The organism is Tardiphaga sp. 768_D3_N2_1 (genome assembly GCF_052076105.1).
Classification (GTDB): Bacteria; Pseudomonadota; Alphaproteobacteria; order Rhizobiales; family Xanthobacteraceae; genus Tardiphaga.
This window is the reverse complement of record NZ_CP197245.1, coordinates 3398038-3455708: the sequence shown is the minus strand read 5'-3', so window position 1 is coordinate 3455708 and position 57671 is coordinate 3398038. Positions and strand designations below refer to the sequence as shown.

Genomic DNA, 57671 nt, shown 5'->3' with positions numbered 1-57671 from the left:
GGGTTCGTCTGCGCGAAGGCGCGCAGCCGCCCCGGAATGACGAGCGTGGGGTCGTGACCTCTCCGCGTCGTCCCCGCCTAGCACGCCGGAGGCGTGCGCGGGGCGGGGACCCATAACCACGGTCAGCGTGATTGAAGTGGCAGAGTTACAACGGACGGCGCTTTTACCAGTTCTCCAGCGTGTATGGGTCCCCGCCCCGCGCACGCCTTCGGCGTGCTAGGCGGGGACGACAGCGGAGAGGTTCTAGTCAAACATTTTTTCCTATTTGCGATTGACAATATCCCTGATTACGATTATATTCCCCTCCGTCCTGCCCCACCGAGAGGGGCGATCGCGATCGTCACGTTCGCGGGGTGGGATGCGGTGGACGCCGGAGATGCGGCGTTACGCGGTTCATGGGGGACGTCTGTCTTCGGGCAGGACGGATCTGCGCCAGCACTGCCACTGGCAAGGACACGGCCAACCTTGAGATGGAAAGATCCCTGGACAGTGTGACGGACGACCAAATCGAAATGCGTCCGGCCCAAGTGCTTGAGGCTACCCTGTCCCTCCGCCCTGGGACACTAATTTTGGTGATGGGGCCGTTCGCCAAGGCAGATGTGCAAGCAAGTCGAAAAAACACCGCAGGCGGAACGTCGGGCATTGGCTCGGCGCCTCCGAAAGTCCTGATGCATTCACCATTGCGGAAGACCGCATTCGCATCAGGCCCAAGGGTGCAACGGGCACCTGGCGTTCCGCACGCCCTCTTTCAGGAGGGTGGGAATGCGACAGACGACGGCGCCCCCGCGCCGCTAACAACAGGGGTGATGACGCATGTCTGAAGCTCCAACGCACATCATTTCCCTCGCGGCTTCTTATTGCTAGACTCATTCCAAAGAAGAGAACAACCGCGAGGAAATCCCCATGACGCCTTCAACGGCTCCAGCTCCCGTCATTCGTCTGCATGACAACGATGCGATATTGATCGCGCGCACCACGCTGCTGCCCGGTACCCCGGTGACGAAAGACGTCGTGACGTCGGAGCGCATTCCGGCGGGCCATAAGGTCGCGATCCGCCCGATCGCCAAGGGCGAGGAAATCCGCCGTTATGGCCAGATCATCGGTTTCGCCACGCAGCCGATCGCGCCCGGCCAGCACGTGCACACGCAGAATTGCGGCATGGAGGATTTCGATCGTGACTATGCTTACGGCGTCGACGTCAAACCGACACCGAATTTCGATCTGCCGGCGAGCTTCATGGGCATCCGCCGTAGCGACGGCCGCGTCGCCACCCGCAATTATATCGGCATCCTCACGTCGGTGAATTGCAGCGCCCATGTCGCCAGCATGGTTGCCGACGTGTTCAAGAAGAACCCGTTCACCGGCCACAATCCACTGGCCGACTATCCCAATGTCGACGGCGTTGTCGCGCTCACCCACAAGACCGGCTGCGGCATGACGCAGGACGAACCGCTGACACTGCTCCGGCGCACGCTCGGCGGCTATGCGCGCCACGTGAATTTCTCCCATGTGGTCGTGCTCGGCCTCGGCTGTGAGGTCAACCAGATCGGCGGCCTGATGCAAGAGCAGAAACTCGCCGGGCGTTTGCGCGAAATGCAGATCCAGGAAATCGGCGGCACGCGCAAGACCACCGAGGCCGGTGTTGCCTTCGTCAATGAAGTGCTGGCCGATGCAAATAAAGTGACGCGCGAGGAAGTCTCGGCGAGCGAATTGACAGTGGCCCTGCAATGCGGCGGCTCCGACGGCTATTCGGGCATATCAGCCAATCCGGCGCTCGGCGCGGCGAGCGATCTGCTCGTGCGTCACGGCGGCACGGTGGTGCTGTCGGAAACGCCGGAGACCTATGGCGCCGAACATCTGCTGACGCGCCGCGCGGTGTCGCGCGAGGTCGGCGAGAAACTGGTCGGGCTGATGCGCTGGTGGGACGCCTATTGCGAACGCGAGGGCGCCGAGATGAACGCCAATCCGAGCCCCGGCAACAAGGCCGGCGGCCTCACCACGATTCTGGAAAAGTCGCTCGGCGCGATGGCCAAGGCCGGCTCGACCAATCTCGTCGATGTGCTGAACTATGCCGAGACGATCACCAAGAAGGGTTTTGTGTTCATGGACACGCCCGGCTACGACCCCGTAGCTGCGACAGGGCAGGTCGCCGGCGGCGCCAATCTCGTCTGCTTCACCACCGGCCGCGGTTCTGTATTCGGCTGCAAGCCGGCACCGTCCATCAAGCTCGCCACCAACACGCCGATGTTCAAGCGCATGGAAGACGACATGGACATCAATTGCGGCACCATCCTCGATGGCGACGAGACCGTGCAGGAATGCGGCCAGCGCATTTTCGAACTGATGCTCAAGACCGCATCCGGCGCGCCGACCAAGAGCGAAAGCTTCGATTTCGGCGGCGCGGAGTTCGCGCCATGGGTCCTCGGCGCGACGATGTAAGCGATGTCCGCCCTTACATCGGGCACATCGTGCCCGTTGTTAGAGCTTGATCCGCGCCACCTCCGGTGTTCTGCTTAAAAAAGCTGCTGGAGTTGCGCCACTGTGTCGATCTTCGTCGCACTGAACCACGTCACCCACTACAAATATGACCGGCCGATCATATTGGGGCCGCAGACCATCCGGCTGCGACCTGCGCCGCATGCGCGCACGCCGATCCTGAGCTACTCGCTCAAGGTCACGCCGGCGAACCACTTCGTGAACTGGCAGCAGGATCCGCAGGGCAACTGGCTGGCGCGCTTCGTCTTCCCGGAACCGGCGAACGAACTGAAGATCGAGGTCGATTTCACCGCCGAAATGACGGTGATCAATCCGTTCGACTTCTTCGTCGAGCCCTATGCCGAAACATTTCCCTTCGCCTATCCCGACGACCTGAAAAGCGAACTCGCGCCCTATCTGGCGACGACCGAGCCGGGGCCGCGCTTCACGGCGTATATGGCGGAGATCGCCAAGGAAGCGCCGAACACGGTCAACTTCCTGGTCGAGCTCAATGCCAGCCTGCGCGAGAAGGTCAACTACATCATCCGCATGGAGCCCGGCGTGCAGACGCCGGAAGAGACGTTGCTGTCCGGCGCCGGGTCGTGCCGCGACAGCGCGTGGCTCTTGATCGAGACGCTGCGCCATCTCGGTCTCGCTGCGCGTTTCGTCTCCGGCTATCTCATCCAGTTGCGGCCCGACATCGATCCGATCGAAGGACCGCCCGAGGTCGAAGCGGACTTCACCGATCTACACGCCTGGGCCGAAGTCTATATTCCCGGCGCCGGCTGGGTCGGCTTCGATGCGACATCGGGCATGCTGACGGGCGAGGGGCATGTCCCGGTCGCGGCGACGCCGCATTTCCGGTCGGCCGCGCCGATCTCGGGCATGGCCGGCTTTGCCGAAGTCGAGTTCGCGTTCGCCATGGGCGTCAAACGCATTCGCGAAGCGCCGCGGATCACCAAACCGTTCTCGGATGAATCCTGGGCCAGGCTCGATGCACTCGGCGAGAAGGTCGATGCTGATCTCAGAGCCCATGACGTGCGTCTCACCATGGGCGGTGAGCCGACATTCGTCTCTGTCGACGATATGGAATCCCCGGAGTGGAATACGGCCGCCGTCGGGCCGACCAAGCGCGGTCTTGGCGACGATCTGATCCGCCGGTTGCGGACGCGCTTCGCGCCGGGCGGCTTGCTGCATTACGGCCAGGGCAAATGGTATCCCGGCGAAAGCCTGCCGCGCTGGGCATTCGGTCTGTACTGGCGCAAGGACGGCGTGCCGATCTGGAAGAACGACGCACTGATCGCGCGGATCGAAGGCGCGCGCACCGCCGATATCAAGCAGGCGGAACGTTTTGCGACGAGCACGGCGAGCAAGCTCGGCGTCGCTCCCGAATATATCCTGCCAGCTTTCGAAGACCCGACCTATTGGGAGCAGAAAGAATCGAGCCTGCCGAATAATGTCGTGCCCGGCGATTCCAAACTGCCGGATCCCGAAGAGCGCGCGCGGATGGCGCGGGTGTTCGAACACGGGCTGGATGTACCGAAGGGCTTCGTGCTGCCGATCCAGCGCTGGAATGCCGAGGCTAGCAAATCGGCTGCGCGCTGGCGCTCCGAGCGCTGGCAACTGCGTCGTGGCAACCTGTTCCTGACCCCCGGCGATTCACCGCTCGGCCTGCGGCTGCCGATCGCATCGCTGCCCTACATTCCCGAAGAGGACTATCCCTTCATCGTGGAGCAGGACCCGATGGAGCCGCGAGATGCTTTACCGGTGTTCGATGCGACGGTTGCGGCCGAAAGCGCGCCGGCCGCGCAATATGTCCAGCAGCAGCAGATCCGTTCCGGCGGCGTCCGCACAGCGATGTCGATCGAAATTCGCGACGGCATTCTTTGCGCGTTCATGCCACCGGTCGAGAAGCTCGAAGACTATCTCGAACTGGTAACGGCACTCGAGGCTACTGCCGAAGAGATGCAGATGCAGGTTCATGTCGAAGGCTATCCGCCGCCCTTCGATCCGCGCGTCGAGGTGATCAAGGTGACGCCCGATCCCGGCGTGCTGGAGATCAATATCCACCCTGCCTCGAGCTGGCGCGAGGCGGTCGATACTACGATGCATCTCTATGAGGAGGCCGCGAAGACGCGGCTTGGCGCCAACAAGTTTCTGCTCGACGGTCGCCATACCGGCACCGGCGGCGGCAACCATGTCGTTGTCGGCGGTTCGTCGCCGCAGGATTCGCCGTTCCTGCGCCGGCCGGATTTGCTCAAGAGCCTCGTGCTCTACTGGCAGCGGCATCCGTCGCTGTCCTATCTGTTCTCCGGCATGTTCATCGGCCCGACCAGTCAGGCGCCGCGGATCGACGAAGCGCGGCATGACAGTCTGTACGAGCTCGAGATCGCACTGGCGCAGGTGCCCAAACCGGGTGGCGAGATTCCGCTCTGGCTGGTGGACCGGCTATTCCGGCACATCCTCGTCGACATCACCGGCAATACCCATCGCGCTGAGATCTGCATCGACAAGCTCTACTCACCTGACGGTCCGACGGGGCGTCTCGGTCTCGTTGAATTCCGCGCGCTCGAAATGCCGCCGGACCCCCGCATGTCGCTGGCGCAGCAGTTATTGATCCGCGCGCTGATCGCAAAAATGTGGCGCGCGCCGCAGGACGGCACATTCGTGCGCTGGGGCACCACGTTGCATGATCGTTTCATGCTGCCGCACTTCCTCTGGGAGGATTTCCAGGAGGTGCTCAATGAGCTCGGCCAGTCCGGCTACGAATTCTCCAGGGAGTGGTTCGAAGCTCAGCTCGAATTCCGCTTTCCTGTCTTCGGCCATGTCACCTATGGCGATGTGACGCTGGAAGTGCGACAGGCGCTGGAGCCCTGGCATGTGCTGGGTGAGGAAAGCTCGGGCGGCGGTACAGTCCGCTACGTCGATTCGTCGGTGGAGCGGCTGCAACTGAAGGCCAACGGCTTCACGCCGGGTCGGCACATCATTACCTGCAACGGCCGCGCGCTGCCGATGACCGACACCGGCCGGGCCAGCGAGGTGGTCGCGGGCGTCCGCTTCAAGGCCTGGCAGCCGGCTTCGGGCCTGCATCCGACGATTCCGGTCCATGCCCCGCTGGTCTTCGACATTTATGACAGCTGGAATCGGCGGTCGCTCGGCGGTTGCGTCTATCATGTGGCGCATCCCGGAGGGCGCAATTATGACACCAAACCGGTCAATTCCTACGAGGCGGAGGCGAGGCGGCTGGCCCGTTTCGAGGAGATCGGCCATACGCCCGGCGAAATCGCTCCGCCAAGGGCAGAACGCACACTTGAATTTCCATTGACCCTCGACTTGCGAACGCCTCTCCTGCATTGAGAATGCAGGCAGTTTGGGCTGGAGAGTCGGAATGACGGGACAGGCCGGTCAGGGGAAAAAGCCCCGTCCGGGACATCGTAAAGTCGCGCAATGGACCCGCGACTACGAGCGGCTGCCCGGAATTTCCGACGAATTTATCGCCCAGGACGGCACTCCCCGTGAGGTCTGGACCCGATTCTTCGAGGCCTTCGGCTGCCTGGCGCCGGCCGAAATAGAACGCCGCTTCGGCTCCGCTGACCGTCATCTCCGAGAAGCCGGCGTCACCTACCGCGCGCCCGGCGAAATCGCCGACCGGATCTGGCCGCTCAGCCATGTGCCGCTGCTGATCGACGAATCCGAATGGCAGCAGATTTCCACGGCAGTCACGCAGCGTGCGGAGTTGCTGGAGAAGATCCTTGGCGATCTCTATGGCGACGCCAGTCTCATCGCATCCGGCGCACTCCCGGCGGCGGCGATTGCCGGCAGTTCGGAATATCTGCGGGCGATGCGCGGCGTGAAGCCGCCCGGCGGCCGCTACCTCAATGTCTATGCGGCTGATCTTGGCCGCGGCCCCGATGGTCGCTGGTGGGTGCTCGGCGATCGCACGCAGGCGCCGTCCGGCATGGGCTATGCGCTTGAAAATCGCCTGGTGCTGTCGCGCGCCTTCACCGATCTCTACAAGTCGATGAATGTCGAGCGCGTGGCGCCGTTCTTCGAAGCCTTTCGCGACAGCCTGCGTGCGTCGGCAGATCGCGACGAGCCGCGCGTCGGTCTGTTGTCGCCAGGGCCGTTCAGTGAAACCTATTTTGAACACGCGACGCTGGCGCGCTATCTCGGCTTCCTGCTGGTGGAAGGCGATGACCTCGCCGTGTCCGGCGACCGCGTGCATATCCGCACCGTCGCTGGCCTGAAGCGTCTCGACGTGCTGCTCCGCCGCGTGGATGCCAATTCGCTCGATCCGCTGGAGCTAGATGCCTCGTCGCAGCTCGGTGTGCCCGGGCTGATCGACGTTGTCAGAAAGAATGGCGTCGTCGTTGCCAACATGCCGGGCTCGGGCGTGATGGAAGCACGTGCGCTGCTCGGCTTTCTGCCGAGCCTGAGCCAGAAGCTGCTCGGCGAGCCGCTCAAGATGCCGCATATCGCGACCTGGTGGTGCGGTCAGAAATCGGCGCGCGAGGAAGTGCTGGCGCGGCTCGACGACTTCGTCATCGAAGGCGCTTATGGCGGATCGGTGCCGGGCTTCCCGGGATATTCGCCGGTGCTGCCGTCGCAGCTCTCGCCTGATGAACGCGAGCGTCTGAAGGCGGTGATCTCCAATCGCGGCGTCGACTATGTCGGGCAGGAGCTGGTGCAACTCTCGACCACGCCGGTCTGGGACAATGGCCGTCTCGCGCCGCGTCCGTTCGTGCTGCGCGTGTTCGCGGCGGCGACGCCGGATGGCTGGACCATCATGCCCGGCGGTTTCTGCCGGATCGCCGATCAGCCCGATGCGCGGGCGGTGTCGATGGGCGCCGGCGCCCGTGCCGCCGACGTCTGGGTGGTGGCGGACAAGGCGGTCCCGGCCTCGACGCTGCTGCCGGCCGTCGACAATGTCCGTATCCGCCGTATCGCTGGCTGGGTGCCCAGCCGGGCCGCCGACAATCTATTCTGGCTCGGACGCTATCTCGAACGCGCCGAATCGACGCTGCGTCTGATCCGCGCGCTCAGTGTGCCGCAGCGCGATCCCGGCAAGGGCGGTGCGACCGCGCTGCAATCGATCGAGCGCATCCACCGCATGCTGATGACCTGGGGTGCAACGTCGCTGACGTCGCGGTCGCAGCCGGCGAAGGTTGCCGCGCAGGCCTTGCAGAGCGAGCAGCAGTTTGGCTCAGCGCTATCGCTAGTGCGCTCCGCATTGCGGACCGCAACTTCGCTGCGCGAACGACTGTCGCCGGACGCTTGGCAGGTCATCACCGAGATGGCTGAGCGGCTTGCGCATGAAGTCGAAGACGACGATGACGTCGTCAGTGCGGCCGAGCTGACCTTGCAGGAATTGGCGAGTTTCGCCGGCCTCGCGCAGGAAAACATGAACCGCGCTGCCGGCTGGCGTTTCCTCGAAATGGGACGCCGTGCCGAACGAGCGATCAACACCACGCGCTTTGCGCGGCAATTCGCGTCCGACGAGGCGACAAGCGACGATCTCGATATCCTGCTGACGCTGGTGGATTGCCAGATCACCTATCGCTCGCGCTATCTGGTCGGCCCGCTACTCGCGCCGGTGCGCGATCTCGTGGTGCTCGATCCCTATAATCCGCGCTCGGTGGCGTTCCAGGTTTCGGCACTGAACGATCACATCGCCAGCCTGCCGGCGCTGAAGGAAAACGGCCTGATGGAACGGCCGCAAAGGTTGGCTGTGGCGCTGCGCTCGTCGCTCGTCACCGGCGAGGCATCCGAGATCGACACCAAGTCGCTGTTCGCGCTGGAGCAGGATCTGCTCACGCTCGCGGATTCGATCGGACTGCATTACTTCCCCCACGGCAGCAGCGCATCGCGCCCCGAAAAGCTGACGGGGCTGGCGTGATCTACGAAATCCGTCACGTCACGACCTATAGTTATGAAAGCCCGGTGAGCTTTGCACGCTGCTCGCTGCGGCTGCAGCCCAATAGCAGCGCCGGACAGCAACTGGTCTCGCACAGTGTCGATATCAAACCGCTGCCGGCGGCGCGCGCGACGCGAATGGATTTTTTCGGCACTCCGACGGAGAGTGTTCTGATCGAAACCCCGCACAAGGTGCTGCGGATCGATAGCCGGTCGCGGGTCTATGTCGAACGGTTCGCGCCCGGTCGCGGTGACGACAGTCCCGCCTGGGAAGGCGTCCGCGAGGCGTCATTTGATTCCAACGACCTCAGCGGCGCGTCGCCGATCGGCTACGTCTTCGCCAGCCCGCTGGTGCCGATCATCGATGCCGTCACGGACTATGCGGCAGCGAGCTTCACCGAGGGGCGCGGCATTCTCGCCGGCGCCGTCGATCTGATGCATCGCATCCGTACCGAGTTCAAATATGATCCGAAGGCGACGGTGATCTCGACGCCGCTACAGGAGGTGCTGGATAAGCGCCATGGCGTTTGTCAGGACTTCGCGCATATCATGATTGCGGGCATGCGCGGCCTCGGCCTGCCGGCCGCCTATGTCAGCGGCTATCTGCGTACCATTCCCCCGCCGGGTAAGGAGCGCCTGCAGGGCGCCGACGCAACCCATGCCTGGGTATCGGTCTGGTGTGGCGAAGAGCTCGGTTGGATCGGTTTCGATCCGACCAATGATATCCTGGTCGAGAACGATCATATCGTGCTGGCGATTGGCCGCGATTTCTCCGACGTGTCGCCGGTCGATGGCGTGATCGTCGGCGCGCGCAAGCAGAAGCTCGCCGTTGCCGTCGATGTGCTGCTGCTGGAATGACCATCGTTCGTCGTGCACACAACTCCAGTGACGTCATCATTCTCGGTGCCGGTGCGGCCGGCCTGATGTGCGCGGGCGTTGCGGGGCAGCGCGGCCGTTCAGTGATGGTGCTGGAGCAGGCGCGGTCCCCCGGCGAGAAGATCCGCATCTCCGGTGGCGGCCGCTGCAATTTCACCAACCTGCATATGACGCCGGCGAATTTCCTGTCGCAGAACCCGCAATTCTGCAAATCGGCGCTGAAGGGCTTTACCCAGCAGGATTTCATCGCGCTGGTCGAGAAGTATCGCATCGCCTATCACGAGAAGACGCGCGGGCAGCTGTTCTGCGATGGCTCCTCGCAACAGATCATCGACATGCTGCTGGAGGAAAATCGTTCAGGCACTGTGCAGATGCGCCTCGGCGTCGGCATTCTCGGCGTGACGAAGGACGAGCGCGGTTTCGTGGTTTCGACTGATCAGGGCGAGTATCGCAGTCAATCACTGGTCGTTGCCACCGGCGGGCCTTCGATCCCGAAAATGGGTGCCAGTGCTTTCGGCTACAAACTGGCACAGCAGTTCGGGCTGAAAATGGTCGCGCCGCGGGCCGCATTGGTGCCGCTGACCTTCGATGTTACGGCGCTTGCCCAGTTCAAGGACCTCGCGGGCGTTGCCGTCGATGCTGTCGTCAGCATCGGCAAGACCAAATTCGACGAGGCGCTGCTGTTCACCCACCGTGGCCTCAGCGGTCCGGCGATCCTGCAGATCTCGTCCTATTGGCGCGACGGGCTCGATGTCGTCATCGACATGGCGCCGATGCGCGATGTGCTCGCTGCCTTGAAGGAGGCGCGCCGGGAACGCCCGCGACAGGAACTCGCGACCGTGCTCGGCGATCTCCTGCCCAAGCGACTGGCGCAGATGGTTGCGGACAGGATTGGTGGCCCGCCGCGGCTGGCGGATTTCCCGGACAAGCTTCTGGCCTCGGTGGCGGCAGCAGTGAAGGAGTGGCGTGTGCGGCCGAACGGCACCGAGGGCTATCGCACGGCTGAAGTGACGCTCGGAGGCGTCGACACCACTGAACTGTCGTCCAAAACATTCGAGGCGTCGTCGGTGCCGGGACTCTATTTCATCGGCGAAGTTATCGACGTCACCGGTCATCTGGGCGGCTTCAATTTCCAATGGGCCTGGTCATCAGGCGTTGCCGCAGGCAGGCATGTCTAAGATTTGCGGCATCCATTAACCCGCTGTTGACGATGGCTAGCCACCGACGGTCTTCAATGAATTCCAGCGGTCGGAAATTGATTTAGATCATGTCGATGACGTCGTGCTCTCCATAGGTTCGCCCTGTTTCGCCAGGGGATTTCATGAGTACTGCCTATTCGATTTTAGAACGTCTGAGGTTCAATCGTATCGATCAAGACGCCATCACCGCGCTTCGGGAGGCCAAGCCGTTCGTGATGGAGCAATTACCGGGAATCCTCGATCGGTTTTACGATCATGTGGGCGCATTCCCGGAGACCGCCGCGCTGTTCAAGACGCGTGAGCATATGGTTCACGCCCGGAAGATGCAGATCGCCCATTGGTCGGTCATTCTGGATGGCCGCTTCGACGATACCTATCAGGCGTCGGTGACGCGGATCGGTCAGGTTCACAACAAGCTCGGGCTGGAGCCCCGCTGGTATATCGGCGGCTACAATGCGCTGGTATCCGGCCTTGTCGAAGCCGTTGCGCACATGCCGATGAGTAAATTCAGCTTTGGTGCAACGAAGAGGCGGGCTGCGATGCAGGCTGCGATCATCAAGGCGGCCATGCTGGATATGGATCTCGCCATTTCGGTCTATACGGAAGAAGGGCGTCGTGATCGCCGTTCCGTGCTCGATCGTCTCGCCGACGACTTCGAGAAAATGGTCGGCAGTGTCGTAGGGGTCGTCGGCTCCGCGTCCACTGAACTGCAATGCGCTGCGCAGAATATGACGGCGTCGGCGGAGACATCGATGTCACAGTCCAGCGTGGTCGAGGCAGCGTCACGAGACGCAACGTCGGGCATTCAGGCCGTGGCTGTCGCGACCGAACAGCTCACGAGTTCCATTGGGGAGATATCGCGACAGGTCAATGACTCGGCGCGTATTGCCGGTGAGGCCGTGCGGGATGCCGATGAAACCAGCGGCAAAATGCATCGTCTCTCGGCGGCCGCGCAGAAAATCGGAGCGGTGGTCGAGCTGATCAACAATATCGCGGCTCAGACCAATCTGCTGGCCCTCAATGCGACCATAGAGGCTGCGCGGGCCGGCGAGGCCGGCCGGGGATTTGCTGTCGTGGCACAGGAGGTCAAATCGCTCGCCGAGCAGACTGCCAAGGCGACTGCCGAGATTGCCGATCAGGTCGGTGACATCCAGAGCTCGACATCAGAATCGGTCGCGGCCATCGGCACGATCACCACGGTGATCAAGTCTCTCAGCGAAATCTCGGCCGCAATTTCGGCCGCGGTCGAGCAGCAGGGCGCAGCAACCAACGAAATCTCGCGCAGCGTACAGGACGCAGCGAAGGGCACGAGCGAGGTATCGTCCAATATTTCGGCGATCACGCGCCTTGCGGGGGAGACCGGGGCTGCGTCCGCCGAGGTCCTGGCATCCGCATCGGAGCTGTCACAGCAGTCGGAGAAACTGCGCGTCGAGGTCGATAAATTCCTGGCGACCGTCAAGGCTGCGTAGCGCAGCTTTAGATGTTAGTCTGCTTCGTGAGGGTGGTCCGGACTGTTTCCGGTGTCACGCTCTGGAGCTGCAATGATCTTCCGCCAGGCTATCGGTACTCAGTCCTATGTCTTTGGGACCTTGCGCGAGTTGCTCGCCAAGGCAACACCGCCGCGCTCCGGTGACCGATTGGCGGGTATCGCAGCCGAGACCGCCGAAGAGATGATCGCCGCACGGATGGCGCTGGCGGATGTGCCGCTCATGCAATTCCTGCAGGAAGCGGTCGTGCCCTACGAGGACGATGAGGTCACTCGGCTGATTATCGACGGCCATGACCTATCGGCGTTCACGCCCATTTCGGCTCTCACCGTCGGCGGCTTCCGGGACTGGTTGCTGTCGGATGTCGCCACGCCAGAAGTTCTGCGCAACGTCGCCCGCGGCATCACCCCGGAAATGGCGGCCGCGGTCTCGAAGCTGATGCGCAATCAGGACCTGATCCTGGTGGCCAGGAAGTGCGAGGTGATCACGCGCTTTCGCAATACGATCGGGTTGCGCGGGCGCATGAGCGTGCGGTTGCAGCCGAACCACCCGTTCGACGATATCAGGGGTATCACGGCATCCATCCTCGATGGGCTGATGCTGGGCTCCGGCGATGCCTGTATTGGAATCAATCCGGCGAGCGACGATCCTGCCGTGCTCGGCGGCCTGGTGCGGCTGCTCGACGAGGTCATCACCAAGCTGGATATTCCGACCCAGAGTTGCGTGCTCACCCATGTGACGACCAGTCTTGATCTCGTCAACCAGGGCGCCCCGGTCGATCTGGTGTTTCAGTCCATCGCCGGGACCGAGGCCGCCAATAAAAGCTTCGGCATCGATCTGGCGATATTGAAGGAGGCCCATAATGCCGGCCTGTCCCTGAAGCGTGGCACGCTCGGCCAGAACGTCATGTATTTCGAGACCGGGCAGGGCTCGGCTCTGTCGGCCAACGCCCATCACGGCGTCGATCAGCAGACTTTGGAGGCCCGGGCCTATGCCGTGGCCCGCGCGTTCGACCCGTTACTGGTGAACAGTGTCGTCGGCTTCATCGGGCCGGAATATTTGTATGACGGCAAGGAGATCATCCGCGCCGGCCTGGAGGATCATTTCTGCGGCAAGCTGCTTGGCCTGCCGCTCGGGGTGGACGTCTGTTACACCAACCATGCCGAAGCCGATCAGGACGACATGGACAATCTGCTGACGCTGCTGGCGGCGGCCGGCGTGACTTTCGTGATGGGCGTGCCCGGCGCTGACGACGTGATGCTGAACTACCAGTCGACCTCGTTTCACGATGCGCTCTATATCCGCGACCTGTTTGGGCTCAAACGCGCACCGGAATTCGACGACTGGCTGCAACGGGTCGGACTGTCCGGAGCCGACCTGCGCATTCGGGACCGGGGCGGTCTGCTGCCCGATCTGGCGGCGCGTCTGATCGCCTGACGTCAATAAACCGTCATGCAGGGTAGTGCTTTGTGCGCACTTGCGCGGAGCTGGTCACGACCCTGTCAACGCCGCCACAATCTTGAAGAAATTCTGGCCCAGATTCGGACACCGTGATTAGATCGACCAAAGTATTCGGCAGGAGCGGAACGGTTTTATCTCGACGACGTTATTGAAGGTTCAGCGCTTAAGGGGACCGCTGATGCATTCACAGAGGAATTTTGATGAGAGCTGAGGGCAGGCAGACGGTCCGGCGTATCCTGTGCGTTTTTCCGCGATACACGTCTTCATTTGGCACGTTTGAATATTCCTATCCTCTCACCGACGGCGTTCAGGCCTTCATGCCTCCCCAGGGCTTGCTGCTGATCGCCGCCTACATGCCCGAGAACTGGGACGTCCGCTTCATCGACGAGAATATCCGGCAGGCCACGCCGAACGATTTTCTGTGGGCCGAGGCCGTGCTGGTCAGTGGCATGCATATCCAGCGTAAGCAGATGAACGACATCTGCTTCCGCGCGCACAGCTATGACCTGCCTGTGGCGATCGGTGGACCTTCGGTATCGTCCTGCCCCGACTATTACCCGGCCTTCGATTATCTCCATATCGGCGAACTCGGAGATGCCACCGATCGACTGATCGACATCCTGGAAAAGGATACATCGCGCCCGGACCAGCAGGTCGTGCTGAAGACCGCCGATCGTCTGGACATGACCAAGTTTCCGATTCCGGCCTATGAGCTGGCCGAAATTCCGCGCTACTTCCTGGGCAGCATCCAGTATTCCAGCGGCTGCCCTTATCAGTGCGAGTTTTGCGACATCCCCGGGCTCTATGGCCGCAATCCGCGCCTGAAGACGCCGGAGCAGATCACGGCGGAGCTCGACAAGCTGCTCGCATGCGGCATCATGGGATCGGTCTATTTCGTCGATGACAATTTCATCGGCAACCGCAAGGCCGCGCTCGATCTGCTGCCACATCTGGTCGCGTGGCAGAAGAAGACCGGATACGTGCTGCGCCTGTCCTGCGAGGCGACGCTGAACATCGCCAAGCGGCCCGAAATTCTCGAACTGATGCGCGAGGCCTGGTTCGGCACCATCTTCTGCGGCATCGAGACGCCTGATCCCGTCGCGCTCAAGGCGATGAAGAAGGATCACAACATGATGGTGCCCATCATGGAGGCGATCGAGACGCTGAACAGCTTCGGCATGGAAGTCGTGTCCGGCATCATTCTCGGCCTCGATACCGACAAGCCGGAAACCGGACAGCATCTCCTCGAATTTGTGGAGACGTCGCAGATTCCACTTTTGACAATCAATCTGCTTCAGGCGCTGCCGCAGACGCCGCTATGGGACCGGTTGAAGAAAGAAGGGCGCCTGAACGAGGATGAGGGCCGCGATTCCAACGTCGACTTCCTGCTGCCTTACGATGACGTGGTGAAGAGCTGGCGCCGCGCCATGGGCAGTGCCTATGTGCCGGAGAAGCTGCTCGAACGTTTCGAATATCAGATCCGCCGCACCTATCCGAACCGGATCAAACCGCCGATCGGCGCCATGTTGACCTGGAAGAGCATCCGGCTCGGCCTGGTCATGCTGCGTAACATCTTCTGGAAAGTCGGTGTGCTTGGCGACTACAAGCGCGCCTTCTGGAAATTCGCGTTGCGGCGGCTGGCGCGGGGCGAGATCGAGTATCTGATCAGCGGCATCATGGTGGCGCATCACCTGATCAATTTTGCGCGGGATGCGTCCGGCGGCCAGACCAATGCGTCCTATTATTCACTGAAGCTGCAGGATGCAGCCGTTCCGGCCGAGTAAGCGCTAGGCTGGCGTCATGACAGATCGGAATGACATGACGCCGCCTCCACCGCAGCGCTCCCTCGCGGAGCTGCGTGCACTGACGCCGGCGCGTGTCGGGCTCGGCCGGGCCGGAGCCAGCCTGACCACGCAGGCCCTGCTTGATTTCACGCTCGACCATGCCCGCGCACGCGACGCGGTTCATGCGTCCTTCGAGGCCGAGGCCATCGCGGCTGCGCTGACCGGGCAGGGCATGCGTGCACTGGTCGTGACGAGCCAAGTTGCGGATCGTGCCGATTACCTTAAGCGCCCCGATCTCGGCCGCCGACTGTCCCGTGAGTCGCGGGAGCTGCTTGAAGAACGCGGCAGCGCTGCGTGCGATCTGCTGATCGTGATCGCGGATGGCCTGTCTCCGGCTGCGGTGAATGCGCATGCGCTCGGTCTGCTGGACGCGTTGATGCCGAAATTGGCTGGGTTCGGGATCGGCGCCGTTGTGGTTGCAGGCGGCGCCAGGGTCGCGCTTGGCGACGAGATCGGTGCATTGCTGAAGGCCCGGATGACGATCGTGCTGATCGGCGAGCGCCCGGGTCTGTCGGCGCCGCAGAGTCTCGGCGCCTACCTGACCTTCGCACCGCAGCCCGGCCTCACTGACGTCGCGCGCAATTGCGTGTCGAACATCCAGTCGGCTGGCCTGTCCTTCGAGGAGGCAGCGAGCAAGATTGCGTGGCTGGCGCGTGAAGGGCTGAGCCGCGGCACGACCGGTGTGGCCCTGAAGGACGAAAGTGGTCTGCAACTGGCAACGTCTCTCGCTGCGCCCGCCTGAGACAACAGCCTCTGCGCTCTATTTTGTGACCTGAAACGCAACCTCCGCGCGCGCGCCGCCTTGCGATATGTCATGCAGACCTGCTACATCTGCGCGCGCCAAATTTACCGCATGTTTTCAAGGGCTAGCGCTGTTCGGTACCGCCGATTCCAGCCTTACTGCTGCCCGCGACGCTTGCTAGGCAGACGCCGTCGACGACAGGACTGGATAAGGCATGCACGATAAGGTTCCCCACGACGCGGATATGAATAAATTGCGAAAGGGGCCGGTCAGCATCGCCTTCGGGCTCGAGCGCATCGGCCTGATCGCGGTGAAGGCGCCGGTACTGTCCTGCGTGATCCTGCTCGCGCTGGTGATCGGTGCAATTTTCGGCATCCAGCGCATCAAAATCGACGATTCGCTGAGCCAGCTGTTCCGCTCTGACAGCAAGGAATATCGGCAGTACGAGGAAGTGACCAAGCGCTTCCCATCCACCGAATTCGACGTGCTCGTCGTGATCGAGGGCAAGACGCTGCTCGCGCGCGAGAACCTCGAAAAGATGCGTGACCTCGTCACCGATCTGCAACTGGTCGATGGCGTCCGCGGTTTGATCTCGATTTTCTCGGCACGTCAGACACCGGCTCCCGGCAAGCTGCCGGCCGCATTGTTCCCGAACGAGCTTCCTCAAGGCGCCGACTACGACAAGTTCATCGAGACGGTGAAGCAGAACGAGCTCATTCGCGGCAAGTTGTTGTCCGACGACGGAACTCTGGCGCTGGTGGTTCTGTCGCTCGATCCGGCCGTGGTCAGCAACAACAAGCTGACTGGCGTCGTTGCCGATATTCGCAAGACCATGAACGACGATCTGGCCAATAGCGGCCTGACCAAGGAACTGTCGGGCGTGCCGGTGATGCAGCTCGAAATCCGCAATGCGGTCGAGCGCGACGGTCTGATCTACAACATCGCCGGTATCCTGGCCGGCTGTATCATCGCCATCATCTTCTTCCGCAAGGTCTCGTTCATGATCGTGGCGGCGTTCCCGCCGCTGCTCGCGATCCTCTTGTCGCTCGGCGCGCTCGGCTGGGCCGGCTTCAGCCTCAACATGTTCCTGAACGTGATGACGCCGCTGATCATGGTGATCAGTTTTGCGGACTCGATGCAGCTTACGTTTGCGGCGCGTGATCGGTTGATTGCAGGCGAGGACAAGTATTCGGCCTTTACGAATGCGGTGCGTGTTGTGGGTCCAGCCTGCGTCTTGACGCATGGCACCGCCGGCATTTCCTTTCTTGCCTTGCAGTTCTCGGATTCCGATCTGATCCGCGCCTTCGGCGAAGCCGGGCTCGCGGCGACCATCATTGCACTGCTCGCCGTGTTGTCGCTGGTGCCGGTGTTCGGCGTGCTGCTGGTGCGCAACGAGAAGATTTTCGCGCAGAAGTTCCAGACCGCCGATGCCGGTGTGCAGGCGCTGCGTGCATTCTGTTACTGGATCGCGGTCCGCATGGTCGGTCGTCCCGGCCTGTTCAGCCTGATCTCGCTGATCGTCGTCGTCGGATTGGGCGTGGTCTATGCCAATCTCGAACCGCGCTATCGGCTAGCCGATCAGGTGCCGGACAAGGAGCAGGCGGTTGCGGCCAGCGGGCGGCTTGACGCCAAGCTGACCGGCGCCAATCCGATCGATGTGCTGATCGAATTTCCCAAGGGAGCGGATCTCTATTCACCGGATACGTTGGCGACCATCGCCGAAGTCCACGCCATGGTCGAGAAGCAGGCCGGCGTGGGTAACGTCTGGTCGCTGGAGACGCTGCGGCGCTGGCTGGCGGAGAAGGCCGGCTCGACCGATGTCGCGACGCTGAAGGAATATGTCAGCGTGATCCCCGAACATCTGGTGCGCCGCTTTATCTCGGCAGATCAGACAGCGGTGGTGGTGTCTGGCCGTGTGCCCGACAGCGATTCGAGCCAGATCTTGCCGGTGGTCGACAAGCTCGACACCGCGCTGAACGCCGTCCGCACCAAGCACCCCGGCTATGAGATCGCGGTGACCGGTCTCTCGGCGATTGCTGCGCGCAACAGCGCCGGGATGATCGAGAAGCTCAATCACGGCCTGACCATCGAATTCGGTCTGGTCGCCGTCTTCATCGGCCTCGCATTCCGCTCGTGGGTGGTGATGCTGGCCTGTATCCTGCCGGGCATTTTCCCGGTGGTGCTGGCCGGCTTTGTCTTGTGGCTGCTCGGGGAGGGGCTGCAATTCGCCAGTGTGGTGGCGCTCACGGTGTCCTTCGGCCTCGGCCTCAGCGCCACGATCCACTTCCTCAATCGCTTGCGTCTGGAAGACACGCCGGGCACCGATCCCGCGATCGCCGTCGAGCGTGCGACTGTGCTCGTTGGTCCCGCGCTGATCCTGACCACGGTGGTGCTGGCCTGCGGCCTCGTGGTGACGGTGTTCTCGGATCTGCCATCGCTGCGGCTGTTCGGCTGGCTCAGCGCCTTCTCGATGGTCGCGGCATTGGTCGCCGATCTGTTCATCCTGCGCCCGACCGCGATGTGGCTGATCAATCTGCAGCAGCGCCTTACGGGCAGTTCGGTTCTGGCGAAGCAAGAGAAGTAATCAGCCGCGCACGGCAAGGACGATCAAACAAAAAAGCCCCCGGATCGCTCCGGGGGCTTTTTTTGTGAATGGTGTGGAAGCTGGCGTCAGCCCTTGACCATGTTGATCGAGACGCCGCGAATTTCGCCCTTGGAGCTGATCGACACCGATTGCTTGTTGCCCCGGGTCGTCAGAGTGATGTTGGCGGCAAAGCCCGCGGCCTCGACGAAGACGTCGATCTGGCCGCCACCGGCCTTGCCGACCAGATTGCCGTAGACGTTGCGGCTGGCTTCGCTCCAGCTGCCGGAGACATTGTTGCCCTGGCTGGTGACATTGCTGGAGAGGTCGAACTTGTAGCTGTCACTGGCGCAACGTAGCGTCTGCGCCAGTGCACTGCCGCCGCCTTCAACTTTGTAGGTTGCCCGGCAGCGAATACGCTCCGATGATCCGTCCGACATCGACACGGTTCCGGTGCCGCTCCAGGCGCCGTCGAAACCGGCGAACGGTCCGGACTGGGCATGGCCTGCGGACACCGACAGCATCAGGATCGCGCCAGCGCCGGCGGCCTTGAGGGCGCGCCCGAACCGCTTTGCAGAATGGAATGTCATGTGAAGTTTCCCAAAATAGCGCTGTGTAACCGAGCTATGCCGCGCCTCATCGAAGCTTAAGTGTCGCTGCATACCTTTAGGTTCAATGGAGCAATCATAATTAGACGATTGTAAAAGTAACATGTCACCGCTCACAAGCTGAAGGTTCCCCGGCACGGAACACGGTGGTGGATACTATCGTGGCGTCGTTGCTGGGATTCCGGGCTGCTACCGTGCGGGTCGGACTAATTGTCCTAAAATGCTGTTTTTATGCTGCGGGTTGGGCTGGATCCGGCCGGGCGCCAATGCGTGAACAGGTGCAAGTTTTGGCCGCATTTGTTCAGCGCTTGTCGTGGCAGCGGAGCTCTGTGTCTTGATTGCATCCATCGCCTCGAATTCGCCGATGTACCTGAAGATAAGGCCTTTCCCGACGATGCGAATGTTTCAGTTTATGCTATGCACCACGCGGGCTGTGAATCTCGCCACCATACTGAAGGAAGACAATGCGTAAATTTCTCCTGGTACTGTCCGTGCTTTCCGCATCTGCCTCGACCGGTGCATTGGCTCAGCAAAACCAGCCCCGCAGCGGCACCGACGCGGAGCAGAAGGCTTGCACCCGCGACGTGCAGAAGCTCTGCCGCGCCGTTATGGACCAGGGCGACCTCGTGGTTCTGTCCTGCCTGAAGGAAAACCGCCCCAAGATCAGCAAGGCCTGCAACGACGTGCTGGTCAGCCACGGCCAATAAACCCGCCCCAATGCGAGATTTCGGGCTCGTGGCGCCGTTTTGGTCTCGCCGCGAGCCCGCTAAGACGTGATCCGGCCCGGCGCTGGCTGCGGCTGAAAGTGGCATATTGGCATTGGTTTCACCGGCCAATTTGCCCTATATGGGGGCTCGCGGCCGACCCCGCCTGCCGGTATTACCGGACCTTGGCGGCCCCCGAGCCACCCCGTTTAAATCCAACGTAGCCAGTTCTGGATGACCCCTGCGAGCGAACTGCGATCCGGCAAGACCGATCGTGACGAGAATTTTCCTGTCGCGTCGTGGATTATCCATCCGCGCCACCGGGCGCTGATTCTTGCCTTCTATAATTTCGTCCGGACCGCCGACGACATTGCCGATCACGCGCTGCTCGATGCCTCGAGTAAGCTTGCCATGCTTGACGAACTGGAGACGGGGCTGCTTGGCAAGCATGACGAGCAACCCGAGGCCGTCACGCTTCGAGAGGCGTTTGCGGAACGCGGCATGCCGCCGCGCCATGCGCTCGATCTGCTCACCGCGTTCCGTATGGACGTCACCAAGCTGCGCTACGCCGATTGGGACGAGCTGATCCACTATTGCTCGTTTTCGGCCATGCCGGTCGGACGTTTCATGCTCGAAGTGCACGGCGAGGATAAAGCGACCTGGCGGGCGTCTGACGCGATCTGCGCTGCGCTGCAAATTAACAATCACTTGCAGGATTGCGGCAAAGACTATCGCGATCTCGACCGTGTCTATCTCCCGCAGGATATCATGCAACGCCATGGCGTCAGCGTCGAAGCGCTCGAACAGCCGAAATCGTCGCCGACACTGCTCGAGTGTCTCCGCGAGATCGTGGCCCGCAACGAGGCCCTGCTGCGCGAGGGCGACAGCCTTACGGCGCATATCGCGGATGCGCGGTTTGCCTGCAACATTGCGGTGATCGAGAAGTTCGCCTGGGAAATCTCAAAGCTGCTGCGGGTGCGCGATCCGCTGGTCGAGAAAGTGCATCTCTCCAAGGCGAGCATGGCCGGTTATGCGCTCGCGGCGATCGCGGGCTGCCTGTGGCATCGCACGACCACAAGCGCGCCGGTACCTCGTTCGACGACGCCAGGCGCATGAACCAGATGACCAGCCAGGTGAATAATAGCGAACCTCAGAGCGAGGTTCAGGGCGTTGCTGCAGGCAGTTCGTTCTATGCCGCGATGCGCATTCTGCCACGTGCCCAGCGCGATGCGATGTTCCAGATCTACAGCTTCTGCCGTCAGGTCGACGATATCGCGGATTCCGATGGTCCGCGCGACGTCAGGCTCGCTGATATGCAGCAGTGGCGCGCAGATATCGATGCGCTCTATGCAGGCAATCCGCCGGCGCGTGTGCGCGACTATGTCGGGCCGATCAAGCAGTTCGGTATGCGCAAGGAGGATTTCATCGCCGTCATCGACGGCATGGAGATGGATATCCCCGCGGATATTCGCGCGCCGGATGACGCAACGCTCGATCTGTATTGCGATCGTGTTGCCAGTGCCGTCGGCCGCCTGTCGGTGAAGGTGTTCGGCATGCCGGACGAGGACGGTATCCTGCTTGCGCATCATCTCGGCCGTGCGCTGCAGATCACCAATATTCTGCGCGATATCGATGAAGATGCCGGCATCGGCCGTCTCTATCTGCCGCGTGAACTGCTCTATCACGCCGGCATCACGTCGAGTGATCCGGACGTGGTGCGAGCCAGCCCGGCATTGCCGAAGGTTTGTGCGCCGCTGGTGAAGCGGGCGCAGGCGCATTTCAAAAAGTCCGACGAGATCATGGCGCGCAACAAGCGCCGCGTGGTGCGCGCGCCACGGATCATGTCGAAATATTATCACGCCATCCTGGAATTGCTGGTGGCGCGCGGCTTTGGTTTGCCACGCGACCCCGTTCGTCTCGGCAAGGCCTCCAAGATAGCGATTCTGCTGCGATACGCGATTATCTGATGCAAAAGACCGCTCATATTATTGGTGCCGGCGTTTCCGGCCTGTCGGCCGCCGTGCGTCTCGTCAATGCCGGCTTCAAGGTCCACCTCCATGAGGCGACGCAGCAGGCCGGTGGCCGCTGCCGGTCGTATTTCGACGCACAGACCCAGCTCCAGATCGACAACGGCAACCATCTGGTTCTGTCGGGCAACAGCCACGTCGTCGCCTATGCAAAGTCGATCGGCACGGAGACTGGGCTGGTCGGTCCGCAGCGCGCGCAATTCGCATTTGCCGATGCCAAGACTGGCAAGCGCTGGCAGCTCGATCTCGGCGATGGCAAGATCCCGACATGGTTGTTTGACAAGACGCGCCGCGTCCCGGACACGGGCGTCGCCGACTATCTCGCGCTGTCGCCGCTGATCTGGTCGTCGAATAGTCGCCTGGTCGGCGATGCCATTCGCTGTGAAGGCGTTCTCTACGATCGTCTGGTGCAGCCACTGTTGCTGGCCGCGCTCAATGTCGATCCGCCGGAAGGTTCGGCCGGCCTCGCCGGCGCCATCGTGCGCGAGACGCTGCTGGCAGGCGGGCAGGCTTGCCGCCCGCTGATCGCGCGCGCGGGTCTTAGTGATGTTCTGGTCGAGCCTGCGATCGAATTGCTGCGCGCCAAGGGCGCCGGCGTTCATTTCGCCCATGAACTGCGCGGTTACACCATGAGTGGTGATCGCGTCACCGAGCTGAAGTTTGGCGCTGATGACGTCGTCGCCATCGGTCCTGACGATGTGGTCGTGATGGCTGTGCCGCCATGGGCTGCGAAGTCGCTATTGCCTGGCGTGAAGACGCCGACCGAATTCCGCGCGATCGTGAATGCGCATTTCAACTACGTTCCGCCAGCAGGCCACGCACCGCTGGTTGGTGTTGTCGGCGGTGTGGTGGAGTGGCTGTTTGCTTTCCACAATCGCTTCTCGATCACGATCAGCAATGGCGACCGTTTTGTGAACACGCCGCGCGAACAGTTTGCGCAACAGATCTGGGACGAGATCTGCAAGATTTCGAATATCCAGGCGCCGCTACCCGCTTGGCAGATCGTGCGCGAGCGTCGTGCCACTTTTGCCGCCACACCAGCGCAAGATGCCCTGCGTCCGGGCGCGGTCACGGATTTCAAGAATCTTTTTCTCGCGGGCGATTGGACCGATACCGGTCTGCCGGCGACTATTGAAGGATCGGTGCGATCGGGTGACCGCGCGGCCGATCTCGTCCTGGCGATGCGCTAACCGTCGCGCAGCCGGACGATCATTCACGACGAGCACGGAGATATGGCGAGCGAGATGCATTCGGTCAGTCCAGAGATCACAATTCAAAACGCGGCGCTCGAGACGAGCATCGCTTCGGCGAAGCAGAGCCTGCTGAAGTTCCGGCAGCCTGACGGCCATTGGGTATTTGAGCTCGAAGCCGACGGCACGATCCCGTCAGAATACGTCCTGCTGCGGCATTATCTCGGCGAGCCCGTCGATGCCGAGCTCGAAGGCAAGATTGCCAACTATCTTCGCCGCACCCAGGGCAAGCATGACGGCTGGGCGCTGGTGCAGGACGGCGACTTCGACATGAGCGCCAGCGTGAAAGTATATTTCGCGCTGAAGATGATCGGCGATTCGGCCGACGCACCGCATATGATCCGCGCTCGCGAGGCGATCCGCTCGCGCGGCGGCGCCGTCAACGTCAACGTCTTCACGCGCTTCCTGCTCGCGATGTTCGGCATCATCCCCTGGCGCGCCACGCCTGTGCTGCCAGTCGAGATCATGCTGCTGCCGATGTGGTTTCCGTTCCACCTCAACAAGATGTCCTATTGGGCACGCACCACGATCGTGCCGCTCATGGTGCTCGCAGCGCTGAAGCCGCGCGCGCAAAACAAGAAGGGCGTCGGCATCGACGAGCTATTCCTGGAAGATCCGTCCAGGGTCGGTGGCATCAAATGTGCGCCGCATCAGAGTCGCGCGATGTTCGCCTTCTTCACCGGCATCGACATTCTGCTCCGCGTCGCCGAGCCGTATTTTCCGAAGAAGTTGCGCGCCCATTCGATCGCGAAAGCCGTCGAATTTTGTGAAGAGCGCCTGAACGGCGAAGATGGCCTCGGCGCGATCTATCCGCCGATGGCCAATATGGTCATGATGTATGAAGTGCTCGGCTTCCCCGCCGATTATCCGCCGCGCGCCGTCCAGCGCCGTGGTATCGACAAGCTTCTGATTGTCGGAGAGGCCGAAGCCTATTGCCAGCCTTGCGTATCGCCGGTGTGGGACACCGCGCTGACCGCGCATGCGATGCTGGAAACCGGCGGCGATGAAGCGTTCGGTCCGGCGAAAAAAGGTCTCGACTGGCTGGCGACAAAGCAGGTGCTCGACGTGAAGGGCGACTGGGCGGTGAAGCGGCCGGATCTGCGTCCGGGCGGTTGGGCCTTCCAGTACAACAACGCGTATTACCCGGATCTCGACGACACGGCTGTGGTGATGATGGCGATGGACCGCGCGCGCCGTCAGACCGGCGGCAAGGAATACGACGTTGCGCTCGATCGCGGCCGGGAGTGGATCCTGGGCATGCAGAGCAGCGACGGCGGCTTCGCGGCGTTCGAGGTCGATAACCTCGAATATTATCTCAACAACATCCCGTTCTCGGACCACGGCGCGCTGCTCGATCCGCCGACCGAGGACGTCACCGCGCGTTGTGTCTCGATGCTGGCGCAGCTTGGCGACACCGTCGAGACCTCAAAGCCGCTGGCGGATGGTGTGGAATATCTGCGCCGTACCCAGCTCGCCGAGGGCTCGTGGTATGGCCGCTGGGGCCTGAACTACATCTACGGCACCTGGTCGGTGCTGTGCGCTCTCAACGCTGTTGGCATCGACCACCAGGATCCGGCGTTCCGCAAGGCGGTGGCCTGGCTGCTGTCGATCCAGAACGAGGACGGCGGCTGGGGCGAGGATGCGGTCAGCTACCGACTCGATTACAAGGGATTCGAGGCGGCTCCCAGCACGTCGTCGCAAACGGCATGGGCCTTGCTTGCGCTTATGGCGGCAGGCGAGGTCGATCATCCGGCTGTTGCCCGTGGAACGCGGTACCTGATGGACACACAGACGGAAAAAGGACTCTGGGACGAGGCCCGTTACACCGCCACCGGCTTCCCCCGTGTGTTTTATCTGCGTTATCATGGCTACTCGAAATTCTTCCCGCTCTGGGCGTTGGCGCGGTTCCGGAATTTGAAGAGCACCAACAGCAAGACCGTAGGGGTTGGGATGTGATTTTGGGCGATGGGGGCATTTCGACCGCGGGCGATACAATCGACCCGCGGCCGGTATTGATCGTCACGGGGCTGGTCCAGGAGGCGAAGATCGCTGCCGGGCCGGGAATGACCGTCATTTGCAGCTCAAGCGACCCCGTCCAGCTCCGCAGCCTGCTGGCTGACTTCGACCCCATGACCATCCGCGGCGTCATCAGCTTCGGCGTTGCCGGTGGCCTCGATCCCGATCTCAAATCAGGCGCTGTCGTCGTGGCCACGGAAGTGGTGGCCGGCAACAGCCGTTGGTCGGCTTCTGAAGTCCTTAGCGACGAACTGATCGCCGGTGCCGGCGTCGGCCGCCAGAAAGTGTTTCGCGGCGGTCTGGTCGGTGTCGAGAAAGTCGTGACGGGGCAGGCCGGCAAGGCCGCGCTGCGTTCGGAATTTGGTGCCGCCGCCGTCGATATGGAAAGCCACATCGCCGCCGAGTTCGCCGCTATGGCCGGACTGCCGTTTGCCGCACTGCGCGTGGTCAGCGATCCCGCCCATCGCGCACTGCCGGAAATCGCGACCACGGCCATCAAGCCAAATGGCGATGTCGATCTGCGCAAGGTGCTGCGCGGCATCGCACGCAATCCGCTGGTGATTCGTGCTCTTGTCTCGACCGGGCGCGACTTCAATCGCGCTCTGCGCAGCCTGCGCGACTGCCGCAGCTATCTGCTCGGGCACACCAACCTGGTTTCGGCGGACGTCTGAGCAAGGCTCTGAGGGGCCTTACAGGCCGTTCTGCACCATCATCGTTGCAAAGAAAAAGGGCGCGATTTGCATCGCGCCCTTTTTGATGTCCGATCTGAAATCGCTCAGGCGGCGGTCGAAGCCTTCTGGGCCTTTTCCTCGGCCTTGGCGGCAGCGGCGAGAGCTTCTTCCTTGCGGATGTCCGACAGGCGCTTCTGCACTTCCGACGAGAACACATACTGCGCCGGGCGCTGCTTGCTGAGGTCGAGTTCCGGGGCCATCGGGCCCGACGTCTTCACGCCGCGCATTGCCACCCACATCGCCTTGAACGGATTGCTGAGCGCCTCATCGGCAGCGGTCGGCTCATAGCCGCAATGGGCCATACAGTCGGCGCACTTCTCGTACTTGCCGGTGCCGTAGGTGTCCCAATCGGTGGTGTCCATCAGCTCCTTGAAGGTCTTGGTGTAGCCTTCGCCGAGCAGATAGCAGGGCTTCTGCCAGCCGAAGATGTTGCGCGCGGGCATGCCCCACGGCTTGCACTCGTATTCCTGGTTGCCGGCGAGGAAGTCCAGGAACAGGCCGGAATGCATGAAGTTCCACTTCTTGCCCTTGCCGAGCGCAAAGACGTCGCGGAACAGCTTCTTGGTCTTGGTGCGATTCAGGAAGTGCTCCTGATCCGGTGCGCGCTCATAGGCGTAACCCGGCGACATCGAGACGCCGACGCCGAGCTCGACGGTGAAATCCATGAACTTGGCAATGTCCTCGGCGGCGTGGCCGTCGAAGATCGTCGCATTGACGTTGACGGTGAAGCCGCGGGCCTTCGCAGCCTTGATCGCGGAGACGGCCTTGTCGAACACGCCTTCCTGCGACACGGCCTTGTCGTGGTGGTCCTTGAGGCCGTCGAGATGCACCGAGAAGAACAGGTAGGGGGACGGGGTGAACAGGTCGAGCTTCTTCTCCAGCAGCAGCGCGTTGGTGCAGAGCGAGACGAACTTCTTGCGCTCGACCAGGCCGCGTACGATCTCGCCGATCTCCTTGTGGATCAGCGGCTCGCCGCCCGGAATCGCAACCATCGGCGCGCCGCACTCGTCCGCAGCATCCCAGCACTCCTGCGCCGACATGCGGCGATTCAGGATGGCGTTCGGATAGTCGATCTTGCCACAGCCGACGCAGGCCAGGTTGCAGCGGAAGAGGGGTTCCAGCATCAGCACGAGCGGATAGCGCTTCTGGCCGGTCAGCTTCTTCTTCAATAGATAGGAGCCGATTTTCATTTCTTTAAAGAATGGAATGGCCATTTCGTATTTTCTCTCTGCGCATCACATCGTGACGAAGGTGGATCAAACCGCGGTCAGTTCGGCGGGTAGCTTGAATTCGATATTCTCTTCACGTCCGGGCAACACCGACACCGCAACCGGTCCGATCCGCCGCAAGGTCTCGATCACGTCATCTACAAGCACTTCTGGCGCGGATGCGCCAGCCGTGATGCCTACGGCACGCGCGTCCTTCAACCAAGCGGGGTTGAGTTCGCTGCCATCGGCAATGAGGTAGCTCGGGACACCGACTTCGGTGCCAATTTCCCGCAACCGGTTCGAGTTGGAACTGTTGGTCGCCCCGACGACCAGAATGACGTCCACGAGCTTGCTGAGGTCTCTTACCGCAGATTGGCGGTTTTGTGTTGCATAGCAGATATCGCGGGTATCGGGGCCTTCAATGTCACTGAAACGCTGTTCCAGGGCCAAAATGATGTCTTTGGTGTCATCCACGCTGAGGGTCGTCTGGGTAATATAGGCGACCGGTTCCTGCGGTGGCAGCGTCAGTGCCTTGACGTCCTCGACGCTCTGAACAAGGTAAACGGGGCCGGGCACCTGTCCCATGGTACCGTCGACCTCCGGATGGCCTGCGTGACCGATCAGGATGACCTTACGGCCCTTGGACATATACCGCTTGCCCTGGTTGTGGATCTTGGTAACAAGCGGACAGGTTGCATCCAAAACAGGCAGGCCACGGGTTGCCGCTTCTTCCTCGACGCTCCGGGCGACGCCATGAGCGCTAAAGACGGTCATGGCGTTCGGCGGCACTTCAGAGAGTTCCTCGACGAAAATGGCGCCCTTGGCCTTCAGGCTCTCGACCACGTATTTGTTATGGACGATCTCATGGCGCACATAGACCGGCGCCCCATAGCGTTCGAGAGCACGCTCGACGATCTCGATGGCACGCACGACGCCCGCGCAGAAGCCGCGCGGCTGAGCCAGGAAGATTTCAAGGGGACGACGATCAAGCACGTGGTACAAAGTCCATAATCGATTCCGGTACAATCCGTAATTTTGTACCACAATCAGGCACATATCCAGCCCAGCTGGATATGTGAGGCGTTCTGTGTGACAAAAATCACTCAGTATGCAATCACGAACCGAAAACGTGGTTTGCGACGACTGGCCGGGTTGCGGTAATATCTTGCGGTTGCGCCCCAAGAACCTGAAAACTCTCACTTGTTCGTCACTTTACGGCGCGACGGGGCGTCGCTAACACGGCCGTTGCTACGGTGATCAGCACGTTTTATGCCATCCCATCACATTGCTGAAAGCAAAGCGCATCCAATGCGAAAGTAATGGTTTGCGGAACCCTCACTCGTGAACCGCATTCTTTGCGAGCCTCGTCCAAATAGAAAGAAAAAGCGTGCTGACAAGAGTTGTCGTCTCGATCGTGAACTTCTGCACCCGATTTGCTCTGCCGGTGGTGCTCGTTTGTGTGCTTCTTTCGATTGGCGCGAGCTACTACACGGCGAAGAATTTCTCGATCAATACGGACATCAACAAGCTGATCTCGCCCAATCTCGACTGGCGTCAGCGCGACATTGCCTTCGACAAGGCTTTCGACCAGGAGCGCCTGATCATCGCGGTGGTTGAGGCGCCTACACCTGAATTCGCCAGTGCCGCAGCCAATGCCATGGAAGCGAAGCTGGTCACCAACAAGACGGATTTCGACTCGGTTCGCCGATTGGATGGTGGAGCGTTCTTCGAGAAGAACGGCTTGCTATTCCTGCCGACCAAGGAAGTTGCGCAACTGACGGGCCAGTTCCAGCAAGCTGCTCCCCTGATCGAAATCATGGCCGGAGATCCCAGTTTGCGCGGTCTCACCGGCGCGCTGGAAACCGGCCTCACCGGCATTCGTCGCGGGCAGATTCAGCTCGATGCAGCAGCGCCAACCTTTAATGCCGTCTCGCAGACCATCGAGGACGTGCTGAAAAACGGCAAGGGCACCTTCTCATGGCGCGGGCTGGTCAGCGACAAGCCTCTGACAGATGGCGACAAGCGTGGCTTCATCGAAATCAAGCCTATCCTCGACTTCAACGCGCTTGAACCCGGCAAGACCGCGACCGATGCGATCCGGCAGGCTGCCATCGACCTGAACATCGCTGGCGAATACGGCGCACGCGTACGGTTGACCGGCCCGGTCCCCATCGCCAATGAGGAATTCTCCACTGTGCAGGATGGCGCCGTCGTCAACGGGATCGGTACGGTTTTGATCGTGCTGGTGATCCTCTGGATGGCGCTGCATTCGGCCAAGATCATCGGCGCCGTGTTCGCAACGCTGTTCGTGGGCCTCGCCACAACGACCGCCGTCGGTCTCATGATGGTGGGGTCACTGAACCTGCTGTCGATTGCATTTGCCGTATTGTTCGTTGGCCTCGGCGTCGACTTCGGCATTCAGTTCAGCGTGCGTTACCGCTCGGAGCGCTACAAGAATGACAACCTGCCGATGGCGCTGACGAAGGCCGCCGAATATTGCGCAGTGCCGCTGTCGCTCGCCGCTTTCGCAACGGCTGCCGGTTTTCTGTCGTTCCTGCCGACCGATTACAAAGGCGTGTCCGAACTCGGCAAGATCGCCGGCGCCGGCATGATGATCGCGTTCCTGACCAGCATCACAGTTCTGCCGGCACTGCTCGACCTCTTGAATCCCGCCGGCGAAAAGGAGCCCGTTGGCTATGCGTTCCTGGCGCCTGTTGACCGTTTCCTGGAAGAAAAGCGCTTCTGGATTATCGGCATCACACTGGCGCTCACGATCGCCGGTCTGCCGCTGCTCTACTTCCTGAAGTTCGACTTCAATCCGATCAATTTGCGAAATCCGAATGTCGAGTCGATCGCGACTTTCCTCGATCTGCGCAAGGATCCGAACACTGGCGCCAATGCGGTCAACATCATGACGCCAAACGAAGCTGCTGCGAAGCAGGTCGAAGAACGTCTTTCCAAGCTTCCGGAAGTGGCTCGTACGATTTCACTCGCCAGCTTTGTTCCTGAGGATCAGCCTGCCAAGCTGAAGGCGATTCAGGAAGGCGCGAAGATTCTCGAGCCGGCCTTGAACCCCGAGTCGATCGACAAGGCGCCGACCGATGCGGAAAACGTCACTTCTCTGAAGGACTCGGCAGCGAGCCTGCGCAAACTTGCGGGAACGCAGACCAGTCCCGGCGCCGTCGCCGCCAAGCGTTTGGCGGATGCATTGGCCAAAACCGCTGATGCTAGCCAGCCTGTGCGCGATCAGGTGCAGGCGACCTTCGTGGTGCCGCTCAAGCTCGCACTGGGGCAGTTGCGTAATCTGATGCAGGCGAGCCCGATCAGTTTGCAAACCTTGCCGCCCGAACTGGTGAATTCCTGGAAGACCAAGGATGGCCAGATCCGTGTTGAAGCGCAGCCCAATGGCGATCCGAACGATAATGACACGTTGCGCAAATTCGCTGATGCCGTGTTGAAGTCCGAGCCGCTTGCCGTCGGTGGTCCGATCTCGATCCTGAAGTCGGGCGACACCATTGTGACCGCTTTCATTCATGCGGGCATCTGGGCGCTGCTTTCGATCTCGTTGTTGCTGTGGCTGGCTTTGCGGCGCATCAGCGATGTGTTGCTGACTATCGTTCCCTTGCTGGTGGCAGGAACGGTCACGCTGGAGATCTGTGTGTTGATCGGCTTGCCGCTGAACTTCGCCAACATCATCGCGCTGCCGCTGCTGCTCGGCGTCGGCGTGGCGTTCAAGATCTACTATGTGACGGCGTGGCGGGCGGGCTACAAGAACCTGCTGCAGTCATCGTTGACACGCGCGATTTTCTTCAGCGCGCTGACGACTGCCACGGCGTTCGGCAGCCTGTGGCTGTCGAACCATCCGGGCACCGCGAGCATGGGTAAACTGCTCGCGATGTCCTTTGTTGTGACGCTGGCGGCCGTGCTGCTATTCCAGCCGGCTCTCATGGGTAAGCCGCGCGAGACTAGTGAGTGACCTTGTTGATCTCGGGCAGCAGGCAGATATCGCCGATATCGGCCGGCTGTCCCGGCGCCGTTGCTGCGGCGGTTTTCTGACCGGCTGGAGCGGTGGCCTTGGGGGCGCCGGCAGCAGGAGCCGGTGCAGCCTTGGGTGCAGCAGCAGCCGTCGGAGTAGCCGCCGGGGCCATCTTGCCGCCGGTGGTAGCGCCCGCCTTGGGCAGGGCGCCCTTGGCGGTGAGGTTCGAGGGGCTCGACGGAATCGACGGGCCTACGCGCGTCCAGGTCTGGCCGCCGCACAGGAAACCGAGGACGCATCCTTCAATTTCAAGTTCATCAGCCGTATCACCGAGTTTGATCGTCGATTTATAGAATTTTCCGTCCTTGGCGTTGTAGACCTGACCCGCCCACTTGTCGTTTGCGGCATTCTTTTTCATGTCCAGCAACGTCACGATGCCCAGAGTGGGACGCGCCTTCTTGGTGGCATCGGGATTGTTCTTGTCGATACCGCCGGGGGTCTTTTCCCAGGCTACGGCACCCCACATGCTGCCGCCGCATTCGGCAACACGGATATGGGCCACGCCATCTTCGACCTTCCAATCGCCGGTCGGGTCTGCTGCAAATGCGGGTGACAGCCCTGCCGAAAACAGACCTGCTGAAAAAATGATTCCGCAATATGTGAGACTGCGCGTAGTAATGCGTGGGCGCTGCAACATGTTTAGACCTATGCTTAAGTAGCGGTTCTCGGCGAAGTCAAATCGCCGCATTTACGGTTTTCAGTTGACGAAGCGACCATCAACCGACGTATGTAACTCATGGTATATCCGAATCTAGACGTTTCCGAGATGTTTGTTGAACGGGAGGCGCAGCGTAGCTCGATGCATACGCGCCATCTTAATGAACAGCTCGTTCGAGTCCTCAAGACCATCGGATATGACGTTGGCTTTCAGCGGGGCACCGGCCAGTATTTGTTCGATCGGGACGGCGCCCGCTATCTCGATCTACTGAGCGGATTTGGCGTTTTTGCGATTGGCCGGAACCATCCGGTGATGCGGAATGCGCTCAAAAGCGTGCTCGACGCCGATATGCCCAATTTGGTGCAAATGGACGTCTCCACACTCGCAGGTATCCTCTCCGAGAAGCTGCTGGAAAACGTCCCGTATATGGACAAGGTGTTTTTCGCGAACTCGGGCGCGGAAACTGTCGAGGCCGCGATCAAATTCGCCCGCAATGCGACCGGTCGCGATGGGATCGTATATTGCGATCATGCCTATCACGGACTGACCTATGGCGCGCTATCGCTGACCGACGACACCAATTTCCGCACCGGCTTCGGTCCATTGCTCTCGGGCTGCACCACGGTGCCGTTCAACGACCTCGAAGCGCTGGAGAAAGCGCTGTCCTCGAAACAGGTCGCGGGCTTCATCGTCGAGCCGATCCAGGGCAAGGGCGTCAACCTGCCTACCGATGAATTCCTGTCGGGCGCCGCTGCGCTGTGCCGCAAATACGGCACGCTGTTCATCGCCGATGAAATCCAGACCGGCCTCGGACGCACCGGAAAATTTCTGGCGATCGAGCACTGGAATGTCGAGCCCGACATGATCCTTCTCGCCAAGGCTTTATCTGGAGGTCATGTTCCTGTTGGCGCGCTGCTGACGCGAAAAAGCATCTTCGACAAGATCTTCAACCGTATGGATCGCTCGCTGGTCCATGGTTCGACCTTCGGCAAGAACGATCTGGCGATGGCCGCCGGCATTGCTACGCTGGAGATCATGAAGCATGAGAAGCTGGTCGAGAACGCGGCCAAGCGCGGTGCCGAATTGCGGCTCGCTCTGCAGAACATGATTCCCGAATTCGAGCTTCTGAAGGAAGTGCGCGGCAAGGGTCTGATGATCGGTGTCGAATTCGGCCCGCCGAAGTCGCTTCGTCTCAAGGCATCATGGAACATCCTGGAGTCGGCCAGCAAAGGCCTGTTCTGCCAGTTGATCACCGTGCCGCTGTTCAAGGAGCAGAAGATCCTGACCCAGGTCTCCGGCCACGGCAGTCACACCATCAAGCTGCTGCCGCCCCTGGTGGTCACCGAGGACGACGGCAAGTGGATCGAGAACTCGTTCCGCACCGTGATTGCCGATAGCCATAAGGTTCCTGGTGCGATCTGGTCGCTCGGCAAGACGCTGGTCGACAACGCCGTGCGGAAGTCAGCCTAGGTTTCAGCTCGCCCCCGTTGCGCGTTCAACCTTGCTGCCGAAATCGGCAAGTTCATCGGCGTTCAAATCGCTGACTGCCCAGTAAGTCAGGCCGCGCTCGCTCCAGTGGCGAATGTTGAAGCCCTGAACGGTCTCGATCCTGGCCACGCGTGATTCTGCATTTGTCGTCTGTGCAACGAACAGATTAATCACATGGGTGCGCCGCCGGTAGACGATGGCGCCGATCGTTCGTCCATTGACATAATCAAGCCGCCCGCCGATCAGCGTGAAACCCTGCGCGGTGAGATCGACGACCGGTGGCGCCACGTCAAGCCGACCGTTGAACCAGGGCTTCACCGTGTGCTGATCGGTGGAGAGCACGTCGGTGAGATGGCCCGCCTGCAGAGCGCGCAGATGCGCCGACACCACATCCGAAAGAATGCGTTGCTCGTCTTCATGGCGAAGCACGATCACGACGAGGCCGGTCGCAGCTACGGCGGACAATACCGATCCCATCGCGAAGCCTTTCAGCACGGCGCGACGGTTTGGCGCGCGAGCCTTGGGGAGCGCTGCTTCGACGCGGTGGCGTAGCTGTGGGGGCGCCGTAAAATGCAGATCGCTGGCGGCCATTGCGGATCGCATGTCGCGATAGGCTTTCAATTGAGCAGCGCAGCGCTGGCACGTGGCAATGTGCGCCTCGACCTCGCGGACATGCCCGGCATCGAGCTCGTTATCGAGCAATGCGTGAAGAAGGATCTCGGCCTCGTCGCAGGTCATTTGTGCGGCTCCTCTTCAGCCATCCATGCGATCCGGAGCATCGCGCGTGCCCGGGCGAGGCGTGACATCACGGTGCCGATGGGCGCGCCGACGATGTCGGAAATCTCGCGGTAAGACAGGTTTTGCATTTCTCGCAGCACGAGGATTTCCCTGAACGGCTCGGCGAGCGTACTTACGAGACGCTGAACCGTCGTGGCATCGCGACGTCGGAGCAATTCCGCTTCCGGTGAAGCTTGTGCCTCATGCCAGAGCGGCGCGGCTTCCTGCGACTCTGCGTCGTCGATTTCGGCGATCGCGGTTGGTGAGTTCATGCGGCGGGCGAACTCCGCATGGCAGATATTGCGCAGTATGGCGAACAACCATGGTTTGATTGCAGGGCCACGATAGCTGTCGAAGTGTTTTAGCGCGCGCAGATAGCATTCCTGTACGGCGTCCTCGGCGGCGTCGGCATCGCGCAGCAGATAGCGGGCCAGCGTATAGACGTCGTCGAGGCATGGCAGCGCGACCTCGCGAAAACGGCGCGTCCTTTCGCCATCGTCGTCAGCCCTGTGCGCTGGCATCGACTTGTCCTTGCGGCCGATGCCCGGCTGCCGGGTTTCCAGAGGCCGGGCATCGTTGTGATGCCTTGGTTTTGGCTGCTACTCAACCTTGATCATCCCCGTCATATGTGGATGCAGTGAGCAAAAATACGTGTAGTCACCCGGTGACGTGAACGTGAAGGAATAGCTGTCGCCGGTGTCGAGCGTTTTTGACCTGAATTTTCCGGCTGAGACCACGGCGTGAGGGATATCGTCCCGGTTCTTCCAGGTGACGGTCGTGCCGACCTTGATCGTGAGCTGCGCAGGCTCGAAGGTGAAGTTGTCGATCATCACCGCGAGGTCTTCGCAGCGCGCCGCTGTCATGCCGGAAGCCATGACAGCGGAAATGGCAATACGGATGCAGATGTTGCGTAAGGCGACGGATGTCATGTTGCGATGCCCCTAGCCCTGCAACGGTGTGTCGATGATGGCGAGGCGTTCATCGCCGGGTTTGAAGATGATGCTGGCGATGCCCAGCAGGCTGCGTAATTTGTCGTCGGCCACCTTCATGGGCCCGGGTGAGGGCGCTGTCCCCGGTGCCGGCTGTGGAAACGCAGTTGAGCGTGCGGTGTGGAACGTGACGTTACCTTCCACTTTCTGCATCACCTGATGGATATGGCCGTTCAGCACGGTGACTGAGCCGAAGCCCTTGAGATAGTCCAGCGCGCGCGCTCCGTCTTCCGTGCCCCATCCCCAGGTCGGATAGACCGTCCAGAGCGGAATGTGCGCAAACACCACGATAGGTGTCGATTTCGATCGGCCGCGAAGATCGTCTTCGAGCCATGCGAGTTGTTCGGCGCCCAGGTTTCCGAGTCCGCCGGCTTTGAGATCGACGACGTTCACGAGTCCGATGAAGTGCACGCCGCTCGCGTCGAAGGAATACCAGCCGGAGCCCTTGGTCCCGCGTCCGTAGCGCTCGCGGTAGAGCTTGACCTCCTCGTCGATGAAATCATGTTCCCCCGGGACGTAATGCACATCGAGCCGCGCTTGCGAGATGATGCGGTCCGCATCGTCGAACTCGGAGGCCTTGGAGAGGTGGCTGATATCGCCGGTATGGATCATGAACGACGGCTTCACCGGGATGGCTTTGATCCGGCCGATGGCTTCCTCAAGCGTGCCGATGGCGTTGGGATTGGCTGGCTTGTCGAAGCCGATATGGCTGTCGCTGATCTGCAGGAACGTCAGGCCGGTGGGCTCTGCCGCTTGTGCTGAATCGATCAGCCCAAGAGCGTGCGGAACGCCTCTGGAAATGCTCCAGAGCACGCCGGTGCCGGCCCAGGTCATGCACTCCAGTACCTTTCGGCGACTTAGCCTCGGGTCGTCCTGGGAATGATCGTGGTCAAATGCACTCATCGCGAATCTCCATCGCCCTGGATTGGGCTACGGAGACTGGATCGGCGAATGCGGAAATTTATTCCCGCTGAACGAGGTTATCGCGAATCCGTGATGATCATCGATGCGCCTTTTTCCGCGATCATCGCGGTCGGCGTGTTGGTATTGCCCGACGTAATTGTTGGCATTACCGAGGCATCGACGACGCGCAGCCCGGCGATCCCGAAAAAGCGCAACCGTTCGTCCACTACGGCGGTCGGATCCGAGGCCGTGCCCATCTTCGCAGTCCCGACAGGATGGAAGATGGTGGTGCCGATATCGCCGGCAGCCTTGGCCAGGGACGCTGCGTCGTCGCCCACCGATGGCCCCGGCAGATATTCTTCGGGATGATAGGCGGCGAGCGCCTTTTGCTTCATCAGCTTGCGCGTCACGCGGATCGCATCGGCAGCGACCTGACGGTCGTCGTCCGTCGAGAGATAGTGCGGAGCAATTGCCGGTGCGTCATCGGGCTTTGCCGAGCGTAGTTTGATCTCGCCGCGCGATGTTGGTTGCAGATTGCAGGCAGCAATGGTGATAGCCGGAAACCGATGCAACGGATCGCCGAACTTGTCGAGCGAGAGCGGCTGCACGTGAAACTGGATATTGGCGCGTTCGCGATGAGCGTCGGAGCGCGTGAAGATGCCAAGCTGCGATGGTGCCATGGTGAGCGGCCCTCGGCGACGGAGCGCGTAGTCGATGCCCATCCAGCCGCGGCGGAACAGATTGTAGTAGGTCTCGTTCAGCGTACGCACGCCGGAGACCTTGTAGATCGCACGCTGCTGCAGGTGGTCCTGTAGGTTGCGACCGACGCCCTGACGGTCGAGCGTGATATCGACGCCAGCGGCTGACAGCCACTCCGGGGGTCCGATGCCGGAGCGCTGCAACAGATGTGGTGAGCCGACGGCGCCAGCACACAGGATGACTTCGCCTTTGGCACGTGCCTCCATCTGCTGGCCGTTCTGGGTAAAGCGCACGCCGACGGCGCGGCCATTTTCGACGATCAGGCGGTCGACCATCACTTTGGTTTCGAGCCGCAGGTTGGGGCGGTTCAGTGCAGGCTTGAGAAAGCCCCGGGCCGACGACCAGCGGCGACCGCGCTTCTGGTTAACGTGAAAATAGCCGATGCCTTCATTATCGCCGGTGTTGAAATCGGCGGTCTTGCGAATGCCCATTTCGGCCGCAGCATCGCCGACGGCGTCGAGTACTTTCCAGGACAGCCGCGGCTCTTCGATGCGCCAGCCGCCACCCGCGCCGTGATGTTCGCTGGCACCCAGGAAATGATCTTCCAATTTCTTGAAAGCCGGGAGCACATCGTCATAGCCCCAGCCATTGAGGCCGAGCTGTCGCCAGTGATCGTAGTCGGCCGCCTGGCCGCGCATCGAGATCATCGCATTGATCGCGGAGGAGCCACCGATCACCTTGCCGCGTGGATAGGCCAGCGCGCGGCCATTGAGACCGGGCTCCGGCTCGGTGCGGAACATCCAGTCGGAGCGGGGATTGCCGATGGCGAAGAGGTAGCCGACGGGAATGTGAAACCAGATCCAGTTGTCGTTGCCGCCGGCCTCCAGGACGAGGACGCGCTTGCCCGGATCTGCCGACAGGCGGTTCGCGACGATGCAACCGGCGGTACCCGCACCAATCACGATATAATCGAAATCACCCTCGAGCCGTGTAGTCATCGTTTCCCCGCCGCATTCCGTTCCACGGTCTCACCTGCCGTGTCGAAAGGGATTAGCGAGGCCACGGGCGTCTGTACAGCGCGCTGTGGGACCGGTGGGGTGGGCCGTTGGCACGCGACATGCTAGACAAGGACATCGCCGTCCCACTGCATCGAGATCCTGACCCATGCCCATCATCAATCGTGTCGCCGATCTGCAACCGGAAATCATGGCCTGGCGCCGTGATCTGCATGCCCATCCCGAGCTGATGTATGACGTGCACCGGACCGCGGGCTTCGTGGCGGAGCGGTTGAAGGAGTTCGGGTGCGACGAAGTTGTGACGGGCCTGGGACGAACCGGTGTCGTTGGCGTCATCAAGGGCCGCAAGCCGGCTTCCGGCGAGCACAAGGTGATTGGGCTGCGTGCCGACATGGACGCGTTGCCGATCGAGGAAGAGACCAATCTGCCTTACGCCTCGAAGACTGCTGGCAAGATGCATGCCTGCGGTCATGACGGTCACACGTCCATGCTGCTGGGCGCGGCACAGTATCTCGCTGAAACACGTAATTTCGCCGGCGATGCCGTGGTCATCTTTCAGCCGGCGGAAGAGGGCGGTGCGGGTGCTGCGGCGATGATCAAGGACGGTCTGATGGACCGTTTCAAGATTGACCAGGTCTATGGCATGCACAACAATCCCGGCATGCCGATAGGCTCCTTTGCGCTGCGCCCGGGTCCGATCATGGCGGCGATGGACCGCATCTCGATCCAGATCGAGGGTAAGGGCGGCCATGCTGCCTACCCGCACAAGACCATCGATTCCGTGTTGGTCGGCTCGCAGCTCGTGATGGCGCTGCAGACGATCGTCTCGCGTACCGTCAATCCCCTGGAATCCGCGGTGCTGTCGATCTGCGAATTCCATGCAGGGCATGCGAGCAACGTCATCCCGGCGACCGCTGAGCTGCGCGGCACCGTGCGAACGTTAAACTCCGAAGTGCGCGATCTCATGGAGAAGCGCATGAACGAGGTCGTCAACGGCGTCGCGCTGCAGACCGGCGCGAAGATCATGCTCGACTATGACCGCGGTTATCCCGTCGTGGTCAACCATCGCGCCGAGACTGACATGGCTGTGCGCGTCGCCAGCGAAATCTCCGGTGCCGAGAAGGTCAATATCGACATGCCGCCGGTGATGGGCGCCGAAGACTTTGCCTACATGCTGGAAGCGCGCCCCGGCGCCTTCATTTTCTGCGGTAACGGCGACAGCGCCGGGCTGCATCACCCCGCCTACAACTTCAATGACGATGCGATCGTCTATGGCACGTCCTATTGGGTGAAGCTGGTCGAGGCCACCCTGGCGGCCTGACCGACGCCATAAAAAGCCACCCGCGATTTCTCGCGGGTGGCTTTTTATCGTCACTCCGCAGCCTGCGCGTAGTCTTCCATCGGCGGACACGAGCACACTAGATTTCGGTCGCCATAGACGTTGTCGACACGGCCCACGGGGCACCAATACTTGTCGGTGCGCGAGGTGCCGGCCGGGAAACAGCCTTCGGCGCGGGTGTAAGCGCGCTTCCAGTCGTCGTCTGCGATGTCATGCACCGTATGCGGCGCGTGGCGCAGCGGCGAGGCTTCGACGGTCCAGCGGCCGCTCTCGATATCCACGATCTCCTTGCGGATCGCGATCATCGCCTCACAGAACCGATCGAGTTCGAGTTTCGATTCCGATTCCGTCGGCTCGATCATCAGCGTCCCCACCACAGGAAAGCTCATGGTCGGCGCGTGGAAACCGTAGTCGATCAGGCGCTTGGCGATGTCGTCGACGGTGACACCAGCTGATGTCTTGAATGCGCGCGGATCGATGATGCATTCATGCGCCACGCGTCCCTTCTCGTTACGATATAGCACCGGGAAATGCGGATGCAGTCGCGTGGCGACGTAGTTCGCGTTGAGGATCGCGAGTTCGGTGGCCGAGGTGAGGCCTGCGCCGCCCATCATCAGGATGTAGATGTAGGAGATCGTCAGGATCGAAGCCGAACCGTAGGGGGCGGCCGACACCGGGCCGACCGGCACATCGCCGTTGGCCGAGGGATGACCGGGCAGATAGGGTGCCAGATGCGCCTTGACGCCGATCGGGCCCATGCCGGGGCCGCCGCCGCCATGCGGAATGCAGAAGGTCTTGTGCAGGTTGAGATGGCTGACATCCGCACCGTAGTCACCGGGGCGCGACAGGCCGACCTGCGCATTCATGTTAGCGCCGTCGAGATAGACCTGACCGCCATTGGCGTGAACGATCTCGCAGATCTCGCGGATATGCTCCTCGAACACGCCATGGGTCGAGGGATAGGTGATCATGATCGCCGCGAGATTGGCAGCGTGTTTCTCCGCTTTGACGCGCAGGTCGTTGACGTCGACGTCACCGCGCTTGTCGCACGCGACGACAACTACATCCATATTGACCATGCTGGCCGAGGCCGGATTGGTGCCGTGCGCCGATGACGGGATCAGGCAGATATTGCGATGGCTGTCGCCGCGTGCCGCGTGATAGGCGCGGATCGCGAGCAAGCCGGCATATTCGCCCTGCGCGCCGGAATTCGGCTGCAGCGACACAGCGTCATAACCGGTGATGTCGCACAGCCACTTTTCCAGTGTCGTGAAAAGCTGGTGATAGCCGCCGGCCTGTTCGCGAGGCACGAATGGATGCAGCGAGCCCCAGGCGGGCCAGGTCAACGGCATCATCTCGGTCGTCGCGTTCAGCTTCATGGTGCAGGAGCCGAGCGGGATCATCGCGCGGTCGAGCGCCAGGTCGCGGTCCGAGAGCTTCCGCATGTAACGGAGGAGTTCGGTCTCGGAGCGATGGCTGTGGAAGACGGGATGCGTGAGGAAGGCAGAACTGCGCTTCAGCGAGGCGGGCAGGGCGTCGCTGACCCCATGCTCGACGTCTGAATAGCCAAGCTTGCCGCCGAAGGCGCGCCAGATGGCTTCGACGGTTTCCGGCGTCGTGGTCTCATCAAGCGCGATGCCGATCGTGCTATCACCGATGCGGAGATTGATCTTTTCGGACTGGGCTGCAGCAATGATGCCGTCGCGCTTGTCACCGACTGTCACGGTAAGCGTGTCGAAGAATGCTTCGCTTTGTGGGGCAAAGCCGAGCTTCTTCAGACCGGCGGCCAGCACCAGTGTGCGACGATGGACCATGCGGGCGATGTGCTTGAGGCCTTCTGGGCCGTGATAGACCGCATACATCGACGCGATGACGGCAAGCAGCACCTGCGCGGTGCAGATATTCGACGTCGCCTTTTCGCGGCGGATGTGTTGCTCGCGGGTCTGCAGCGCCAGACGATAGGCGGGCTCGCCGCGGGAATCGATGGAGAGGCCGACGAGGCGGCCCGGGATCGAGCGCTTGATCGCGTCGCGCACCGACATGTAGCCGGCATGCGGACCTCCATAGCCCATCGGCACGCCGAAGCGCTGCGCCGAGCCGATCGCGATGTCTGCGCCGAGTTCGCCCGGCGAGGCCAGCAGCGTCAGCGCCAACAGATCAGCGGCGACGACGGCGAGCGCCCCCTTCGCTTTGAGCGCCGCAATGGCCGGCTTGAAGTCGCGCACGGTGCCGGTCGTGCCGGGATATTGCAGGATCGCGCCGAACACATCGGCTTTGTCGAGATCGGTCAGCGGATTGCCGATCTGAAGCTTCCAGCCGAGCGGCTCGGCACGGGTGCGCAGTACCGCCAGCGTCTGCGGATGAACTTCATGATCGACGAAAAAGGTCTTGGTCTGAACGTTCGAGGCGCGCTCGGCCAGCGCCATGGCTTCGGCGGCGGCAGTGGCTTCATCGAGGAGCGATGCATTGGCGACGTCGAGACCGGTAAGGTCACAGATCATGGTCTGGAAATTGAACAGTGCCTCGAGCCGGCCCTGACTGATCTCCGGCTGATACGGCGTATAGGCCGTGTACCAGGCCGGGTTCTCCAGGATGTTGCGCTGGATCACCGTCGGCAGAACTGTGCCGGAATAGCCTTGGCCGATCAGCGATGTGAACACCGCGTTCTTGGCCGCCATCTCGGTCATATGCGCCAGCGCCTCGGTTTCGCTGAGCGCGCGGCCGAGATCGAGCGGCGTCTTCTGACGAATTGAGGCAGGGAGCGTCTCGCCCATCAGTGCGGACAGGCTTTTCGCACCGACCGTTTCAAGCATCACACGAATATCGGCTTGCGAAGGGCCAATATGGCGGCGGACGAAATCGGTGGCGACGTCGCCGGAAGCTTTGTTCAGGATCATCTGTTGTTCCTCGAGCGAATTTCAGAAGCTCGTCATGGCCGGGCTTGTCCCGGCCATCCACGTCTTCGCTTGCGGCCAAGACGTGGATGCCCGGCATTTGCCGGGCATGACGACTACGCGGTGTGGGCTTTGTAGGCGTCGGCATCCATCAGGCCATCAAGCTCGCTCTTGTCGGCGAGTTTGAGCTTGAAGAACCACGCCTTGCCGTCGGCGTCGGAATTCACCAGCGCGGGCTCGGCTGCGAGCGCGTCATTGATCTCCACGACTTCGCCGGTGATCGGCGCATAGACGTCGGAAGCGGCCTTGACCGATTCGACCACGGCGGCGGCTTCGGCTTTCTTCAGCGCGCGGCCTACTTTGGGCAGTTCGACGAACACGACATCGCCGAGCTGCGACTGTGCGTAATCGGTGATACCGACGGTGACGATGTCGCCGGTGATATCAAGCCATTCGTGGTCTTCGGTGTACAGGATGGTCATGGGGCAGTTCCTCAACGCTTGTAGCTGTGGGGGACAAAGGGCATGGGTGAAACTTTCATCGGCATCCGCTGGCCGCGAAGCTCGGCATAGACGGTGGTGCCGTCGGCTGCCTGCGCGCTGGGCAGATAGCCCATTGCAATTGGCGCGCCGAGACTGGGGCCGAAGCCGCCCGAGGTGACGCTGCCGATCGATTCGGTGGAGGTCGCGTCCGCAAATAGCAGCACGCCTTCGCGCACGGGCGCGCGGCCTTCCGGCAGCAGACCGATGCGCTTGCGCGGAGCGCCGCCATCGAGCTGCGCCAGGATCTTGTCGCTGCCGAGGAAGCCGCCCGCGCGGGCGCCGCCGGTGCGACGGCTCTTCTGGATCGACCAGTTCAACCCGCCTTCGATAGGCGTGGTTGTGGTGTCGATGTCATGGCCGTGGAGGCACAGCCCGGCTTCGAGACGCAGGCTGTCGCGGGCGCCGAGGCCAATCGGGAGCACGTCGGCATGGTCGAGCAGGGTCGTGGTGAGGGCTTCGGCCTGATCGGCGGGGATCGAGATCTCGTAGCCGTCTTCACCCGTATAGCCGGAGCGTGAGACGAAGCAGGCGACGCCGTTAACGCTGTGTGGGCCGGCATCCATAAACTTCATCGCCGGCGCTTCCGGGCAGAACTTTGCCAGCACGTCCGCCGCCTTCGGACCCTGCAAGGCGATCAGCGCACGGTCGGGTAGGGTCTCGATGATGCAGGCGTCGGAGAGATGCGCGCGGAGGTGCGCCTCGTCTTCCTCCTTGCAGGCAGCGTTGACGACCAGAAACAGGTGATCGCCGAAATTCGCCACCATCAGGTCGTCGAGAATGCCGCCGGATTCATTGGTGAACTGGGCATAGCGCTGGCGGCCGGGAGCGAGCGCCAGAATGTCCATCGGCACGAGTTTCTCGAGTGCCAAAGAGGCGTCTTCGAGCTTGCCGGACTTCGCTCGCAAGGTGAGCTGACCCATATGGGAGACATCGAACAGTCCGGCGGCCGTGCGGGTGTGGAGGTGCTCCTTCAGCACGCCGGTCGAGTATTGCACCGGCATGTCATAACCGGCGAAGGGCACCATCTTGCCGCTACGGGCGACGTGGAGGGCGTGCAGCGGCGTTTGTTTCAAAATTGAGGGTTTATCGGTCGCTAGCATGGTGACGGGTCCTCGCGGGTTCCCCGGGACCATTCCCGGAGTGCCTGTACGAGCCCCATCTGTCGCTGTGCCTGAGAGTATTATCCCGTCGGCGGACGCCATCGGCCCATTCGGGCCCAAAGGCATCTCTTTCCAGATGCTAACCTGTCACGCGGTCCTTTTGCCTGAGAGTTTCCGGGGCGGTTGCTCCTTCGGCGCCGGCCCAAACAGGGGCCAGTCTCTCCCGACGTGACGTCATTCAACGCCGGCACAAGAGCATGCGTTCCCTGAATCTGTCAACGCGGTTGCAGCACCTATCAACGGCCCTGTGCTGTTGCGGCAAGCCCCTGATCCCCTTGCACAGTTTCTGGACAGCCCTAGTCCCGCCGGTCTAAAAGCAACCGGTTGTGGCATTGGCCGACGGCAGGGCCGTGGGCGATTTTTAGGCGCCAAGTCTTCGACGTAACAAGTCTTGGGCGCAATGGGACTGATATGAGCGGCGTTAACGAGATCAGGTCGGCATTTCTGAATTACTTCGCGGCGAATGGTCACGACATCGTGTCGTCGTCGCCGCTGGTGCCGCGCAACGACCCCACGCTGATGTTCACCAATGCCGGCATGGTGCAGTTCAAGAACGTCTTTACCGGTATCGAGAAGCGGCCCTATCAGCGCGCCACGACCTCGCAGAAATGCGTCCGGGCCGGCGGCAAGCACAACGACCTCGACAATGTCGGTTATACCGCGCGCCATCACACCTTCTTCGAGATGCTCGGCAACTTCTCGTTCGGCGACTATTTCAAGGAACGCGCGATCGAGCTCGCCTGGAACCTGATCACCAAGGAATATGGCCTTGCGAAGGATCGCCTGCTGGTCACCGTCTATTCCGAGGACGATGAAGCCTTCGCTCTGTGGAAGAAGATCGGCCTGCCGGATTCCAAGATCATCCGCATCCCGACCTCGGACAATTTCTGGCAGATGGGCGACACCGGTCCATGCGGGCCGTGTTCGGAAATCTTCTTCGACCATGGCGACAGGATTCCCGGCGGCCCTCCCGGCTCGCCCGATGAAGACGGCGACCGCTTCATCGAGATATGGAATCTCGTTTTCATGCAGTTCGACCAGATTGCGCCGGGCAGCCGCGTCTCGCTGCCGAAGCCGTCGATCGATACCGGCATGGGCCTTGAGCGCATTGCTGCGGTGCTGCAGGGCAAGCATGACAATTACGACATCGACCTGTTCGTCGCGTTGATCCGCGCCATCGCCGATCTCACCGGCGCCGATCCGCAGGGGCCGATGAAGGCCTCGCTCCGCGTCATCGCCGACCATCTGCGCGCCTCATCGTTCCTGATCGCCGACGGTGTGCTGCCATCGAATGAAGGCCGCGGCTATGTGCTGCGCCGGATCATGCGCCGCGCCATGCGTCACGGCCAGTTGCTGGGCGCCAAGGAGCCGCTGATGTGGCGCCTGGTATGGGCGCTGGTGCGCGAAATGGGGCAGGCCTATCCGGAGCTGGTGCGCGCCGAGAGCCTGATCGAGGAGACGCTGCGCCTCGAAGAGACGCGCTTCCGCAAGACACTGGACCGCGGCCTCGGCATTCTCGACGAGAAGAGCGCATCGCTGAAGAAAGGCGACATGTTCGACGGCGAAACCGCGTTCACGCTGTACGATACCTATGGCTTCCCTCTCGACCTCACACAGGACGCACTGCGTAACCGCGGCATCTCTGTTGATATCGCGTCCTTCACCGATGCGATGGAACAGCAGAAGGCCAAGGCCCGCGCGTCGCGCTTCTCCTCCGGCGAAACCGCGACCGAGGCGATCTGGTTTGAGCTGCGCGAAAAGCTCGGGGCTACGGAATTCCTCGGCTACGAGACCGAGAGCGCCGAAGGCGCGGTCACTGCGCTCGTGAAGGACGGCAAGGAGGTCGACAGCCTCAAGGCCGGCGATACTGGCGCGATCATCCTCAACCAGACGCCGTTCTATGCGGAATCTGGCGGTCAGGTCGGCGATACCGGTGTGATCACGGGCGAGGGTGTAACCTTCCGCGTCACCGAAACACAAAAGCGCGCCGGGGATCTGTTTGCGCATATCGGTAAGGTCGAACAGGGCGCGCTGAAAGTTGGCGCGGCGCTGGCGCTCGACGTCGATCACACCCGTCGCTCGTCGATCCGTGCCAATCATTCGGCGACGCATCTGCTGCATGAAGCGCTGCGTCAGGTGCTCGGCGACCATATCGCTCAGCGCGGTTCACTGGTGGCGCCAGATCGCCTGCGTTTCGACTTCGTGCATCAGAAGCCGATCACAGCGGATGAGCTCCGCCGCGTCGAGGACATCGCCAACAATGTCGTCCTGGAAAACGATGCCGTCACCACGCGCCTGATGGCGGTGGACGATGCCCGCGAGGCCGGCGCCCGCGCGCTGTTCGGCGAGAAATACGGCGACGAAGTCCGCGTTGTGTCGATGGGCCAGATGCCGCGCGACTCGGGCAGTAACGCACTCGGCTGGTCGGTCGAACTCTGTGGCGGCACCCATGTAAAGCGCACCGGCGATATCGGCATGATCTCGGTCACAGCCGAGAGTGCCGTGTCATCCGGCGTGCGCCGCATCGAGGCGCTGACCGGCAATCATGCGCGGCATCATGCCAACGAGACGATCGCGCTCGCGAAGACCGCGGCGAACGAGTTGCGCACCACGCTCGACGACATGCCGGCGCGCATCGCCGCGCTGATGGATGAGCGCAAGAAGCTGGAACGCGAGCTTTCGGAAGCGAAAAAGACCATCGCCATGAGCGGCGGCGCGGCGACTGGTGCGTCGGCGACGACTGGTGGCGGTGCGGACGTGAAGACCGTCGGCGACGTCAAGCTGATGGCCAAGAGCGTGTCGGGCATCGAGATGAAGGATCTCAAGAGCCTGGCTGACGCCGGCAAGAAGCAGCTCGGCTCCGGCGTGGTCGCGATCATCAATGTCGGCGAAGACGGCAAAGCCGGCGTTGTGGTTGGCGTCACCGAAGATCTGACCAAGCGCTTCAGCGCCGTCGATCTGGTGAAGCTCGCCTCCGAAGCCCTCGGTGGCAAGGGCGGCGGCGGACGTCCTGATATGGCACAGGCCGGTGGTCCGGACGGCGCCAAGGCTGACGATGCGCTGAAGGCGATCGAAGCGGCGATTGCGAAATAGGTTCGTCATTCCGGGGCGCGCGCTCAGCGAAGCTGAGAATGCGAACCTGGAATCTCGATATGAGCTTCCCAATTGCAAGATTCCGGATTCGCTCGCAGCTGACGCTGCGTGCGCCCCGGAATGACAGCGAGACAATCGCAACCCCTCCTCGCGATGACGTGACCGGTTGACGCTGCGACCATGAGTAGCCTCTGACGAGGCTGGTATCCCACGCGTCCATGCGGCAAAAAGCGACATGGAGCACAACACCCCCCTGATTTCGACAGTCGTCGTCGGCCTCGTGCTGGCTTTCATTCTCGGTCTGGTTGCGCAGCGCATTCGCGTTTCACCGTTGGTTGGATATCTTCTCGCTGGCGTGCTGATGGGGCCGTTTACGCCCGGCTATGTGGCGGACCAGAATATCGCCAATGAACTAGCGGAAATCGGCATCATCCTGCTGATGTTCGGCGTCGGCCTGCATTTCTCGCTGAAGGATCTGCTCTCGGTCAAGAATATCGCGATCCCCGGCGCGATCGTGCAGATCGCCGTGGCAACGCTGCTTGGTATCGGCCTTGGCGAGGCACTCGGCTGGTCATTCGGTGGCGGCCTTGTGTTCGGCCTCGCGCTCTCAGTCGCATCGACAGTGGTGCTGCTCCGTGCGCTGCAGGAGCGCCGTCTGCTCGACAGCGAACGTGGCCGCATCGCGATCGGCTGGCTGATCGTCGAGGATCTTGCGATGGTGCTGACGCTGGTGCTGCTGCCGGCGATCGCGGGCCTGCTGAAGGGCGAGGGCAATGGTGCCAGCATGTCGTCGCTGGCCATGCCCGTGCTGATCACCCTCGGCAAGGTCACGGGCTTCGTCATCTTCATGCTTGTCGTCGGCCGCCGCGTCATCCCGATGCTGCTCCATTACGTGGCGCATACCGGCTCGCGTGAATTGTTCCGTCTCGCGGTGTTCGCGATTTCGCTCGGCGTGGCGTTCGGCGCAGCATTGATGTTCGACGTGTCATTCGCACTCGGTGCCTTCTTCGCCGGCATGATCCTCAGCGAATCCGAACTCAGCCAGCGCGCCGCCAACGAGACGCTGCCGTTGCGCGACGCGTTTGCGGTGCTGTTCTTCGTTTCGGTCGGCATGCTGGTCGATCCGGCGATCATCCTGCGCGAGCCGCTGCCGCTGCTCGCCACAGTGTTCATCATCCTGTTCGGCAAGTCGGCGGCGGCCTTCGGCATCGTTAGGCTGTTCGGCTATCCGGCATCCACCGCGCTGACGATCTCCGCATCGCTGGCGCAGATCGGCGAATTCTCCTTCATTCTCGTCAGCCTCGGGGTCGGTCTCGGCCTGTTGCCCGATCGTGGCCGTGATCTCGTGCTGGCCGGCGCGATCATCTCGATCATGCTCAACCCGCTGTTCTTCGCGCTGCTAGACCGTTTGCTGGCCGACAAGGACGCGAAAGCCGCGGCGGCGAGTGAAGTCGTTGCTGTGGACAGCAAGGAAAAAGCGGTTCCGCGCGTGCCGTTGCCGGAGACCGAGCTCAAGGATCACGTCGTGCTGGTTGGCCATGGCCGTGTCGGCAGCGTGGTCAGCAGAGCGTTGCGCCAGAACGACACGCCGCTGCTGGTGATCGAGGACACGCCCGGCGTGGTCGAGCGCCTGCAGAGTCTCGGCGTCGAGGTGATCACCGGCAATGCCGCAGCGCCGGATATGCTGCAGGCCGCGAATGTAATGGGAGCGAAGGGCTTGCTGGTTGCGATCCCCGACGCATTCGAAGGCGGCCAGATTGTTGCCAAGGCCCGCGCGCTCAGCCCCACGCTTCCGATCATTGCACGTGCGCATTCCGAGGAAGAGGTCGCGCACCTCAAGCATCACGGCGCCAACGTCGTGATCATGGGCGAGCAGGAAATCGCCAAGGCAATGCTGCTGCAGATTGGCGCGACTGGCGCCATCTGATCGCGCCGTCGCTGTCGGTCATCACACCGACCGCGTCATGCCGCCATCGACGCGGATGTTCTGGCCGGTGATGTAGCCAGCGCCGTCCGAGGCGAGAAAGGCGACCGTGGCGGCAATTTCCTCGCTCTTGCCATAGCGCTGCATCGGCACGCTCTGGCGGCGTTCCTCGGTGGCGGGCAGGCTGTCGATCCAGCCCGGCAGCACGTTGTTCATCCGCACATTGTCGGCGGCGAAATTGTCTGCAAACAGCTTTGTGTAAGCGGCGAGCCCGGCGCGGAACACGGCCGATGTCGGAAACATTGGCGATGGCTCAAATGCCCAGGCGGTGGAGATATTGATGATGGCGCCAGACTTCTGTTTCTGCATGATCGGCGCCACCAGCCGCGTCGGACGGATCACATTCATCAGATAGACATCCATGCCGGTATGCCACTGCTCATCGGTGATATCGAGCAGCGGCGCGCGCGGGCCATGGCCGGCACTGTTCACCAGCGCATCGATCCGGCCCCATTTCTCTAGGGTGCCATCGACAAGCCGCTTCAGATCGTCATTCGACTGGTTGGAGCCGGTCACGCCGGTGCCGCCGAGTTCTTGCGCCAACGCTTCACCTTTTCCGGATGACGACAGGATCGCGACCTTGAATCCGTCAGCTGCCAGGCGTCGCGCCGATGCCGCGCCCATGCCGCTTCCACCGGCGGTGATGATGGCGACTTTGTCGGATGACATGAGGCGGTCTCCCTGAATGTTTTTCTGATCATACTGCTCTAGCGGCAAATCGTTCGGCGCAGAAACGCAAAACCGAGCGCCTGGCTCTGGGCCTGCTTGGTGTTGTCCACTGCTCCAGAGTGCCCGCCCGCCACAGTCTCGTTGAACCAGACGGGATAGCCAAGCTCTTCGAGCTTCGCCGCCATCTTGCGGGCGTGGCCGGGATGAACGCGGTCGTCGGTGCGGTTGGTGGTGATGAAGATCGGCGGATAGGTTTTGCCGGGCGCGATCAGGTGATAGGGCGAGAACTTCCGGATAAAGGCCCATTCGTCGGCGATTTCCGGATCGCCATATTCTGCAATCCAGCTCTGACCCGCGAGCAGTTTGGTATAACGCGCCATGTCGAGCAGGGGCACGCTGCACCAGACCGCGCCGAACAGTTCCGGATAGCGCGTCAGCATGTTGCCGACGAGCAGACCGCCATTGCTGCCGCCATGGCAGGCGAGCTTCTGCGGCGTTGTTACGCCAGACGCCGCGAGATCGCGCGCCACCGCAGCGAAGTCGTCATGCGCCACATGCTTTGTCGCCTTGCGCGAGGCGAGATGCCAGCCTGGTCCGAACTCGCCGCCGCCACGGATGTTGGCGAGCGCATAGAGGTTGCCCTGTTCGAGCCAGAGCTTGCCGGTGACGCCCATATAGGACGGCGTCAGCGAGACCTCGAAGCCGCCATAGCCATAGAGGATCGTCGGCCGTGGCGCGTCCGATGCTTGGAGGTTCTTGCCGATCAGGAAATAGGGAATCCTCGTACCGTCGGCAGCAACCGCGTGGCACTGCTTCACTTGGATGCCAGTTGCGTCGAATGAGCGTGGCGAGGATTTCAGCGGTTCGAGATCGCCAGCACCGTGCCATAGCGCGGTGGTGGTCGGCCTGTCGAAGCCGGTGACGGTCAGCAGCATGTCCTTGCCGAGATCGGGATCGTCCTCACCACCGAAGGCCGCGGCGCCGATCGAGGCGTTGTCCGGCAGACCGGGGACGGGAGTCTCGATCCAGCCGTCGCCGGTGCGCTTCGCCAGCATGATGCGCGCGCGGACATTGTCGAGGATCTGCAGCACCACGCCGTGGCGTGTCTCCAGCCAGGATTCCAGCGCGCGGGTCGGGGTCGGCGTGAAGATGATCTCGAAGTCGCGCGCGCCAGAGATGAAGCGATCGAGGTTGATCCCAGCCAGCGCGCCGGCCGGGATGACCATGCCGCTCACGGTCCAGTCCTGCTTCGGGCTGACGAGCAGATCGTCGGCATCGCCGGAGATCGATACTTCTTCCGGGAGGTCGAGTCGTATGCGCTGTCCGGCATGGAGACCATGCTTCTGCTCGACGAAAATATGCGAGCGGGTGAAGTCCAGCGCGCGCCAATACATCACGCGCTCATGGGTCGGCCGGCGGTCGACGCCGAACCAGGCAGCGACGTCCTGCTTCTCGACTTCGAACACGCTTTCGGCCGATGCCAGCGGCGTGCCGCGCTTCCATCGGCGAACGACGCGCGCATAGCCGGCCTCTGTCGTATCATGAGGATTCTGCGCACTGCCAAACAACAGCGTATCCTGATCGAGCCAGCTCGCCTGCGTCTTGGCCTTCGGGATGAAAAAGCCACCCTCGACGAAGCTCTTGCCCGGAATATCGAACTCGCGAACCTCGATGGCATCGGTGCCATTGAACGACAGGCTGATCAGCGCGCGGGTCTTGTCCGGTGAACGCGCAGCGCCCGCGAAGGCCCAGGAAATCCCCTCGGCCTTGTTCAGCGCATCGATGTCGAGCAGCACATCCCATTCGGGCGTGTCCGTCTTGTAGCTTTCGAGCGTGGTTCGCCGCCACAATCCGCGCGGGTGATTGGCGTCCTTCCAGAAATTATAGAGGTGATCGCCCGACTTGCCGACGAAGGGAATGCGGTCGTCGGCATTGAGGATCGTCAGCACAGCGTCGTAATCGGCGCGATAGGTGTCGTCGCAGAGAAAGTCGTCGGTGCGTTTGTTCTGCACCTCGACCCAGGCCACGGCCTCTGCGCCTTCGATCTCTTCGAGCCAGAGATAGGAATCGTCATGGCCGTCGGCGGGATTTGGCGCAGTCATCAGGTTACCTCGAAAAAGGGTCGTCTCCAAAAAGAAAGTCCGGGCGCCTGAGACAGCCCGGACTTCAACTCATGCAGTCAGGAGCGGGCGGAAATCAGGCCGCCAGCGCCTTGGTCAGGTTTTCCGCGACCTTGTCGAGGAAGCCCGTGGTCGAGAGCCAACGCTGGTCGGCGCCGACCAGGAGTGCGAGATCCTTGGTCATGTAACCGGCCTCGACGGTGTCGACGCAGACCTTCTCGAGGGTCTTGGCGAACTTGGCCAGCTCGGCATTGTTGTCGAGCTTGGCGCGGTGCGCGAGGCCCTGGGTCCAGGCGAAGATCGACGCGATCGAGTTGGTCGAGGTTTCCTTGCCCTTCTGATGTTCGCGATAGTGGCGGGTCACGGTGCCGTGGGCGGCTTCGGCTTCCACAACCGAACCATCCGGCGTCAGCAGCACCGAGGTCATCAGACCGAGCGAGCCGTAGCCCTGCGCCACGGTGTCGGACTGCACGTCGCCGTCATAGTTCTTACAGGCCCAGACATAGCCACCCGACCACTTCATCGCCGCGGCGACCATGTCGTCGATCAGGCGATGCTCGTAGGTGATCTTTGCAGCGTCGAACTTGGCCTTGAACTCGGTGTCGAAGATCTCCTGGAAGATGTCCTTGAAGCGACCGTCATAGACCTTGAGGATCGTGTTCTTGGTCGACAGGTAAACCGGAACGCCACGGGTCAGACCGTAATTCATCGAGGCGCGGGCGAAGTCGCGGATCGAATCGTCAAGGTTGTACATGCTCATCGCGACGCCGGCGCCTGGAGCCTGGAACACTTCGCGCTCGATCACCGTGCCGTCTTCACCAACGAACTTCATCGTCAGCGTGCCCTTGCCCGGGAACTTGATGTCGGTGGCGCGGTACTGGTCGCCGAACGCGTGGCGGCCGATGATGATCGGCTTGGTCCAGCCGGGGACCAGACGCGGAACGTTGTTGCAGATGATCGGCTCGCGGAAGATCACGCCGCCGAGGATGTTGCGGATCGTGCCGTTCGGCGACTTCCACATCTGCTTGAGATTGAATTCCTTCACGCGCGCTTCATCGGGGGTGATGGTGGCGCACTTCACGCCGACGCCGTACTTCTTGATCGCGTGGGCGGCGTCGATGGTGACCTGATCGTCGGTCTTGTCGCGGTATTCCATCCCGAGGTCGAAATACATCAGGTTGACGTCAAGGAACGGGTTGATCAGCTTGTCCTTGATGTACTGCCAGATTATCCGGGTCATCTCGTCGCCGTCGAGTTCGACGACGGGGTTGGTTACCTTGATTTTTGCCATGGGAGATCGGGCCTTTAGCGCGTTGCGGGAGGGGTGATTTGTAGGGGGGCTATAGCACCGCGCAGGACCCGGCGAAAGCCGGGGCGTTATGCAGTTTCGGCCCAATTTCGAGCCCAAAACGCAGGCGGTTTTTGCTTAAAATGCAGCCTGCGCCGCGGTGCCCGCCGCCGCCACCTACCACGTCACCGGCAGGCTGCCGTGCCGTTACGCCTGATCGCGCCGGTACAGGCCGCCCGTGGTCACCAGGAAGTCGATCCGCCCGTCGAGCAGCGCCCGCAGCGCTTCGTCCGGGCTGTTGACGATGGGCTCCTCATGCACGTTGAAGCTGGTATTGACCAGCACCGGCAATCCGCTGGCCTCTGCAAACCCCTCGACAATGTCGTAATAGAGCGGATTGTCCGCGCGCGCGATCACCTGCGGCCGCGCGGATCCATCGACATGGACCACGGCGGGGATGCGATCGCGCCATTCCGGCCGCACGTCGCAGGCGATGGTCATGTAGCGGCAGGCGCGCGCATTGACGGGATTGACGTCGAACACGTCAGCAGCGCGTTCGGCGGTGATCACGGGGGCGAACGGCATGAATTCGGACCGGCTCAGCCGTTCGTTCAGGAGGTCGTGGGTGCCGCGCCTCGCCGGATTGGCGAGGATGGTCCGGGCGCCCAACGCGCGGGGGCCGTATTCCATCCGGCCGTTGTAGATCGCGCCGATCTCGCCGGCCACCAGCCGCTTCACCGCGCCGTCGACCGGCGCCTCATTGGTGCGGCGAATCCCCGGGGTGGCTGCGATACCGGCGTCGAGCCCGGCCTGAAAATCGCGGCCGAGATAGACATTGCCGAGATCGCGGCGGCGGCCCAGCCATGGCACGAGGCCGTCGCGCTGCATCAGGTAGGACAGCGCCCCGCCGACCGGCAGGCCGTCGTCGCCCATCGCCGGGAAAATGAACAGTTCATCGATCGGCAATTGCTCCGCGAGCAGGCGGTTGAGCTTGACGTTGGCGAACACGCCGCCGGACAGGCCGAGATGCCGCGCCGGATGCCGCTGCAAAAGGCGCTGCAGCGACAGCAGCATGGTGTCTTCCAGCACCTTCTGGATCGACGCCGCGAAATCCTCCCGGCCGGCCTGTTTGGCCAGCCGGCGCATCAGCGCGTTCATCTGGTGATAGCTGCGAAAGCCGGACTGGATGCGCCCGTCCGGGGCGACCGAAAAATACCCGGCGATCGTATCGGCCGCTGTCGGTTTCCCCATGGCTGCGAGCCCGGTCAGCTTGCCCTCGTGCCGGTTGGGCCGAAATCCGAGCGACTTGGTCGCCGCGCTATAGGCACGGCCCAGGCTGTCGACGGGATTGGGCAGGAACAGGCAGGTGTCGTCGCCATAGAGCGTCGTCAGGCGGCCCTCGGCGAAGTGCCGGTAGCTGTAATTGACATTGTCGCCGCCGCCATCGGCCGTCACCAGCAGGGCATCCGGCCACGGACTGTAGAACAAAGTGGGAAGCGCATGCGCTTCGTGGTGGTTGTAAAAATGGACCGCGGCATTGTCGCGGAAACCGCCGTCGCGCCGCCACGCCGGGGCATCGAACACGTCCTCCGCCCGCGGCGCGCGGTAGCGATGCTGCTCGGCGCCGAGCAGCAGGCGGTCCTTGCCGACCCGGCTGCGATACTGCTCGTGCAGCCAGCGCAGGCCGCCGAGGCGGGGGAAGTAGGCCTTGGGAAACATCGCGCGGCTAGCGGCGACGACGTCGACATCGCGCCGTGTGGCACCGGCGATCGACAGCACCTCGTCGATGGCCGCATCGGGGTGGACGCTGCCATCGCTCTTGCGCCGGGTCAGTCGCTCCAGCGCGATGGCGGCCTTCAGATCGTAATCTTCGAAAATGGCGACGGCGGCGTCATGGACGCCGGAGTGAACGCTGAGGATAAGCTGAGGCATGAAGGCTGTATGGTCGTTCCCGGGAGTGGCACACTACCTGCCCCCTGCTGCGACCGGCAAATCACGAGCGCGCGGCCGGGAACTCGTCTTCATCCGAATCATGAGGCGGCAGACAGGCGACGTCTGGCATCCGCCGGCAATTCGTCGTAGGGCTGCATCCAGAATCGCCCCCGAGGGCGGGTTATTTGCATCCAGATACCCGGCTAAGTCCCTTGTATCGCTCAATAATGTGGCGATCATCGAGGGCGCCGGATGAGGTGTTGAATCAAAACCTTCACGGGTTGATTCAAGACCTTCACAGATTGAATCAGAAAGTGAAGTGCGATGTCCGGTTCAGGCACCGACTCTACCAAGGCGCATACCGACCTCGTCGGCCCCGTTGTCATCCTCGTCGAACCGCAGCTCGGCGAGAACATCGGCATGTGCGCCCGGGCCATGGGTAATTTCGGCCTGACCCGGCTGCGCCTCGTCAATCCCCGTGACGGCTGGCCGAATGTCCATGCCCGCCGGGCCGCCTCCGGCGCCGACCACATTCTCGAGAAGGTCAAGCTGTTCGACACCGTCGAGCAGGCGGTCGCCGACTGCACCTTGCTGTTCGCCACGACGGCCCGCGCCCACGATCAGGCCAAGCCCGTGGTCGCGCCCGAGGCGGCCGCCGCCGAGACCATCGCCCATGTCGCCCGAGGGGCGACCGCCGGCATCCTGTTCGGCCGCGAGCGCTACGGACTCCAGAACGAGGAGGTCGCGCTCGCCAACCGGATCATCACCTTCCCGGTCAACCCGGCCTTCGCCTCGCTCAACCTCGCCCAGGCGGTTCTCCTCTGCGGCTATGAATGGTTCAAGCAGGCGACTTCCAACGCGCTGCCCTATGCGATGCCGGAGCGGTCGGAACCGGCCTCCCAGCACCAGATGACGGCGTTCTTCGACAACCTTGTCGGCGAGCTCGACAAGGTCGAGTTCCTGCGCCCGCCGGAAAAGCGCGACACCATGCTGGTCAACCTGCGCAACATCTTCAGCCGGATGGAGCCGACCAAGCAGGACATGCACACGCTGCACGGCGTGGTCATGGCCATCGCCGAGGGCCGCAAGGGGCCGGCCAAGGGCGGCGTGCTCGACGGCGAACAGGCCACCCGGCTGCGGGCGCTTTTGGCCGAACACGGCAAGGCCTCGTCGCCCCATGAGAGCGGCACCGTCCGCGGCCTCGCGCGCATGCTCCGCCGCAACCCGACCGATGCCGAGCGGCTGCTGTGGGACGAGCTTCGCGCCGACCGCCGCTTCGCCGGCCAGTTCAAGCGCCAGACCCCGGTCGGCCGCCACATCCCGGATTTCGTCTCCTTCCCCGAGCGGATCGCCATCGAGCTGGTCAATCCCGGCGAGACCGAGGTGATTGTCAGCGACCGCGCCACCCGGAAGGCCTGGCTGGAAGAGCGCGGCTACCGCGTGATCGCGATGCGCGCCGAGGACGTGACATCGGACATCGCGCCGGAGCTGGACCGGCTGGAAGGGCTGCTGGCGAGCGGGATGCCGGGGCAGGGCTGATCTGCATAAGGGCGACCTGAAACCGGGTGGCGCTTTGCGCGATCCGGGCTACCAACGACATGACCAGCCGCGATCAACGCGGCGGTCGAAACAACGGGAGACGATGAATGACCATCTCCACCGCCGAGAAGCGCGCCAATTTCCGCAAGCTCCACGAGGCCGGCTGTTTCGTGCTGCCCAATCCCTGGGATGTCGGCAGCGCCCGCTATCTCGCGCATCTCGGCTTCAAGGCATTGGCCTCGACATCGGCCGGCTATGCCTGGTCCACCGGCCGCCCCGACAACAAGGTCACATCAGACGATGTCATCGAGCACCTCGCTGATCTCTCCGCCGCCACCGACCTGCCGGTGAATGCCGATTTCGAGAACGGCTTTGCCGATGACCCCGCAGGCGTCGCCGCCAATGTCGCCCGCGCGGTGAAGAGCGGCATCAGCGGCCTGTCCATCGAGAACTCCACCGGCAAGGCCGACAAGCCGCTCTATGACGACAAGCTCGCCGTCGAGCGCATCAGGGCCGCTCGCGCCGCCATCGACAGCGTCGATCCCGCGGTGATGCTGGTCGCGCGCTGCGAAGGTTTTCTGCATGGCGAGCGCGACCTGACAAAGACCACGGCGCGCCTTGTCGCCTTTGCCGAGGCCGGCGCCGATTGCCTCTATGCGCCGGGCGTCGCTTCGGACGAGGAGATCACCACGCTGGTGAAGGCGCTCAGTGGCAAGCCGCTCAATGTCCTCACGGTGCAGCCGACCATGACCGTGCAGCATCTCGCCAGCCTCGGCGTCCGCCGCATCAGCGTCGGCGGCGCACTGGCGCGCGTGGCCTGGGCGGGGTTCATGCAGGCGTCGCAGGAGATCGCCGGGCAGGGGACGTTCACGGCGTTCGCGAATGGGGCGAAGGGCGGGGAGCTGAACAAGGTGTTTGGGTAGCAACTGTAGCCCGCAGAAGCGGAGCGATATGCGGGAAAGTCGGGCGTGTCGGAACGCCCGGACGAAAAGCCGGTGGACGACGCGCGGAAAATAGAACATAATGAGAACATACATTTGTTCGGCGGGAATCTGTGTGTCATTTTGCGAGTCATTGACACAGAGATTCGGGGGATCGGTGAACGCATGCTGACCAAATTTACGCAATTACATCAGCTTGCTGGCCTGTCCTTCGACGAGGCTATTGATCTCATTGGAGTGTCTGCCAGTACCGGATACCGCTACCAGTCCGGCAAGGCCAATCCGAAAGCTGCCGCACTGAAGCTGTTGGAAGATGCCGCTGCGGCCCGGATGGAAAATACTCCCGGCTGGTTTCGCTTCATCGACCTGTTTGCCGGCATCGGTGGGCTGCGAAAAGGGTTCGAGCACATCGGCGGCCGTTGCGTCTTCACCTCCGAATGGGACGAGAACAGCCAGAAGACCTATCGCAACAACTTTCCGGA

The 57671-nt window shown here is 62.1% G+C and carries 40 protein-coding genes and 1 riboswitch (1 of these 41 running past the window's edge); of the genes, 24 read left to right on the top strand and 16 right to left on the bottom strand.

The window, feature by feature from the left end; translation table 11 throughout:
* Positions 1–903: 903 nt before the first annotated feature.
* The 10 genes from AB8A27_RS16310 (at position 904) to AB8A27_RS16265 (ending at position 18581) form a co-directional block, all read left to right on the top strand.
* Complete coding sequence (locus tag AB8A27_RS16310; RefSeq protein WP_441242791.1) at positions 904–2439, top strand: UxaA family hydrolase; 1536 nt, start codon at positions 904–906, stop codon at positions 2437–2439.
* A 102-nt stretch (positions 2440–2541) separates the two neighbouring features.
* Positions 2542–5832 (top strand): DUF2126 domain-containing protein, encoded by a 3291-nt coding sequence (locus AB8A27_RS16305; RefSeq protein WP_441242790.1) that lies wholly within the window; start codon positions 2542–2544, stop codon positions 5830–5832.
* A 31-nt stretch (positions 5833–5863) separates the two neighbouring features.
* Positions 5864–8371, top strand: coding sequence for a circularly permuted type 2 ATP-grasp protein (locus AB8A27_RS16300; protein WP_441242789.1), 2508 nt, complete (start codon positions 5864–5866; stop codon positions 8369–8371).
* On the top strand, positions 8368–9246 hold the full coding sequence (locus AB8A27_RS16295; protein WP_441242788.1) for a transglutaminase family protein: 879 nt from the start codon (positions 8368–8370) through the stop codon (positions 9244–9246). Before AB8A27_RS16300 ends, AB8A27_RS16295 begins: the two co-directional genes overlap by 4 nt.
* A complete protein-coding gene (locus tag AB8A27_RS16290; protein ID WP_441242787.1) occupies positions 9243–10442 on the top strand; it encodes an NAD(P)/FAD-dependent oxidoreductase in 1200 nt (399 codons plus the stop codon). The genes AB8A27_RS16295 and AB8A27_RS16290 overlap by 4 nt, the downstream gene beginning before the upstream one ends.
* Positions 10443–10585: 143 nt before the next feature.
* On the top strand, positions 10586–11932 hold the full coding sequence (locus tag AB8A27_RS16285; protein WP_441242786.1) for a protoglobin domain-containing protein: 1347 nt from the start codon (positions 10586–10588) through the stop codon (positions 11930–11932).
* A 72-nt stretch (positions 11933–12004) separates the two neighbouring features.
* Positions 12005–13387 (top strand): ethanolamine ammonia-lyase subunit EutB, encoded by a 1383-nt coding sequence (locus tag AB8A27_RS16280; protein WP_441242785.1) that lies wholly within the window; start codon positions 12005–12007, stop codon positions 13385–13387.
* A 224-nt stretch (positions 13388–13611) separates the two neighbouring features.
* Positions 13612–15195 carry a B12-binding domain-containing radical SAM protein gene (locus tag AB8A27_RS16275; protein ID WP_441242784.1) on the top strand — a complete coding sequence of 528 codons (1584 nt, stop codon included), beginning with the start codon at positions 13612–13614 and terminating at the stop codon, positions 15193–15195.
* Positions 15196–15229: 34 nt separating this feature from the next.
* The gene (eutC, locus tag AB8A27_RS16270) at positions 15230–15997 is read left to right on the top strand and encodes an ethanolamine ammonia-lyase subunit EutC (RefSeq protein WP_441244929.1); all 768 of its coding nucleotides are present in this window, start codon (positions 15230–15232) and stop codon (positions 15995–15997) included.
* A 214-nt stretch (positions 15998–16211) separates the two neighbouring features.
* Positions 16212–18581, top strand: coding sequence for an efflux RND transporter permease subunit (locus AB8A27_RS16265; RefSeq protein ID WP_441242783.1), 2370 nt, complete (start codon positions 16212–16214; stop codon positions 18579–18581).
* Positions 18582–18667: 86 nt separating this feature from the next.
* Here AB8A27_RS16265 and AB8A27_RS16260 read toward each other — a convergent pair whose 3' ends face one another.
* A complete protein-coding gene (locus AB8A27_RS16260) occupies positions 18668–19168 on the bottom strand; it encodes a hypothetical protein (protein ID WP_441242782.1) in 501 nt (166 codons plus the stop codon).
* A 482-nt stretch (positions 19169–19650) separates the two neighbouring features.
* Here AB8A27_RS16260 and AB8A27_RS16255 point away from each other — a divergent pair, with 482 nt between their 5' ends.
* From AB8A27_RS16255 to AB8A27_RS16230, 6 genes are all read left to right on the top strand, one after another.
* Positions 19651–19893, top strand: a complete 243-nt coding sequence (locus AB8A27_RS16255; protein ID WP_068735855.1) for a cysteine rich repeat-containing protein — start codon at positions 19651–19653, stop codon at positions 19891–19893.
* Positions 19894–20124: 231 nt separating this feature from the next.
* Positions 20125–21006 (top strand): squalene synthase HpnC, encoded by an 882-nt coding sequence (gene hpnC, locus AB8A27_RS16250; protein WP_441242781.1) that lies wholly within the window; start codon positions 20125–20127, stop codon positions 21004–21006.
* Between the two features lie 5 nt (positions 21007–21011).
* On the top strand, positions 21012–21857 hold the full coding sequence (gene hpnD, locus AB8A27_RS16245) for a presqualene diphosphate synthase HpnD (RefSeq protein WP_441244928.1): 846 nt from the start codon (positions 21012–21014) through the stop codon (positions 21855–21857).
* A complete protein-coding gene (hpnE, locus tag AB8A27_RS16240) occupies positions 21857–23107 on the top strand; it encodes a hydroxysqualene dehydroxylase HpnE (protein ID WP_441242780.1) in 1251 nt (416 codons plus the stop codon). Before hpnD ends, hpnE begins: the two co-directional genes overlap by 1 nt.
* A gap of 42 nt (positions 23108–23149) precedes the next feature.
* Positions 23150–25123 carry a squalene--hopene cyclase gene (gene shc / locus AB8A27_RS16235; protein ID WP_441242779.1) on the top strand — a complete coding sequence of 658 codons (1974 nt, stop codon included), beginning with the start codon at positions 23150–23152 and terminating at the stop codon, positions 25121–25123.
* The gene (locus AB8A27_RS16230) at positions 25120–25854 is read left to right on the top strand and encodes a phosphorylase (RefSeq protein WP_441242778.1); all 735 of its coding nucleotides are present in this window, start codon (positions 25120–25122) and stop codon (positions 25852–25854) included. The genes shc and AB8A27_RS16230 overlap by 4 nt, the downstream gene beginning before the upstream one ends.
* Positions 25855–25958: 104 nt before the next feature.
* On the opposite strand, the gene hpnH is transcribed toward AB8A27_RS16230, so the two are convergent.
* Positions 25959–27128 carry an adenosyl-hopene transferase HpnH gene (hpnH, locus tag AB8A27_RS16225; RefSeq protein WP_441242777.1) on the bottom strand — a complete coding sequence of 390 codons (1170 nt, stop codon included), beginning with the start codon at positions 27126–27128 and terminating at the stop codon, positions 25959–25961.
* 42 nt (positions 27129–27170) lie between these two features.
* Entirely contained in the window at positions 27171–28115 is a 945-nt protein-coding gene (gene ispH / locus AB8A27_RS16220) for a 4-hydroxy-3-methylbut-2-enyl diphosphate reductase (protein ID WP_441242776.1), read from the bottom strand.
* A 394-nt stretch (positions 28116–28509) separates the two neighbouring features.
* On the opposite strand from ispH, the gene AB8A27_RS16215 reads away from it, so the two are divergent.
* The gene (locus tag AB8A27_RS16215) at positions 28510–31098 is read left to right on the top strand and encodes an MMPL family transporter (protein WP_441242775.1); all 2589 of its coding nucleotides are present in this window, start codon (positions 28510–28512) and stop codon (positions 31096–31098) included.
* Here the strand turns inward: AB8A27_RS16215 and AB8A27_RS16210 are convergent.
* Positions 31088–31795 carry a DUF2147 domain-containing protein gene (locus AB8A27_RS16210; protein ID WP_441242774.1) on the bottom strand — a complete coding sequence of 236 codons (708 nt, stop codon included), beginning with the start codon at positions 31793–31795 and terminating at the stop codon, positions 31088–31090. The two genes, AB8A27_RS16215 and AB8A27_RS16210, sit on opposite strands and share 11 nt — an antisense overlap.
* Positions 31796–31894: 99 nt before the next feature.
* Here AB8A27_RS16210 and hpnO point away from each other — a divergent pair, with 99 nt between their 5' ends.
* The gene (gene hpnO / locus AB8A27_RS16205; protein ID WP_439064412.1) at positions 31895–33286 is read left to right on the top strand and encodes an aminobacteriohopanetriol synthase HpnO; all 1392 of its coding nucleotides are present in this window, start codon (positions 31895–31897) and stop codon (positions 33284–33286) included.
* A gap of 3 nt (positions 33287–33289) precedes the next feature.
* On the opposite strand, the gene AB8A27_RS16200 is transcribed toward hpnO, so the two are convergent.
* The 5 genes from AB8A27_RS16200 to AB8A27_RS16180 form a co-directional block, all read right to left on the bottom strand.
* Entirely contained in the window at positions 33290–34042 is a 753-nt protein-coding gene (locus AB8A27_RS16200; protein WP_441242773.1) for an anti-sigma factor family protein, read from the bottom strand.
* Positions 34039–34602, bottom strand: a complete 564-nt coding sequence (locus AB8A27_RS16195) for a sigma-70 family RNA polymerase sigma factor (RefSeq protein ID WP_441242772.1) — start codon at positions 34600–34602, stop codon at positions 34039–34041. The genes AB8A27_RS16200 and AB8A27_RS16195 overlap by 4 nt, the downstream gene beginning before the upstream one ends.
* Positions 34603–34680: 78 nt before the next feature.
* On the bottom strand, positions 34681–35010 hold the full coding sequence (locus tag AB8A27_RS16190) for a cupredoxin domain-containing protein (protein ID WP_441242771.1): 330 nt from the start codon (positions 35008–35010) through the stop codon (positions 34681–34683).
* A 12-nt stretch (positions 35011–35022) separates the two neighbouring features.
* A complete protein-coding gene (locus tag AB8A27_RS16185) occupies positions 35023–35973 on the bottom strand; it encodes a metallophosphoesterase family protein (RefSeq protein WP_441242770.1) in 951 nt (316 codons plus the stop codon).
* Between the two features lie 77 nt (positions 35974–36050).
* Positions 36051–37670, bottom strand: coding sequence for a GMC family oxidoreductase (locus AB8A27_RS16180; protein ID WP_441242769.1), 1620 nt, complete (start codon positions 37668–37670; stop codon positions 36051–36053).
* Between the two features lie 166 nt (positions 37671–37836).
* Between AB8A27_RS16180 and AB8A27_RS16175 the strand changes: the two genes are divergently transcribed.
* Positions 37837–39009, top strand: a complete 1173-nt coding sequence (locus AB8A27_RS16175; RefSeq protein WP_441242768.1) for a M20 aminoacylase family protein — start codon at positions 37837–37839, stop codon at positions 39007–39009.
* A 50-nt stretch (positions 39010–39059) separates the two neighbouring features.
* On the opposite strand, the gene gcvP is transcribed toward AB8A27_RS16175, so the two are convergent.
* From gcvP to gcvT, 3 genes are all read right to left on the bottom strand, one after another.
* Positions 39060–41924 (bottom strand): aminomethyl-transferring glycine dehydrogenase, encoded by a 2865-nt coding sequence (gcvP, locus tag AB8A27_RS16170; RefSeq protein ID WP_441242767.1) that lies wholly within the window; start codon positions 41922–41924, stop codon positions 39060–39062.
* A gap of 113 nt (positions 41925–42037) precedes the next feature.
* The gene (gcvH, locus tag AB8A27_RS16165) at positions 42038–42403 is read right to left on the bottom strand and encodes a glycine cleavage system protein GcvH (protein ID WP_441242766.1); all 366 of its coding nucleotides are present in this window, start codon (positions 42401–42403) and stop codon (positions 42038–42040) included.
* Positions 42404–42414: 11 nt separating this feature from the next.
* Positions 42415–43563 carry a glycine cleavage system aminomethyltransferase GcvT gene (gcvT, locus tag AB8A27_RS16160; protein ID WP_441242765.1) on the bottom strand — a complete coding sequence of 383 codons (1149 nt, stop codon included), beginning with the start codon at positions 43561–43563 and terminating at the stop codon, positions 42415–42417.
* A 142-nt stretch (positions 43564–43705) separates the two neighbouring features.
* Positions 43706–43800: riboswitch (glycine riboswitch) on the bottom strand.
* Positions 43801–44034: 234 nt separating this feature from the next.
* Between gcvT and alaS the strand changes: the two genes are divergently transcribed.
* Positions 44035–46716, top strand: coding sequence for an alanine--tRNA ligase (gene alaS, locus AB8A27_RS16155; RefSeq protein ID WP_441242764.1), 2682 nt, complete (start codon positions 44035–44037; stop codon positions 46714–46716).
* Between the two features lie 235 nt (positions 46717–46951).
* On the top strand, positions 46952–48643 hold the full coding sequence (ybaL, locus tag AB8A27_RS16150; protein ID WP_441242763.1) for a YbaL family putative K(+) efflux transporter: 1692 nt from the start codon (positions 46952–46954) through the stop codon (positions 48641–48643).
* Positions 48644–48664: 21 nt separating this feature from the next.
* Here ybaL and AB8A27_RS16145 read toward each other — a convergent pair whose 3' ends face one another.
* The 4 genes from AB8A27_RS16145 to AB8A27_RS16130 form a co-directional block, all read right to left on the bottom strand.
* Positions 48665–49369 (bottom strand): SDR family oxidoreductase, encoded by a 705-nt coding sequence (locus AB8A27_RS16145; RefSeq protein WP_441242762.1) that lies wholly within the window; start codon positions 49367–49369, stop codon positions 48665–48667.
* 38 nt (positions 49370–49407) lie between these two features.
* Positions 49408–51471 (bottom strand): prolyl oligopeptidase family serine peptidase, encoded by a 2064-nt coding sequence (locus tag AB8A27_RS16140; RefSeq protein WP_441242761.1) that lies wholly within the window; start codon positions 51469–51471, stop codon positions 49408–49410.
* A 94-nt stretch (positions 51472–51565) separates the two neighbouring features.
* A complete protein-coding gene (locus AB8A27_RS16135; protein ID WP_441242760.1) occupies positions 51566–52780 on the bottom strand; it encodes an NADP-dependent isocitrate dehydrogenase in 1215 nt (404 codons plus the stop codon).
* Between the two features lie 204 nt (positions 52781–52984).
* Entirely contained in the window at positions 52985–54709 is a 1725-nt protein-coding gene (locus tag AB8A27_RS16130; RefSeq protein WP_441242759.1) for a carbamoyltransferase C-terminal domain-containing protein, read from the bottom strand.
* Positions 54710–55033: 324 nt separating this feature from the next.
* Here AB8A27_RS16130 and AB8A27_RS16125 point away from each other — a divergent pair, with 324 nt between their 5' ends.
* The 3 genes from AB8A27_RS16125 to dcm form a co-directional block, all read left to right on the top strand.
* Entirely contained in the window at positions 55034–56248 is a 1215-nt protein-coding gene (locus AB8A27_RS16125; RefSeq protein WP_441242758.1) for a TrmJ/YjtD family RNA methyltransferase, read from the top strand.
* A gap of 107 nt (positions 56249–56355) precedes the next feature.
* Positions 56356–57171, top strand: coding sequence for an isocitrate lyase/PEP mutase family protein (locus AB8A27_RS16120; RefSeq protein ID WP_441242757.1), 816 nt, complete (start codon positions 56356–56358; stop codon positions 57169–57171).
* A gap of 45 nt (positions 57172–57216) precedes the next feature.
* Positions 57217–57671, top strand: partial view of a DNA (cytosine-5-)-methyltransferase gene (gene dcm, locus AB8A27_RS16115; RefSeq protein WP_441242756.1) — the 5' end (the start) only. 898 nt of this gene lie beyond the right edge of the window; 455 of the gene's 1353 nt are visible here — the first part of the coding sequence; the start codon lies at positions 57217–57219; the stop codon falls past the right edge of the window.

What these genes read in the sequence shown, in the direction of transcription:
- AB8A27_RS16310 (WP_441242791.1), top strand. Translation starts at nt 904, where the DNA reads ATGACGCCTTCAACGGCTCCAGCTCCCGTCATTCGTCTGCATGACAAC.
- AB8A27_RS16300 (WP_441242789.1), top strand. Translation starts at nt 5,864, where the DNA reads ATGACGGGACAGGCCGGTCAGGGGAAAAAGCCCCGTCCGGGACATCGT.
- AB8A27_RS16290 (WP_441242787.1), top strand. Translation starts at nt 9,243, where the DNA reads ATGACCATCGTTCGTCGTGCACACAACTCCAGTGACGTCATCATTCTC.
- AB8A27_RS16285 (WP_441242786.1), top strand. Translation starts at nt 10,586, where the DNA reads ATGAGTACTGCCTATTCGATTTTAGAACGTCTGAGGTTCAATCGTATC.
- AB8A27_RS16280 (WP_441242785.1), top strand. Translation starts at nt 12,005, where the DNA reads ATGATCTTCCGCCAGGCTATCGGTACTCAGTCCTATGTCTTTGGGACC.
- AB8A27_RS16275 (WP_441242784.1), top strand. Translation starts at nt 13,612, where the DNA reads ATGAGAGCTGAGGGCAGGCAGACGGTCCGGCGTATCCTGTGCGTTTTT.
- eutC (WP_441244929.1), top strand. Translation starts at nt 15,230, where the DNA reads ATGACGCCGCCTCCACCGCAGCGCTCCCTCGCGGAGCTGCGTGCACTG.
- AB8A27_RS16265 (WP_441242783.1), top strand. Translation starts at nt 16,212, where the DNA reads ATGCACGATAAGGTTCCCCACGACGCGGATATGAATAAATTGCGAAAG.
- AB8A27_RS16260 (WP_441242782.1), bottom strand. Translation starts at nt 19,168, where the DNA reads ATGACATTCCATTCTGCAAAGCGGTTCGGGCGCGCCCTCAAGGCCGCC.
- AB8A27_RS16255 (WP_068735855.1), top strand. Translation starts at nt 19,651, where the DNA reads ATGCGTAAATTTCTCCTGGTACTGTCCGTGCTTTCCGCATCTGCCTCG.
- hpnC (WP_441242781.1), top strand. Translation starts at nt 20,125, where the DNA reads ATGACCCCTGCGAGCGAACTGCGATCCGGCAAGACCGATCGTGACGAG.
- hpnD (WP_441244928.1), top strand. Translation starts at nt 21,012, where the DNA reads ATGACCAGCCAGGTGAATAATAGCGAACCTCAGAGCGAGGTTCAGGGC.
- hpnE (WP_441242780.1), top strand. Translation starts at nt 21,857, where the DNA reads ATGCAAAAGACCGCTCATATTATTGGTGCCGGCGTTTCCGGCCTGTCG.
- shc (WP_441242779.1), top strand. Translation starts at nt 23,150, where the DNA reads ATGGCGAGCGAGATGCATTCGGTCAGTCCAGAGATCACAATTCAAAAC.
- hpnH (WP_441242777.1), bottom strand. Translation starts at nt 27,128, where the DNA reads ATGGCCATTCCATTCTTTAAAGAAATGAAAATCGGCTCCTATCTATTG.
- AB8A27_RS16210 (WP_441242774.1), bottom strand. Translation starts at nt 31,795, where the DNA reads ATGTTGCAGCGCCCACGCATTACTACGCGCAGTCTCACATATTGCGGA.
- hpnO (WP_439064412.1), top strand. Translation starts at nt 31,895, where the DNA reads ATGGTATATCCGAATCTAGACGTTTCCGAGATGTTTGTTGAACGGGAG.
- AB8A27_RS16200 (WP_441242773.1), bottom strand. Translation starts at nt 34,042, where the DNA reads ATGACCTGCGACGAGGCCGAGATCCTTCTTCACGCATTGCTCGATAAC.
- AB8A27_RS16195 (WP_441242772.1), bottom strand. Translation starts at nt 34,602, where the DNA reads ATGCCAGCGCACAGGGCTGACGACGATGGCGAAAGGACGCGCCGTTTT.
- AB8A27_RS16190 (WP_441242771.1), bottom strand. Translation starts at nt 35,010, where the DNA reads ATGACATCCGTCGCCTTACGCAACATCTGCATCCGTATTGCCATTTCC.
- AB8A27_RS16185 (WP_441242770.1), bottom strand. Translation starts at nt 35,973, where the DNA reads ATGAGTGCATTTGACCACGATCATTCCCAGGACGACCCGAGGCTAAGT.
- AB8A27_RS16180 (WP_441242769.1), bottom strand. Translation starts at nt 37,670, where the DNA reads ATGACTACACGGCTCGAGGGTGATTTCGATTATATCGTGATTGGTGCG.
- AB8A27_RS16175 (WP_441242768.1), top strand. Translation starts at nt 37,837, where the DNA reads ATGCCCATCATCAATCGTGTCGCCGATCTGCAACCGGAAATCATGGCC.
- gcvP (WP_441242767.1), bottom strand. Translation starts at nt 41,924, where the DNA reads ATGATCCTGAACAAAGCTTCCGGCGACGTCGCCACCGATTTCGTCCGC.
- gcvH (WP_441242766.1), bottom strand. Translation starts at nt 42,403, where the DNA reads ATGACCATCCTGTACACCGAAGACCACGAATGGCTTGATATCACCGGC.
- gcvT (WP_441242765.1), bottom strand. Translation starts at nt 43,563, where the DNA reads ATGCTAGCGACCGATAAACCCTCAATTTTGAAACAAACGCCGCTGCAC.
- alaS (WP_441242764.1), top strand. Translation starts at nt 44,035, where the DNA reads ATGAGCGGCGTTAACGAGATCAGGTCGGCATTTCTGAATTACTTCGCG.
- ybaL (WP_441242763.1), top strand. Translation starts at nt 46,952, where the DNA reads ATGGAGCACAACACCCCCCTGATTTCGACAGTCGTCGTCGGCCTCGTG.
- AB8A27_RS16145 (WP_441242762.1), bottom strand. Translation starts at nt 49,369, where the DNA reads ATGTCATCCGACAAAGTCGCCATCATCACCGCCGGTGGAAGCGGCATG.
- AB8A27_RS16140 (WP_441242761.1), bottom strand. Translation starts at nt 51,471, where the DNA reads ATGACTGCGCCAAATCCCGCCGACGGCCATGACGATTCCTATCTCTGG.
- AB8A27_RS16135 (WP_441242760.1), bottom strand. Translation starts at nt 52,780, where the DNA reads ATGGCAAAAATCAAGGTAACCAACCCCGTCGTCGAACTCGACGGCGAC.
- AB8A27_RS16130 (WP_441242759.1), bottom strand. Translation starts at nt 54,709, where the DNA reads ATGCCTCAGCTTATCCTCAGCGTTCACTCCGGCGTCCATGACGCCGCC.
- AB8A27_RS16125 (WP_441242758.1), top strand. Translation starts at nt 55,034, where the DNA reads ATGTCCGGTTCAGGCACCGACTCTACCAAGGCGCATACCGACCTCGTC.
- AB8A27_RS16120 (WP_441242757.1), top strand. Translation starts at nt 56,356, where the DNA reads ATGACCATCTCCACCGCCGAGAAGCGCGCCAATTTCCGCAAGCTCCAC.